Source organism: Adhaeribacter aerolatus, from assembly GCF_007991635.1.
Taxonomy (GTDB): domain Bacteria; phylum Bacteroidota; class Bacteroidia; order Cytophagales; family Hymenobacteraceae; genus Adhaeribacter; species Adhaeribacter aerolatus.
On record NZ_BJYS01000021.1, the window covers coordinates 57,672 to 115,342 of the forward strand.

Genomic DNA, 57,671 nt, shown 5'->3' on the forward strand with positions numbered 1-57,671 from the left:
CAATGGGTAGGCCCAGGCCAAAGCTTTCGGCGGTGCCCCGGCTGATTTTTTTGAACCGGTAAAAGATAGTAGGTAACCGCTCGGGAGAAATGCCAACGCCGGTATCGGTAAATTCCAGTTGGTAATGCCCGTTCTGTAACTGGCCGTTTATGCAAATTTTACCCCCGGTTTTATTATACTTAATAGCGTTGTTAATCAGGTTAAAAAACATATTAAAGAGCAAGGATTTATTACACGGCTGGCAGATAAAGTTCTCCTTCAGATTCATTTCCAGGGAAATCTCTTTGTCTTCCAGGCGGTAAGATATTTCGTCGTTTACTTCGTCGAGCAGCGCCTTTACCGATACCGATTCTTCTTTGATAAACTGCTCGTTTTCGATGCGGGAAATGAGCAGGAGCGTTTTAATAATATTTTTTAACCGGCTGATGGTTTTCTGCATCTCGTAAAACTTTACCTGCATTTCCGGCGAAGTATCGGCGTGGTCGTTCAGATTTTCGAGTTTATGCTGCAGAATGGAAACCGGCGTGAGCAACTCGTGGGAGGCATTGGCAATAAATTCCCGTTCCTGCTGAAAGGCCTGCTCGATGCGTTCCATCATTTCGTGGATGCTGTTGTCGAGGTGCTTAAAGTCGGAGGTAGTGGTTTTTATTCGCGGAAACTTAAAATCGGCCGGTGAGCGCAGGTTCTGTAATTTGGTCCGGACAATAATATTCAGCGGCGAGAGCAGGTATTTGGTAAAATAAATATCCGAAGCAATGGTTAGCAATACCATACTGATGAGCAAGATTAAGGCAAACCGCTGAATAACTACATTATTTTCGGAAACTGAGGCCAGGCTATAACCTAATTCCATCAGGTACCAGTTGCGGCCTACCCGAAAGGTGTTGGTTAAAATCCGGAAGTCTATCTGAATACCCTCTACTTCGCGTTTAGCGGTTTCGATAAAATAAATACTTTTTTGCGGCGGCGCAATCTGCTCCAGGGTAATGTAGTCTTCTTTAGAGAAAATATTATAACTGCTAAACACAGAATCCTGGCCCGGTACCAGGTACTGCGCAATACCACCGGTGCTAATGCTATTTAATACCTTATCGCGCTGTTGCCGCAGCCGCACATCCGTCTGACGTCTGGCCTGGTAATCAACAATACGCGGAAGCAGCAGCACAAATATTAAGATAATAATGAGCTTGGAGAGCGCATTATAGGAAGCTAACTTGTTTTGTAATTTCACTGATTATTCCGATTTGGCAGAATCCGAAGGTATTGGCGTAAACAATTTATTTCGGGTGGTAAATAGTCGTTGAGCAGGTATTAAATAAGCAAGAGATGGCAGGCAATCCTGATAAAATTTGAAAGGCTAAAGCTATTACAACTTAACTATTGGCTACATTAATGCGGTAACCCATACCCCGTACAGTTTCGAGCCAACTGGTTTCGCCGTAAGCGCCCAGCTTTTTGCGGATATTTTTAATATGCACATCAATGTAGTTAGAGTCGTAGTCGTCTTCCAGAATATTGCCCCAGATGTGTTCGCTTAGCTGCAGCCGGGTAAGTACGCGGTTTTTGTGCAATAGCAAGTAAGTTAAAATATCGAGTTCTTTCTTGGTTAAGTTAATATTGTGCTGGTCGTGTTTAACCGTATAATTATTAGTATCTACTTCAAATTGGCCAATGGTGAGTTTGGTTTTCTTCAGGCCGAATTTACGGCGGATAATAGCCTGCATGCGGGCTTGCAGTTCCAGCAGCGAAAAAGGTTTGGGTAGGTAATCATCGGCGCCCAATTCCAGGCCTTTCAGGCGGTCGTCGAGTTCGCCGCGGGCCGTTAATATAATAAAAGCAGCTTCCTGGCCTACCTGCCGGGCTTCGGCGAGTAAGTCTAACCCTTCGTAATCGGGCAGGGTTAAATCCAGTAGAACAAAATCATAAAGGTTAACCGCAATTTTCTCGGAGGCATCTTTGCCGGTCAGGGAAAGGTCGCAGTTGTAATTGGCTTTCGTTAAGAAGTGCTGCAGTTCTTTTGCCAGGTTTATTTCATCTTCAACAATTAATACGTGCATATCCGAAAGTAACCTTTGTTAAACAATTTAGAAGGTGTGGTAGTAACTGAATGTAAGAAAGGAGCGGGGTTTAGAACTAAATTCGGTCGGCACGTTGGTAGGAATTAGATAACGCCACGATAATTCAAAAGAGTTATTGCCAAAGCCGTAAATAACCGGTAACGTAAATCCGTAGTTCAGGAGGGTGAATTTAGACTCCTGGATGATGGTGGTGGTTATAGTAGTGGTAGTGCCGGTACCAGTTCCGGTGCCACTGTTGCCATTGCCGGTGTTGCCATTGTTACCGGAATTTCCATTGTTTCCATTACCGTTGTTGCCGCCGTTGCCATTGCCGTTCCCGTTATTACCATTGCCATTGCCATTATTCCCATTGCCGTTCCCGTTTCCATTATTGCCGTTGCCATTACCATTGTTTCCGTTACCGTTATTACCATTATTGCCGGAATTACCATTTCCATTCCCGTTATTTCCATTACCGTTTCCGTTGTTGCCGGTATTGGCTTCCTCAATTTTAGTAGTGTAACTCTGGGTAAAAAATTGGGTGCCGGCGAGTAAGTTAATAGCTGGATCTACGCCCAGGTAATCGGTTTGGCTGAAAATACCCTTCTTCTCAAAATATCGGGAATTATTCAGCGACAGGAAAGCATCGTTAAACTCGCCGAAAAGGTAATTGGCCGTCAGGCTGGTGTAAAGAAAAGACCAGTCGTAGCTCAAGGTAGCCGTAGCCAGGTTTGAAGCCACCGATTGCAGCAGCGGGTTATCGGAGCCGTAAATATAACGGGTATAGCTTAAGCTGCCATCCAGCCGGTCGGATAGGGTAAAATCCCAGCCGGCCGAAAGGTTGGTTTCGTCGATGTAGTTTTTAACGCCTTTGATGTGATACAGAGTAGTACCCACCCAAAAGCCGGATTTAAGCTTGTAGCTAAAGTTAGCTGCCAGGTACGGGTAGGCCACATCCGTGCTCCGGCCGAAAAAGTAAGAATTATTACCCGCCAGCAAACCCACAGAAAAAGAATTCCGGGTACTATCGGCCGTCTCTACGGTGGTAGTATCGTTATTGTCCTGTACCACCTGGTTTGTACCGGCCCCGGCCCGGTAACAAAAGAGGATTAAAATAATGCAAATAAGATGTTTCATGTATCTCCAGCCCACCATCGTATTTGTAAATATACAAAAACACCTACACGAGAGGCAGGTGTTTTTGTTAAATCTGCAAAAAAATTAATCTTTGCCTTTGCCCCTATTCGGATTTCCGGCATGATCCGGACGGCCCCCACCCGTAGGCCTGCCTGCCCGGGCGGGGCGGTTAACCTGGTTAGGGTTAGCTCCCCGGTCTGGTTTAGCAGACGCGGCATTTGGCCGGGCTGCACTGGTATTGCCGCGTTTGGCGCTACCCATCGATGGCCGCTTGGCGCTGCTGCCCTCTACTTTCGCCGGTTTTTCTACCCGACGCGCCTTGGGTATAGCCTTAACTTCCTGCGGATTTTTGGCCTGGTCCAGGCTGGTTTCCCGGTTAGCCGGGTTCTGGTCTTGCTGCGGCGTATTATCGGCCGCAGCCTCTGGTTTCTGTTGGGTTATTTTAGCTTTTAAGCTTTTAAACAAACTTTTATGGCTATTGGCCACCATAACCTCTTCCGGCATATTATTCGGTTCGGCATCCGGGGCAAGCAAACTTCTTTCCGAACCGCTATCAATGATTTCGGTAACGGGGTAAAGATTAGGGTTATCGGACACCATGTGCCGGGCATCCGCCGCTGCAGCCAAAAGAATAAAAGCTACTGCAGCAAAAAATATTTTCATTTATCTGGGTTTCGACTATTCTGATATTTATTTATATAAATAATTATACTAAGTTATTAAGCAAAGATGAAGAATACATGAATTTTTGCAGATAATATTTTGAGTCTATGCCATCAACAGAAATAAGCACATAATGTTGCGATGGGGTTGGCTAAATAGCGGTTTGCAAATATTAACTTAGCAGATTATTTAATACTGACCGATCTACTGCTCTTATTATTCCTTGGTTATACAATATTTATCCCGCGCTCCGGAGCGTTGCGGTAAAAAGTTAAGCACGTAGAAAGTTTTAAGTAATAAGTTTTAAGTATGTATGGTGTTGAAATAAAGCGTTTTGCCTTAGTTTGTATGCCAAAGTAATTTTGTCTGCTTACTTAGGCAGATGAATTAGCCTCGCCCGACTTGGGTAAAACGGCCATTCCCAACCGGGCGGCGCACCGGATTGGGCCGGTTTAGTCGTACGCTCTGCCCTTTGCTGGTTGGCCTTTGTACCAGTATGCGCCGCTGGGCCGGCACCGGGCGGGCAGGACGATTTATTTGCAGGCCTTTGGCTTTCGGGTTTTGGGGCTTGCTGGTGCTTAGCTTTTTAGGATTAACCGTAGGTTGTTTTTTGGCGCCAACTATTCTGCTTTTAGACCGGGCAATGCGGCTAATAAATTTACCTTTTTCCGATTGCGGATAAGTCTGGTGGGCGGCGGTGCTAACCACGGTGCCGTGGTTGTTTTTTTCGGGGCGGGTTTGGGCTGGAACTGATTTGGTAGTCTGGGCCTGCACCGTACTAAAAATAAAGGCAACACCTAAAGTGGCGATTATTTTTTTCATCTGGGTTTGCTTTGGTTTGAGTTTAGGGTACCAAAGTATAAAGTCAAGATGAAGATTACATGAAAAAATTAGAGTTCTTGAATATATTTATTCTTTAATTATGTCCAGCAACTTAAGGCTCTCGTTTATAATGCCATCCATTTCAGATTTTGAGTCGGCGTGCAACGTACGCTGAAATAAATCCAGGAGCATTTCGCCGTCATCGTTTATAAATAAATCCTGATAGAGGCTGTCGAAAGCCTTGGCTTCTTTCGTAATAATGGCATCAATCTGAGCAATGCTGCTGCCTTTGGCCGCTCGTTTAAGAATATCCAGTACTTTCTTGCTTTCGTCATCGTCGGCCATGTCCGAAAAAACCTGCATTAAGGCAATGGCTACGCCTAAACGCACCTTTTCAAATTTATAATGTAAGTTGTCGCCGGGTACGGTTTGGCCGCGCTGGGCACGCTGCCGAGCCTCAGCCAGTTCAAATTCTTTGTAAACCACGGCTTCACTTTTATCAAACAAGCCTGGGGTGTCCGCATCCAAAGCCTTTTTTACCAGGGTTTCAAATTTTATTTCCGACATAAATATAATTGTACATTACTAGAAAGTATTAATTCCACAGTGCCTTAACTTTTCCGGCCAAATCTGAATAAATTGGTTTGCCGGGCTAAACTTGGTAGTATGAAATTTATAAAGCAACTTTAACCGGCTTTCAAAGTAATTTTAAATAACCGTTAATTCCTAGTATGTACGCGAAGGTTAAGTTATTACTTATATTTTTTTTTACGATTTTTATGTTGCCCGGCTACGGCCAAACACTGCTGCAAAATCCGGAGCAGTTTCTGGGTTATAAACCCGGCACCCGTTTTACCCGCCACAGCGATTTGGTACGCTACCTCGAATATTTAAGCCGCCAAGCCCCCAGTCGCCTGAAGCTGCAAACTTACGGTACTACTTACGAAGGCCGGCCTTTGTACCTGGCAGCCATCTCTGCTGAAGAACGTATTAACCGCTTAGAAGAAATCCGGCAGAATAATTTAAAACGAATTGGTTTGCAAAATGGTCAGCCTACAGCCAACCAGCCGGCCATTATTTGGCTAAGTTATAATGTGCACGGCAACGAAGCCGTATCGTCGGAAGCGGTATTACAAGTTTTATACGATTTACTTAATCCGGCCAACGAGCGTACCCAAGGCTGGTTAAAAAATACAGTGGTGTTAATAGACCCGTGTGTAAACCCCGATGGGCGCGAGCGCTACGTGCAGTGGTACAACGGGGTAGCCAATGCCGTACCCAATGCTAACCCCTGGGCGCGTGAGCACCAGGAGCCCTGGCCCGGTGGCCGTTTTAACCATTATTTATTTGATTTAAACCGCGATTTGGCCTGGCAAACCCAGCAGGAATCGCAGCAGCGCATTGCTTTGTATAACCAGTGGATGCCGCAGTTACACGCCGATTTTCATGAGATGAGCGGAGAGGCTACTTATTATTTTTCGCCGGCGGCTAAACCATTTCACGAGGATATTACGCCCTGGCAGCGCGAGTTCCAGCAGATTATCGGCGAGAACAACCGCAAATATTTCGACCAGAATAACTGGCTGTACTTTACCCGTGAGACTTACGACTTGTTTTACCCGAGTTACGGCGACACCTGGCCTACCTTTAACGGGGCTATTGCCATGACCTATGAGCAAGGCGGGTCGGGGAGGGCCGGCCTGGCTTTTGCCCGCGCCGATGGCGATACGCTAACCCTGGGCGAACGGATAGCACATCATTACACGGCCAGTCTGGCCACCATCGAAACGGTGGCCCAGCGCAAAGACAAAGTATTGCAGGAGTTCGATAAATATTACCAGCGCAACCGCACCAATCCACCGGGGCCGTATAAAACCTACGTGCTGAAAACCAGAAACCAGGAAGCTAAAATAAAAGCCTTAACCACTTACCTCGACCGGCAGCAGATTAAATACGGCTTTGTGTCGGGCAGTTCGGCGCAGCGGGCGTTTAATTATACCACCGGCAAACACGAGAGCGTAAAAATTGAAACAAACGATTTGGCCATTAGCCTGTACCAGCCCAAAGCTACGCTGATTAAAGTTTTGTTTGAGCCCTTTGCCAAGCTGGAAGATTCTTTAACTTACGATGTAACGGCCTGGGCTATTCCTTACGCTTTTGGTTTGCAGGCCTACGCCTTACCGGGTAAAATAAACCAAACCCAGGCCCAGCCCATCGCTTTAAACCAAACCATTACCAAGCCGGCCATTCCGCAGCCTTATGCTTATTTGGCCCGCTGGAACAGCCTGTCGGATATTCAACTTTTGAGTGCCTTGCTGCGCCATAATATTAAAATAAGGTATTCCGAAAAAGCCTTCCAGACCGACGATGAAACGTATGCGCCCGGTACTTTAATTATTACGCGGGCGGGTAACGAAGCCTTGGGCGCCAGCTTTGATAACATTATAAAATCCGAAGCGGAGAAAGCGGGCATTCAAATAACGCCTACACCAACCGGCTTTGTGAGTACCGGCGTCGATTTTGGTTCGGGCAGCGTGCGTTACCTGCGCAAACCCAAAGTGGCGGTAATGGCGGGCCAGGGCATTTCGCCGCCCGCTTTCGGCGAGGTGTGGCATTTTTTTGAGCAGCAGATTAAATATCCCGTTACGGTATTAGATGCCGAATATTTTAACCGGGTGCCCCTGAGTAATTTCGATGTGCTGGTTTTGCCCGGCGGTAGTTACGCCGATATTTTAACCGACAAAACCTTAAGCCAGGTAAGAGATTGGGTAAATGCCGGCGGTAAATTAATTTCGCTGGAGAGTGCTACGGGTTTTCTGGCCGGTAAACACGGGTTTGCGCTCACCCGCAAAAAAGACACTGATTCGGCCGAAGTCCGGAAAAACCCTTATGCGTTATTAAAAACCTACGGCGAAAGCGAACGCCAGACTATTTCGGACGCGGTGCAGGGCAGCGTGTACCGGGTAAGCCTGGATAATACCCACCCACTGGCTTTTGGCTACGGCGATACTTACTTTGCCCTGGTTCAGGATGTAATTAATTTTAGTTTTATGAAAGATGGCTGGAATGTAGGCGTATTAAAAAAAGATATTTACACCAGTGGGTTTGTCGGGGTGCGGGCCCGCAAAAAGTTGCAGGATACCCTGGTACTCGGCCACCAAACCATGGGGCGCGGCCAGGTGGTATATATGGCCGATAATCCTTTGTTTCGGGCTTTCTGGCACAACAGTAAGCTGCTTTTTGGCAATGCTGTGTTTATGGTGGGTAATTAGGTTAATGAGCTAATATGCTGATTTGAAAATGTGCTAATTTGGATATGAGATAGTGTGATAATCTGATAATGTGCAGAAGGCTTGTATAAAGGTTTAAATATTCTAAACCTCAATATACAAGCCTGCTGCTTCCTCTTTAATGGAATACGTTTTTACGGATCGGGTGCGGTATTTGCACTCGGCGCCATTGTTCAGGTTGTACCGGTAGTTGTGCCACGGGCAAACCACTTCGTTTAAATAATTGGTGGTGCCTTTGCTCAACGATTCACCCAAATGCGGACATTCATCATCTACGGCAAAAAAGCCAGCCGCCGTTTGCGCCAAACAAATGCGCTGCCCATCTATAATAAATAATTTTGCTTTGGTTAACGGAATGGCAGCCTTTGCTTCTGCCGAAGAATTAAATAGTTTATGCCAGGCCATGAATAAATTTAGGTTGCATACCGGTATTTAGAAGTACTCATACGAAAAGAAGTTAAATATTGCTCTTTTAATTGCTGTTGTGAAAAGGTTTATTGTTGGCTAGGTATAAGCAAACCGGAAAATTACTGCTTTATATTTCAGTTACCTGGCTTTTTACGTTGATAATAAATTTACCGATAAATAAAAGGAGGTTTTAACCCTTGCATCAGGGGCGAGGTTGTGTTATATAGCAAAGGTTTAATTAATTTAAGCCAATCTAATTAACCTTTAATCACTAAACCTCATGAAAAAGCTAATACCTATCATATTTATCTTCCTACTTATCATTACCGGCCTTTCCTTTAGTTGTACCCGCATCGATGCCGGTCACGAAGGTATCCTGGTAAAAATGTACGGCTCCGACAAAGGTGTGCAGGATGTGTCGCTGGTAACCGGGCGCGTTTTCTACAACCCTTTGTCCGAAGATGTTTTTGAATTTCCGATTTTTATTCAGACAGCCGATTACGATGCCTTTAATGTAAATGCCAAAGATGGTTCGGTGTTCACCGTCGACCCTACCATTTCTTTTGCCGTTACGCCGGGTAAATCGCCGCATATCTTCTCGAAGTACCGGAAAACCATTGACGAAATTACCCGCACCACGCTTTACAACTACGTAAAAGACGCTTTCCGGAACCAGATGAACAAATATTCGACGGATGAGCTCATCAGTAACCGGCAAAAGTTTGAGGCCGATGTACAAGCCACCCTGGCAGCTACCCTGGAAAACGACGGTTTTAAACTGGAGCAGCTAACCAGTGGTCTGCAATACCCCGATGCCATTGTACGCGCCATTGATGCCAAAAACAAAGCCGTGCAGGAAGCCATGCAGGTAGAAAACGAATTAAAAGTAGCCGAAGCTCAAGCTAAAAAATTAATCATCCAGGCCGAAGCCGAAAAGAAAGCTAACGAATTAAAACAGCAGGCTTTAACGCCTTTACTCATTCAGCAGCAGTTTATTGAGAAATGGGATGGCCGGACCCCGCTGTATGGCAATGCGCCGGTTATGTTTAAGAATGTGCAGTAAGTACGGTTTAGGAATAATTTGTTTTATACGCTAATCAGAGATTAGCTATCCTCTGTTGTGCGTAGAGTGCTTTGCTCACGCTACGCACAACAGAGGAGTTAATAAAGCTTAAAAGAAAACAGCTAACGGGAGGGCTAAGCCATCTATAAAAGTATTACTTAGGATTGAAAAGAAATAAACGAAAACAGGATTGGCTCGCTATTTAACGAGCAATTATTTATTTATCAGGTACTGTTTCAAAAGCTGAAAAATTACCTTTTAATAAATTGCTGCCGGAATGTTACGCTTTTAGCATAAAGAGTAAGCATTTCATATGCATCCCCATTTCGATTCTCGTCCTCGTTTTCAGTTCGTGAATATTTTAAAACCGGATAAGGCTGCTGCCAAACCATCGTTTTTTTCGATAGAAAAGTTATTTCAAAAGTTACATCACCCTTTTCTTTAAAAGATATTATGATGTAATTTTTATTATCAGGATTTGAGAGTTTGAATGTACCCGAGTATACTGAACCCGAACCATCCATAGCTTGTACTGTGTTTTCGGTAAACTTATAATCACTTAATCCAACAACGACGGGTACTTCATAAACATTCGATTTTAGAGAGTCATAATAAATTAGTGTACCCATTTCTGAATCCCATATTCCTGCGATGCCTTTTTCATTTATAACCAAATTAGGATTAGCGTCTTTTTCACTGTCATCTTTGCAGCTGAAAAAGAAAAGCAAAATCAATAAAAGTAGAATATCCTTTTTCATAGCTTTTTCTTTTAATTTAAGAAAAAATCCAGTATTTTCCTACTATTTTTATAAATATAATGCTGGTAATCAAGATGTTATTGTTTTTAAAAATTAATCTTAAGGAAAATATTGTAGGTGCGGCTTTCTTACTTATAAGAATGTAAGGAGGCCAGCAGGTAGAAAGGTTAAGCATGCTCTTTTAGAACCAAGCCATTCTAAAACGGGTTCCTTTCTTTCAAAGACACCTGTTGTATCGTAAAAGTATTTTGATTCTGCCCACTAGGAAGCTGGTTCAAGTGGGGATACAAATAAGTACACATTCTTACCGTCACTTGTAGCAGTAGTGGGAAATACAGCACCGGTATCAAAGGAAGTGCTTTGGCTGCCACAATCCGAAAAGGGCGTAGAGCGCTTTGCTCACGCTACGCACAACAGGTAAACCGTCTTTAAAATTGAAAAGAATTCATATGAAGCTAACCAAAAGAATCTTATTATTTATTGGGCTCCTATTAATAGCAATTTTAGTTTATTATACGGCAGTAGTTTTAAACGCCCGGACGAAAACTCCTGCCATCGTGCAAGAGGCATTGAATTCCGGAAGAATGAAACTGGAACTGAATGATTTAACGGATGAACAATTACAAGCGCTGTTAAAAGTTCAAGACCAGAATTTTTACAACCATAAAGGTTTCGATATCTCTACCCCCGGGACAGGCGTAACTACTATTAGTCAGGGCTTAGTAAAATTTTATTATTTCGATAAGTTTAAACCCGGAATTGGAAAAATCAAACAGTCCTTGATTGCCCGGTTTGCCTTTGACCCCATGACACCTAAAGACACCATTTTAAAATTGTTTATTAATGAAGTTTACCTGGGACAACACAATGGCAAAGAAGTTAAAGGGTTTGAGAATGCCGCTAATGCTTATTTAAGCAAATCGTTTAAGGAGCTAACCTGGAATGAATATTTAGGTTTGGTAGCCATGATTCGTTCTCCGAATAACCTTCACTACCTTAAGGATAAAGAAGTTAACCAGGAGCGGGTTGCCAGAATAAAAAAAGTATTAGCCGGAGAGTATGTCCCGATTGACAACAGTGATTGGCTATATGGGCAGAAAGTAAAGTTGTAAAGGCCTGACACCAACACCATGTTTATTCCAGTCATGGGTGAAGGTAAATATAGCATCATTTTCTTATAATTATAAGGCAATGATGCAGCTACTATTAAGCGCAAACTTATAGGAATAACAAATAACCCTACTACATCATTATATGTCTTACGACACAGAACTTGGAAATAGGATGGCCGGACCCCGCTGTATGGCAATGCGCCGGTTATGTTTAAGAATGAGCAGTAGCTGAGTATTAGTAAATAATCTGTTTTATACGCTAATCAGAGAATAGCTATCCGAAAAGTGCGTAGAGTGATTTGCCAACTCTGGGCACAACAGGGAAGTCTTTTCTTAAGGCAATTTACAAGCGTTGCCACCTCCAATGATAAATTAAGAGCAATAATTTCCAAAAGAAATTCTGAATCTTTGATTTTTTATAATTGAAACTTATAGAGCCGGGCAATTGCCTGCTGGTATTCCTTTTCGGCTCTCTGGAAAGTATCATAACTGCTGTAAAAATAACCTAGCTCTTGGAAATAAACGATAGTTGAAATCTGACCTAACCGTAATGCTTTCTGCAGCAACGCCAGATTGTTTGCCGAGGTAAAAATGGCGCGATAAGCCTTGAGCGTTTCCCCTAAGCTTTCGTACTGGGTGTACCATTGGCGGTTAACCGATTGATGCTCCAGGCGATGCTCCTGCAATTGCGCTTCCCGCCATTTGACCTCAGCTAATTGGGCCTGTACTGTATTTTTATTTTCCCATAACGGAATGCTAACCCCCAGGTGCAACCCTTGGTATCGCTGTCCCAGAATAGCCTGGTAATGGTACCCAGTTTCCAGTTTCGGTAATGTCAGCGCACGGGTCACAGCGACCTGCTTTTCGCTGACTACTTTTTGCTGCTCAAACGTTTTTACAATGGGGTCATTGGCTTCAATCAGGCTATCCAGGGTTTCAAAGCGAGGCAAAGCCGGTATGGTCTGATACGTGGTATCCTGAACTGGTAGGGGAGTACCCCCATTCAACTCAGCTAGTTTCTGATTTTGCAGCGCTCTATCTGCTGCCTGAACCCGTTGCTCGTTTTGCACTTGGATAAGCTGTAATTTGGCTTTGTTAACCTCCAGAATACCAATATCTCCTTGTTGTATACGCTTCTGAAAATCGGCGGCCAGCCGTTCCAGATGGCGGGTGCGCCGGGCTAACTCCAAGGCTCTTTTATTCTGGTAAATTAATTCCAGGTAAGTCAGTTTGGCCTCTAATAAAATTTGCTGCCGGTTTACCTGCCATTCCGCTTCCGCCTGCCTGCTCTGCTCGGTAGCTAAATCGCGTTTCCGGAAATAAGTAGTTGGGAAATCGAGTGCTTGCATTACCTCAAAATCCGTCTGGTTACCGGCTTCGGCCGGACTGCCTTTCAGGTAATCATAATTTACCACCGGGTTGGCCGGATTTAAACCGGTCCGGAAACTTTGTTTTTTCGCTTCCAGATAATGTTTGTTCGCGGCCAGGGCTCGGTTATTTTTTCCAACGGCCGTCAGTACTTCTTCCAGGGAGCTTTGCGCGCTTATTGGGAAACTACCGCCCCATAAACAAGCCAGAACCAATATTATTTTTATTTTCATCGGATGCAATAATATAATTATAAGGCTGTAATGCCCAGCTTTCTTAAAATAGCCAGGTAGCCGAAGTAAAACCCCGCCATCAAAGCGCAAGATACCAGCAAGGCTAAAGGGAATTTTAATCCGGCCTTCAGTAACAATGGTAAGGCGACGAAAAATAACAGGGAGGGTAAAACCGCCCAAAAGATGCCATAAGACAAATCACTTACCTTTTGGGTATCCTTTGTATCCAGGTACAGCCAAATCATGGCCAGGATAGAAGTTAAAGGCAAAGAAGCCAGAATGGCTGCCAACGTGGTATACCGGCGGCTCAATTCCGAAATGCCGGTTACCAGCAGCGCCGTAATTATTACTTTAATTAAGATTTTCATGCGTTTGTTTCTTAGCGTGTATCCAGGAATAAACAATGGGTACAATAAAAATATTGAGCAGTGTAGAAGTGAGGAGGCCGCCCAAAATAACTTTGGCCATGGGGCTTTGAATTTCATTGCCCGGTAAATCCCCGGCCATGGCTAAGGGTATAAGCGCTAAGGCCGCCGTTAAGGCCGTCATGAGAATTGGACTGAGCCGGTCGCGGGAACCCTGTATAATCGTGTCTGCTAAAGAATATCCTTCCTGTTCCAAAGTTTGGTAATGCGACACGAGCAAAATACCATTGCGGGTGGCAATTCCAAAAAGGGTAATAAAGCCAATGATGGCCGGAATGCTGATGATTCCTGAAGTGAGGTAAATGGAGAACACCCCGCCAATTAAGGCCAATGGTAAATTCACCAGAATTAAGCTCGACAGCTTAACTTCTTTAAACTCCCCGTAGAGTAACAGAAAAATAACCAGGAGCGCCAGCAAGGACGCATACAACAACGTTTGGGAAGCTTCGGCCTCACTCTCAAACTGGCCGCTGTACTCAATGCGGTAGCCTTCCGGCAGCTTTACGGCTGCGTTTATCTTCTGCTGAATTTCGGCTACCACGCTTTTCTGGTCCCGGCCGGTTACGTTCGCCGATACCACCGTTTTGCGCTGTACATTTTCCCGGTTAATAGTATTGGGGCCGGAAGTAGAAACTACCTCGGCCACCAGGTGCAGCGGTACCTTGTCGCCTTCGTGGGTATCAATTAAGGTATTGCGGATATGCTCGATGCGTCCCCGGTTTTCGTCGTTAAAGCGTAAAATCAAATCAAAGCTCCGGTTGCCTTCGTACACTTCCGATACTTTCTCCCCGGCTAAAGCCACATCAATAAACTCGGTAAACTCGCCGATGGGAATACCGTATTTGGCCAGCACTTCCCGTTTGGCCTTTATCTGAATCTGGGGAATTTCTACCTGCTGCTCTACGCTCAAATCTACCAAACCTTTGGTGCCCGCAATGCTGGTTTGAATTTGTTTGGATAATGCAAAGAGCCTGGGTAAATCTGGTCCGAATATTTTGATCGCAATATTGGCGCGCGTACCGGAAAGCATGTGGTCGATGCGGTGACCGATGGGCTGCCCAATGGTAATATTAGCACCGCCTACGGTGGCCAGTTTTTCCCGTACATCGGCCATAAATTCCTCGCGGCTCCTTTCCTCCAAAGTAAAAGGCGCATCAATTTCGGAAGCATTCACACCTTGCGCGTGTTCATCCAGTTCGGCCCGGCCGGTGCGGCGGGTAGTCAGTTTTATTTCGGGTACCGTTAGTAAGGTTTTTTCAATGGCGGTACCAATGCGGTTCGATTCTTCCAAAGAAATGCCGGGTAAACTAACGGCGCTTACCACTAGGGAGCCTTCATTAAATTCGGGTAGGAAGCTGCGACCTAAGCCGGAGAGAACCAGCAAAGTAACCGCGAATAACACAAGGGTAGCGCCAATAATTAGCTTTTTAAACCGCAAAGCCCGAACCAGCGCTTTTTCGTACCAGTTGTTCAGCTGGCGTACCAACCAGCTTTCCCGGTGCTGCCGCAGCAGCATACTGTCTTTCGTCAGGAGTAAACTGCATAACACGGGGGTTAGGGTAATGGCCACAATCAGAGAAGCGAATAAAGAAACGATAAAGGCAATACCCAGCGGGGCCAATAACCGGCCTTCCATGCCCGAAAGGAAAAACAGCGGCACAAAAGCCACAATAATGATAAAGGTGGCATTGATAACCGAGCTTCTGATTTCCGTCGAAGCTTCGTAGATAACGGTAAGTTTATCCCGTCTTTCGGCTACCGGTAAATGGGCATTTTCCTTTAGACGCCGGAATACATTTTCTACGTCAATAATAGCATCATCCACCAAATCCCCAATGGCAATGGCCATACCGCCTAGGCTCATCGTATTAATGGTGAAGCCCAGATATTTTAAGGTTAGTACGGCCGTTAGGAGTGAAACCGGAATGGCCAGCAACGAAATAATAGTGGCCCGCCAGTTCATCAGAAATAAAAACAGGATGATGACCACAAAAATGGAGCCTTCCAGTAAGGTTTTCTGAATGTTGCTGATGGAGGCATTGATGAAATCTGCCTGCCGGAATACCTGCGTGTTCAGATGAATATCCGGGGGCAAAGTTTTGTCTAAATCCTCTAGGGCCGCATCAATTTCATCGGTTAATTTCAGGGTATTGGTGTTCGGCTGCTTCATTACCGTTAAAATCACCGCCGGATTTCCTTTAAGCGAAGCATCCCCGATTTTAATCGCTGACCCAATTTTTATATCGGCCACATCATTAACTTTAACCGGTAAGTCATTTACGACTTTGATAACTGAATTGCCAAGTTCCGTTAAATCGTTCGTGCGGCCCATACCCCGAATAATGTATTCGTTGCCGAACTCATTCATAAAACCCCCGGCCGCATTGGTATTGGCTTTTTGGGTGGCTTCGAGTAGCTCCTTTAGAGAAACTTTATAATATTGCATCCGCTGCGGGGAGGCTTGCACCTGGTATTGTTTGTATTCGCCGCCAATAACCACTACCTGCGACACCCCACCAATAGCCAGCAGTCTCGGCCGGATATTCCAATCAGCCAGGGTGCGCAGATCCATTAAACTGGTTTTATCGGCCGTAACGCTCACCAGCATAATTTCGCCCATGATGGAAGAATTAGGGGCTAGCGTGGGATTACCCACCCCGGTCGGCAGGCGTTCGGCTACGCTAATCATGCGTTCGCTTACTATCTGGCGGGCCCGGAAAATATCAATTCCCCATTCAAATTCCACCCAGACAATAGAAATACCCGCCGAAGATGAAGACCGCACCCGCCGCACATTGGTCGCGCCATTCACGGCCGTTTCAATCGGGAAAGTAACCAGACGTTCGGTTTCTTCCGGGGCCATGCCGTGGGCCTCGGTTAAAATAACTACCGTTGGCGCTGTTAAATCAGGGAACACATCTACTTCCATCCGGGCAGCCGTAGAAGAGCCCATCACCAGCAGCAGCGTGGTAGCTACCATTACCAGCAAGCGGTTATGGAGCGCAAAATGTATAATTCTGTTAAGCATGTTTCAGGAGCTGATTTAGTGTTCGTGGCCATGGGCCGGCATGGTGCCGGACAAGGTTGCCAGTTTAATTTGATAAGCTCCTTTGGTAACCACCCGCTCGCCTTCCTGTACGCCGCTAAGCAGCTGCACCTGGGCTGCATCACTAGCCCCCAGTTTAACCTCCCTTTTCTCAAAAGATTCACCGCCCGTTTGCACGTACACGTAACAGATACCTTGTTCTTCCAGAATAGCACTCATAGGTACCACCAAAGCCTCACCAATAGCATTGGCTTGCAGAAACACTTCTATAAAAGCACCTGGTATAAATTGCGGTTGGTTATTAATTTGGAAGAAAACCGGGGTATAATAAGAACCGGTACCGGTACTGCGTCCATAAGAAACCAGGCGGCCTCCTAGTTCAGAAAGTTGGTAAACCTGGTTATCAGACGGTGTCCGGAAGTTGGCTGAAGTAATGGTTTTCAGTTGATTAAAATATTGCTGGGGAACATCGGCCCGCAACATTAATTTCTGGTTTTGGGTAATCGTTGCCAATGGCTGACCTGCTTCGACGAACTGACCGGCCGTTACCTGGATTTCCCGGATAAACCCTTTGCGGGGTGCTTTCACCTGAATGCCTCCTCCGCTAAAATTAGCAGCTAAGGCTTGGTACTCCCGTTGCGCGTTGTGGTATTCTAATCGGATGGCTTCATATTCCTTGCGGGGAATAATCTGGTCTTTTACCAATTCAGTTGCCCGGTCATAATCCAGTTTTGCTTTCTGCTGCCGTCCCCTGGCTTCGCCCAGTCGTACGTTAATATTTCCTTCGGTTAAGCCTCCTCCTTTAATGGTAAATAAGCCTCTTCCGGCGACTACCGCTTTCCCGGCTACCAGGCCACTGCTGCTAAACGAAACAACACCGCTCGCCGGGGCAGTCAGGATTACCTCATCGCCCTGGGCCGGCATGATTTGGCCGGTGGTTTTGATGATATTGTAAAAAGGCTGCTTTTTAACCGGTGCATTGGCGAATTCTGTTTTCCAGGCCTGTTCTTTCAGATAACTGACCTCATTGCCATTTGCCTCCTCTTGGGGCTGCTGGGCAATGGCCGTTTTTTCGTCCGGGTAAACAGTAACCTGGTCCAGGATGATGCGGTCAGTATAATCAGCCGTTTTGATATCGAATAGCAACTGGTAGCCACTGCCGGCAGTTTTGGGTTGTAATTTTGGGCCAAAAATACCCGGTGACTTGGGGGCATCTACCGTGGTCCGGATACCTTGCTTACCTTTTACTAAACTTACTGTTAGCTGCCCGGCTGTCAAGGGCTTAAAGTTAGAACCCAAGCGGGTTAGGTGGGCGGCAAAAGAAGTTGTCTGACCCACCACCAAAGGTTTAAATTCTACAAACAGTTCGGTTTTATCGGTATAAATGGTATGACTCGTAGACGCTAACTCGGTTCCTTCGCTTGGGTGCGGGTGCCCGTGGCTCTCTTCGGTTGCTTCGTTGTGGCTATGTTCTTTTGTATTATGGCAGCCGGCCAGGATTAAAAACAAAGTTGCCACTACCAAATAATATATTTTGGATTGTTTCATTTCTGCATGGATAAGCGTAAATGCTCTTGGTTAAAATAATAGGTAAGCGCACGCTGGTAATCGGGGAGTATTCTAGCAAAAGCGAAATACTCCCCGGATAATTTTCTTAACCGTTACTTATGGGTTAATGCACGTGTTCCGTTTTTCCGTCGTGGGAGTGTTTTGCAGGGGTTTCTTTTACTGCGGCAGAATCTTCTCCTACCGTAAATTCTTCCTGATTTGGTGCTGCTGTTTCATCATATTCCGGGTGCTCGTGGGGCACGGATTCATCGTGCGCGGCTTCTCCTTCATGCACGTGCGTATCCGCTCCATGTTCGTGCGTGGCTTCCTGGTTCGTGTTCGAGGAACAACCTGCTCCCATAAAGGCTATAACGGCTATGGCTACTAATAGCTTTTTCATCTTTAAAAAGTTTAATAATCAATAAATAAAATTGAGACAATAGCTGGCGGTGAGATGCATAAAAGCTGCTATACCTTGATTAAGGCTTGTTTAAGCGTTTATGAATGCCAAAAAGGACGTGTGATTAGGACACAGGGGGGCCACGTAGCGCGTGGGATGGGCCAAAGGAAGAGGGAATATAGAACGGATTAGCCGAAGCGGGTGGCTTCTTATCCGGCAAATGGAATAAAGAATGTTGGAAGTTAAGAAGACAGATTAAGACCGGAACAGCTTGTCTTTTAGAAAATTTTGCTTCATTACTTTCCTGAGTATGAAATGTAATATTATCGGCAAAGGGATGTTGGTGATTGCTTAATAGGTGGTCCGGGTCCGCAATAGGTTCTTCGGGTTGATTTGCATCCGGCGCCGGATGACCGTGTTTGTGTTCATGCGCATGATGGTGTCCTTCCGGGTATTGGGAATTGTTAGCAGTCTCATCATGGTGGTGGTGGGGCACCACATTATGCACCAATAAAAATATATAGGCAAACGTGAGCAGGAGGGCGGTAAAGTTTTTATTGCAGATACGCTGAACCAAATTTGCCTGAGGGTTAAGAATTAATGCTTGCGAATGTAAAGGTATAAAAGAAACCTGATTTTAACTACATGGTTGACTTTTTGATAAATTGGTAAAACAACCCTAAGATGTTTTATCCTGCAATAGGATGATAATTGCATTTCAAGACTAGGTTGAAAAAAGTTAATCTATGCGTTTTAACAATAAGCGGTTTAAAATTTATTAATATTTCTTATTGCTGCTAAATATGACAGAATTCAGAAGCTTAAGCTTACTTAACGTAATAAGTTGTCGTCGGAGAAAGTACGTTTAAATGGTTCTAAACAGAGTTTTTTTAACTTCAGTTATAGAATTATGTAGAGGAAATTAATACTATATTTTTTTAACTGCTTTGTTAAATTTGTTGTATAGAATAGCCAATTTATTTCTATTGATAGACTGGTTTTAGTAAGAATTTACATAAAAACTCCCTGTATTCAGTTTATGCCTTCACAAATCCATAGCCTTTAGCTTGAGCTATTCTAGAGTATCTGTGAAGGCATAAACCTTAATTGGAGAATATAATGGTGTAAAATATTACTTCTTCTTGGCCTTGACAGCCGGTTGTAATGCCATTTCGTTGTCGCTTAAATCCTGACCAAAATCAGGCATGCCGTCTTTGGTCCATCTTAATACCCGGGCCCGGGTATTCCGGTTAGGGTCGTACAAGGGTTCGCCTTTAATTTCTTTGTAGTCGCGGGCGTGGTAAATCATAATATCGGTTTTGCCATCTTCTGCTTTAATAAAGCTGTTGTGGCCTGGACCAAAACGCTTCAGGGCTTCGTTGGTGTAAAAAACCGGCTCGGGTAATTTGTGCCAGGAGGCCGGGTCGAGCAGGTCGGCATTTTCATCGGCCCACAATAAACCCAGGCAGTAGTTGGCATCGGTAGCGCTGGCCGAGAAGGTCATAAACACCTTGCCGTTGCGGATAATAATCGCCGGCGCTTCGTTTACCCGGTGCCCTTTAATTTCCCAAGGTAATTCCGGTTGCGAAATAACTACCTGCTTGTCGCCGAGGGTAGTGGGGCTGGTCATTTTGGCAATATACAAGCCAGTGTTTATTACCTTTTCGCCGGCCCGGTCTACCCAAACCATGTACCGTTGACCTTTGTGCACGAAGGTTGTTTCATCCAGCGTGAATTCATTCCGTTTACTCACTATCTCACCTTCTTCTTTCCACTCGCCTTTGGTCGGGTCTACCGATGGGTTGGATAGCGCGTATTTCCGGATTTTCCATTTGTCCTCGGCCGAGCCGGCAGCAAAATAGATATACCATTTTCCATCTATCCGGTGAATTTCCGGTGCCCAGATGTGATTGCCCATGGGGCCTTTCTCGTGCTTGCGCCATACTACCACTGGTTTGGCTTCTTTTATGCCGTTAATGGTTTTGGAACTGCGCATTTCAATGCGGTCGTATTCCGGCACAGTGGCAATAAAGTAATAGGTACCATCGGCCGCTTTCCAAACATGCGGATCGGCGCGTTGAAGAGCTAATGGGTTATTGAATTGGTTCTTCTGCAGCTTTTGGGCGTTTACTGCCAATCCGCTGAGTAAGAGCATTATGACCAGGGTAATTTTTAAGTGTCTTGTGGGATTCATACGGTTTATTTTGGCTAATATATTTATAACGAACTAATGGCCTAATCTGGTTTGTAAATAAATGTAGTTTTAACATTTATTTACAAATATAACAAAGCAGCGCTTTTTTGTTCGCTCTTTTCCAGAAAATTCAGTTGAAGGTTAACAAGAAGATTTTTCTACTTTCGGAAAGAGTTCGGAGAAACCACCACTCCAACCAGAAACAGGTTGCACCTCAGTTTGTGCCCCACAGACCGAGAGAAAGCCAGTTGTCAAATACATTTTTAAGGTTTATGAGAACACAGACTATGGCGGTATTACCTGGCTGCAATCAAACTATTACCCAGTATCTGACCACAACTTACATCGGATCTACATCGGCTACTACCCGCAATCCTTTATATTCTTTTTTCAGGCTTATTTGGCTAATAACTTCTGAGATAAATAATTTAGCCGATTTCAGGCTGGTGTGTTCCCGGTCGAGTTTGATGTGAATTTCGTTCAGAAACAAATTGCGGATCTTGAAAATATAAGGTACTTCGGGGCCGAGTACGTGATTTTGCCCCAGGCCGTCGGTAAGAAGTTTGGCTAGTTCTACGGCGGCGGCCTGACTGATTTTTTCTTCGAGGTGCTTTACGGTAACCCGAATAACGCGCACAAACGGCGGGAAGAAATATTTGTGCCGTTCATTAATTTCATGTTCGTACAAGGCCAAATAATCGTTGTCGATAATTTTCTGGAAGATGGGCTGATTGGGATTAGCCGTCTGAATCATAACGGTGCCTTTCTTGCCCTTGCGGCCGGCCCGGCCGCTCACCTGTACAAATAATTGGTAAGCCCGCTCGTGTGCCCGGAAATCCGGATAATTAATAATGCTGTCGGCGTTGATAATTCCTACCAAACTTACGTTTTCGAAATCGAGGCCTTTGGTTACCATTTGGGTACCTACCAGCACATTGGTTTTATTCGCCTCGAAATCCGAAATAATCTGGCTGTAAGCGTTCTTCGACTTGGTAGTATCCAGATCCATGCGCTGCACGTTGGCATCCGGCAGTAAATATTTCAGATCGTCTTCTATTTTTTCGGTACCAAAGCCCACGGTTTTCAGGCCGGTCGAGCCGCAAGCGGGGCAATCCGATGGCATTTTTTCGTGGTAGCCGCAGTAATGGCAGCGCAGCTCGTTGCTAAATTTGTGATACGAGAGGCTTACCGCGCAGTTTTGGCATTTCGGAATCCAGGCGCAATCGTGGCAGCTAATGTAAGGCGCATAACCGCGGCGGTTCTGGAATAAGATTACCTGTTCTTGTTTTTTTAGCTTTTCTTCGATGGCGCCCAATAATTGCTGCGAAAAATGGCTGAACATATTTTTCTTCAGGCTCTCACGCCGGGTATCAATCAGTTCTATATCGGGTAAGCCGGCTTCGCCGAAACGCTGGTTCATGGTTACCAATCCCCACTTGCCGTTGCGGCAGTTGTAATAGGTTTCTACCGAAGGTGTAGCAGAGCCCAATAAGGTTTTAGCGCGGTGGTAAGTGGCCAGCATCAGCGCTACTTCGCGGGCATTGTAGCGGGGCGAAGGCTCGTATTGCTTGTAAGACGACTCGTGCTCTTCATCTACAATAATGAGCGAGAGGTTATGGAAAGGTAGAAAAATAGCCGAACGTACGCCCACCACCACCGAAAACCGGCCCGACAAAATCCCGTTCCAAACCTCCGCTCGCTCGTTATCCGAAAACTTAGAATGGTAAACGCCCAAGCGGTTGCCAAATACCTTCATGAGCCGGATTACAATCTGGGCCGTGAGGGCGATTTCTGGTAAAAGATATAACACCTGGCCGCCGCCTTCCAGGGCTTTCTTAATTAAATCAATATATACCTCGGTTTTCCCGCTACCGGTAATACCGTGCAGCAAAACAATATCTTTCTGGGTAAACAAAGATAATATTTCGTCGCGGGCGGTAACCTGGTGGCCCGATAAAGCCGAGGGCATATTCTTTTGCGAATCATCCGTCGGGAACCGCGATACAATCACATCGAACTGCTCCAGAATGCCTTTGCGAATCAGGGAATTTACAGCGCTCGGTGAAAGGTGCGGGCTGTTAATCACCGCCGATTTATCCAGACCTTTTTCGTTCAGGTGCACATTTTGATAGACCGGCACCTGCTGCAAATAATACATCACCACGTCCAACTGCTTCGGCTTGGTGGCGAGTTGTGCCATTAGTTCTTCCAACAATTCGGCCTCGTGTATAAAGTGCGGCGATAGCTTCAGTCGTTTAACTATTTTGGGGGTATATTTTTCGGCAATTTCTTCAAAAATAATAATGGCCTGCTTCTGGATGAGCGACTTGATTATTTTGTGAAAATGCGTTATTTGCAGCAAATTGCCCACTTCGGTAAAGGTAAGGGCGGCGTTTTGCTGCAAGGCAAATAATATTTTTTCTTCGTGTGCCGAGAAAGGATAGGTGCTTTCTTCGGGGTTAAACTGCGGGTGCAACTGTATCCGCGATTCGCTACTCAGTTTTAAAGCCGAAGGCAAAGCGGCATTAATTACCTCGCCAATGGTGCACATGTAATACTCGGCAATCCAGTTAAAAATCCGGAGCTGCTCATTGGTTACTACCGGCTTCTCATCGATTACCTCCAGAATATATTTGGCCTGGTAGTTATGGGGCGGATTTTGATGTACCGCGGCTACAATGCAGCTCAGTACCTTTTTCGCCCCAAATTGCACAATTACCCGCACGCCTACCATTACCTCATCATTCATCTCAAATGGCACGCGGTAAGTGTATAATTTGGGCAGGGGCAAGGGCAGAATTACGTCGGCGAATAAAGTTATTCGCTCGGCGGGCAGTAACTCGGCTGGGTTAAATTCTAACTGGTTGTTCAAGGGTAAGCTGGTTTGGCCAAAAACACAAGGCTAAACAAAGTTCGCAAACAAGCCGGATATTTCACAATTAGTTTTTCGGCGGATTAAACCGGTTTGTCCGGGGGAGCTATTTTCCAAAGATTAAAACCGGAGGTTAAAAGGTATTTATTAATAAATAAAAGTGCCTGTTTAATTTAAAGATAATTTAAAGCTTTAGCTTCCCCGAGAATAAGCTGAATAATATAAATAAAATAGCCAAGAACCTGTGTGTTTACCATTTAAACCCGCTATATTATAATTAAAAAGTATTTGTTTAAACCACTGTTGCCTATGAAAACGTCCCTTATTTTTCGTTGGATTGTGCTGAGTAGCTTTTTAGTTTTGTTTTTTTGCGCATTGCCTGCCCAGGCCCTCCATAGCGCTGAAATTTCTTTTCACGCCGATACCACCAATGCTTCCTCCATGCTTTATTTTTTTAAGTTGGTGCTGTATAAAGAAAAAGGCCTGACTGAACCGGATGCCATTACAGCCAGTCTCAATTTTGGTGACGGCACTACTGCTCATGTAGACCGGACTAGCCGAACGCTGTTAAGTGCCAATGCTAATATTTACCGGGATGTATATTATTTTAAACACCAGTTTTCAGCGCCGGGTAATTTTACGGTTTCCTTCCGGTACATTAACCGGTTAATTGATTATTTGAATATTCCGGGTTCGGAAAATATAGCTTTTGGCCTGCAGGCCAACGTTAAGGTAGATTTAACCGCAACGGGCAACCATTCGCCGGTTTTCCTGGCTCCGCCCATTACCACTGCTATCTTAGGGCAACCTTTCCGGCACAATATTACGGCGTACGACCCCGATGGCGATAGTGTGGCTTACAAGTTGGTGCCCGCTTTTCAGCAGAAGAACCAACCTGTTTTATCATACGAATTTCCCGAAGGTGCTACTATAAATACCCGGACGGGTGAATTTAGCTGGCCTAACCCCAAGCGTGCAGGACGGCACGGGGTAGTAATAGAAGTGCGGGAATACCGGCAGGGAGTATTAATTGGTACGGTTATGCGCGATTTTTCGGTGATTGTCGGGCCAAGTGGCATGAACCCGGTCTTGCAAATTCAGAACCGGAACCAGGTGCCGGTAATCACCCAAAACCAGTTATTTATTACAGCCATGAATACCCCCGTAAAAATTAGGATTACTGCCAGTCGGGCAGGTAGTTTGGCCGCTTATTCCGAATTATTCCGCAACGAGAATGTAATAACTGCGAGAGTTATGGCTGATAATCCGCCGGAAATTGAATATACCATTACACCAACGCCAGCGCTGCAGCGTAGTTTGCCCTATATTATTACTTTCCGGGGTACATCGGCTACGGTTACAGCGGATATTGCGGCCCAGCAGGATTTAACCCTGGCCGTATATTTCCGGCCGGAGCGGGTAATTAATCAGCAGAACACCACAGAAGGCGGGGAAAGAGATATTCTTACCAGTAGCCCGGAACCAGATGATGCCGGGTCTTTAGTTTTTAATATTTATCCGAATCCGGTACATACTGATTTCAAAGTAGATAATAATAGTAAACTACCGGCTAAACTGCTTTTATATAATGCCAGCAGCCGGCTCGTGCTGGTGCAGGCCCTCCGCTTAAAACAGACTCATATTAAACGGCCTAGCGGGCTTAGAGCCGGTATATATTATTATATAATTTTAGCTGGCCAGGAAAAAAAAATAGCGCGTACCGGAAAACTGCTTGTTTGGTGATGGTACCACATTATTATACTTCCCAGGGCTTTATAAGTGGGAGGTTTACAAAAGTTAATTGCCAATTTGGTTTATCTGCTCCATCGCTTCAGCTACCGTATGCACGGGCAACTGACAAGCTTTGTTGTAGCAGACAAAAATAGTAGTCTGGCCATTAACCGGTTCCCGGTCCTGGAGCAGAGGTAAATTGCTATCGGTGGTGGTACCTACTAATACCGCATTGGGCAAGAATTGCCGGCCTAAGACTTGCCGGATACTTTCAGCTTCGGAGCCGACTAAGGCAATTTCGGCGGTTGGCTTTATTTTTAGGAAATAGAGTGAAGCCCAGTTGCCCAGGAAAGAAGGCTCTTTAACCACCAGTGGTTTTACTTTGGCGAGCATGGCATCTGATAGTTGGAAATATTGTTCCTGGTCGAAGAACAAGCTTAAAAAATGCAGGTTGGTTGCCATTACCGAGTTGGATGCCGGCACAACATTATCCATAATTTCTTTTTTGCGGGCAATCAATTTTTCACTGGTCTGATCGGTAAAAAAGAATAGTTCTTCGGTTTCGTCGTAGAAGTTCCGAATGGTATAATCGGTCAATTTTTTAGCTTCTGTTAGCCAGTTCTCTTCAAAGGTAATCTGGTAAAGCGCCAGCAAAGCCTGAATAAGCAAGGCGTAATCTTCTAAAAAACCATTGATAGTGGTCCGGCCGTTTTTGTAGTTGTGGAACAAAGCGTTATCCAGGCGTAAATGCTGCAGCAAAAATTGGGCGTTTTGTCGGGCCAGGGTCAAAAAATCCGGTTCGCCAAAAACTTTGTACGCATCGGCCAGGCCTTTCAGCATTAAGGCATTCCACGAAAGCAATATTTTATCATCCAAGCCAGGCCGGACACGCTTTTCCCGTACGGCCATTATTTTGCTTTTCCAGGCCGCTACTTTGCGTTTGAGTTCGTTTACTTCCAGCTTATGGTCACGGGCAAATGCTTCATCGCTGGTTTTGCGGTGCAGAATATTTACGCCGTGTTCCCAGTTACCTTCTTCGGTTATATTATAATATTCCGAGAACAAAGGTTCTTCCGATCCCAGAATTTCCTGTAGTGCTTCTTTCTTGAAAACGTAGAATTTACCTTCCTCTCCTTCGCTGTCGGCATCTAACGAGGAATAAAAGCCGCCTTCTGCGCTCATGAGCTCGCGCTGCGCAAATGCTACGGTTTCGTAAACGACTTCTTTAAACAACGGATTCTGGGTAACCGCAAAGGCTTCGGCGTATAGGCTAACAAGTTGCCCGTTATCGTAGAGCATTTTCTCGAAGTGGGGCACCAGCCAGTCGGCATCGACAGAATACCGGGCGAAGCCTCCGCCAGCCTGGTCGTAAATGCCACCGTAAGCCATTTCCTGCAAAGTAAGCACCACCTGGTCCAGGGCAGTTTGTTCTCCGGTAAGGTGGTAGTAGCGCAGCAGAAAAGCGTAATTTACCGGCATCGGAAACTTAGGCGCTTGTCCCATTCCACCCCGTACTTTATCGAACCGGGCGCTTAAACTGTTAAACAATTGCTGAAAATCAGCTTCGTTAAAATCAGATTCAGACTGCTGCAAACCATATTTATGAAGTTCGCTCAGGTTCAGGTGCTCGGTAAACTGTTCGGCCGAATTATCCAGTTCGTCGCGGTGGTTGCGGTAAGCTTCGGCAATATTTTGTAATATTTTTACCCATTGTTGCGGCGCAAAGTAAGTACCACCGTAAAAAGGTTTGGCTTCCGGGTTCAGGAACACGTTTAGCGGCCAGCCGCCCTGAATCCCCATGGCGTGAATAGCATCCATATAAATCTGGTCTACATCGGGTCGTTCTTCCCGGTCTACCTTAATGCAAACGAAATTATCGTTCATTACCTGCGCAATGCTTTCGTGCTCGAACGACTGATGCTCCATGACGTGGCACCAATGGCAGGCAGCATAACCAATGCTTACCAGAATGGGTTTGTTTTCGGTACGGGCTTTGGTTAAGGCTTCTTCGCCCCAGGGATGCCAATCTACGGGGTTGTAGGCGTGCTGCAATAAATACGGGCTGGTTTCCTGAAGCAGGCGATTAGCTTTTTTCATAGTTTAGGATTTTGACTAGGGCAGTTGGTTTGGGTATTTGGTTTTTTTTACATACGCAAATAAGCCGGAGAGGCTCTACAATAACATACTTTTAACCTGTTGTATTTCGGCTGTACAATCTGTTACTTTAGCCAGTTCATCTAATTGGATTAATAATTTCTGCAAAAACTGCTGATGGGCTGCCGATTCGGGCTGAAAGGGTTTATGGGCCAGCGCCTGCTGGATTTTGTTCCATTTAGCCACAAAGTTCTGAAAATTTTGGTTAAAGTAAGCCTGGCTAAATTTCTGCCAGATATAAGCTTCCGCCACCTCGGTGGGGTGGAGCATATCGGCTTTGTAAAAACGGTAATCCCGTAAATCATCCAGCATTAGTTCGTAAGCCGGAAAATATTGTACTTCCGGAAATTGCCGGTTGATTTCGTGCGTAGCTACCCGTAAAATCGATTTACTGACACTGTTCAGTTCTAACGTTTCTTTTAAATGGCGTACCGGGCTTACGGTCAGCAAAACGGTAATATTCGGGTTCAAAGCTTTTAACTCCATAAAGAAATCGGCAAAAGCATTGGTTATGGCCGCCGTACTTATTAATTCTTTCTGAAATTGCTGCTGCGGTATTTTGTGACAATTGGCTACTAAGAGATTAGTAGCTTTATGAATATAACCTACCGCTGTACCCAGGGTTAGAATAAGTAAATTTGTGTTTTTCAAAAATTCATGTGTCTGCACCAGGCGGTCCTGAATATTCGCTTTTAATATTTCTGCGGAAGCAGCCGTAAAAGAGGAGTGGAGGTCGTAAGCATACCAAAGCCCATCTCGTTCCAGCAGCTCGCCGTTAAATTCGGATTCGGGCTTTAAGGCCGCGCTTAATAATTTAATAAGCGATAAGGGGTTAAAAATGGTACCAAAAGGATTAACCAGGCTATTAATCTTGTAAGCAGCTACTTTATTTCCCATTACTTCGGCAAAGCAGGAGCCGGCGGTTAGTACCCGGGCATTTAAATCTAGCTGCTGCTTAATTGGTTTAATATTGATTTCAGTACGAAAGGATGTCATTTTTATATCTGGTAAAGAAATTACATTGCTTTCTGATTTAAATGCACGCAAGAAGTAGCCTGTAGGTTTAATCAAATCAGGATTAAGCCCGCTGAACCTTGGCTGGGTACAAAATAAAAAAGTCCTGCCGTTACCAGCAGGACTTTTTAATAAAGTGATATTTAAGCTTACTCCGCTACTACGTTAAAACGTACGGTGTGCTTCACTTCTTTGTGCAGGGCAATAGAGGCCGTAAATTCACCGGCAGATTTTACTTCCTGGTCGAAAGAAATTTTCTTGCGGTCTACTTCAATGCCTTTGGCACGCAATGCATCTGATAACTGAGTAGTGGTAACAGCACCAAATATTTTGCCGCTCTCACCTACTTTAGCCGGCAGGTCAATAACCATATCGCCAATCTGGTCGGCAACAGCTTGCGCATCCATTTTCACCTTCTCGGCTTTGTGCGAAGCCTGGCGGATATTTTCGGCTACAATTTTCTTGTTAGATTTATCGGCAATTACCGCAATACCCTGGGGTATTAAATAATTACGGCCATAACCAGGTTTAACGGTTACAGTATCGTTTTTAAAGCCTAAGCCTTTAACGTCGTCTTTTAAAATAACTTCCATCTGCTATCCCTCCTTATTTTAATGAATCGGTTACATAAGGCAAAATAGCCAAATGACGGGCACGGGCCACGGCCTGTGATACGCGGCGCTGAAATTTCAGGCTGGTACCGGTTAAGCGGCGAGGTAAAACTTTGCCTTGCTCGTTTACAAATTTTAGTAAGAAGTTACCATCTTTGTAATCGATGTACTGAATACCATTTTTCTTGAAGCGGCAGTATTTTTTGCGGGTATCCTGCTTGTGGATTTTCTCGTTAACTAAACTCATGATGCTTGGGCCTCCTTTTCTTTTCTAGCTTGCTTTTGCTGATTCATTTCACCATTTCTGCGGCGCTCGTTGTAAGATACAGCGTGCTTGTCCAGAACAGTGGTTAAGAACCGGATAACTTTCTCGTCGCGGCGATAAGCAATCTCCAGCGGGTCAACAATAGTTGTAGGCGCTTTAAACTCTACCAACACGTAAAAACCAGTAGATTTTTTCTGGATTGGATAAGCCAGTTTGCGTAATCCCCAGTTTTCTTCGTGAATAATTTCGGCGCCATTTTCCTTAAGCACCTGTCTGAACTTCTCGACCGTTTCTCCTACCTGGACCTCGTTCAGCAACGGGGTCAGGATGAAGACCGTTTCATAATTTCTTAATTCCATTAGGTTGTCGAATATTTTTTTAAATGAGGGTGCAAATATAATAATAAATATTTGGAACACAAAACGATAAGGATAAATCAAAAAGTGAATAGTTTTTGTCTACTTTTTTATACGGAGTGCCTATCCGTATTTACATCATTTATATGGTAGCAAAGGGCCTTTCTATAACCTTTGTATTAATAAAGAGTAGTGAATATAATTCAGTTTGAATAATTCCGGGCCCAGGCAGCAAAGGACCATCTGAAAAGCTATAATGCTAATTTAAAAATATTCTAAATAAGGCATTTTAAACGTTTAAAACGCATATTATCAGCTAATTACCCCAGTAGTTGGTGCTAAGGCTTTTAGCACTCCAAAATTATGAGATATTATGTTTGAATAATAGAAATCGCATAGTAGATTTGTGCCCGAAATGTAGTTTCACCTTACTAAAAAAGCAATCTAAGCAATGATTAGCTGTAAATCCAACAAACTATACCCATTTTTACTAACTCTTCTCCTTTCTTTTTTTACCGTTTTTTCTTCTTTTGCGCAAGGCGAAGAAGCCTCCGTTAGCAAGGATGGTGTTACCGCCGGGGCTGCTTCCGGTGCGGGTGATGCCCAGGTGCAGGCAGGTGCGGCTTTGTTTAAGAACAATTGCGCCAGCTGCCACGCATTAAACGAAAAGCTGGTAGGGCCTGCCCTGAAAGATGTGCATAAAAAACATCCGCTGCCCTGGCTAATCAGTTGGATTCGGAATTCCAGCAAAATGGTGCAGAGCGGCGATAAAGCAGCCGTAGCTATATTCAACGAATATGACAAGCAGCAAATGCCAAGCTTTGCTTTGTCTGATGAAGAAATTACTTCTATTGTTAAATATATTGAGGTAGAAAGCGCTACTGCTGCTACCGCGCCTACTGGTACGCCAGCCAATGATCAGGCAGCTCCTGCTGCCACAGATGGTCCGGGCGGAGCCGGTGCGGGAGATGCCAGCAATTACCTGCACGTTATATTAATAGCACTGATTGTGATATTAATTGTAATGGTAATTGTGCTCCTGATTATTGCTAACCTGATGAAAGATTACCTGCGGGGTAAAAAAGATTTAGATGGCAATGACCTGGAATTAGTAGATCAGCGTTTCGATTTTTCTAAAGTATATAAATCCAGAGCAGTACAGGTAATTGTGGGTTTGATATTTGTGGTAGTATTAACCGATATTGCCATTGAAGAAACGTACGGAGTAGGTTTGCAGCAAGGATACCAGCCGCGCCAACCCATTGCTTTCTCGCATAAATTACACGCCGGCGAACACCAGATTGACTGTAACTACTGCCATACCAGTGTTTACAAGAGCCGGAGCGCCAATATTCCGTCGGCTAACATCTGTATGAACTGCCACAGCCAGATTAAGAAAGAATCTCCAGAAATCAGAAAAATTTATACGGCCATTGAGAAAAACCGCCCTATTGAATGGGTGCGGGTGCATAACCTGCCTGACTTAGCTTACTTTAACCACTCGCAGCACACCAAAGTGGGCGGCATTGAGTGCCAGACCTGCCACGGCCCAATCGAAACCATGGATGTAGTTTATCAATTCTCGCCATTAACCATGGGCTGGTGTATTAACTGCCACCGGGAGCAACCCCTAAATACCGAAGGTAATAAGTACTACGATAACCTGGTAAAAATACATGACGAAGTAAATAAAGGCGCAGCCTTTACTGTGTCATCAAATGGCGGTACCGAGTGCTCTAAGTGCCATTACTAATATTATTTTCCAAAAGCATCTGAGTTTTCTATCCATAATATGCAAGAAAAAATTAAATACTGGAAAGGGCTGGAAGAGCTCGAAAACACTCCGGAATTTGTAAGAAATTCACAAAATGAATTTGCGGAGTTCCTGCCGGTAAAAGATAAAAGTAGTTCAGGCAAAAATGCTGAAGTTGCACCGCGCCGCGATTTTCTTAAGTTATTAGGATTTAGTGTGGCGGCGGCTACGCTGGCATCTTGCGAGGCACCGGTCAGAAAAGCAATCCCTTATTTAAACAAGCCTGAAGAAATAGAGCCGGGTATTGCTAACTGGTATGCCTCTACTTATTTCACCGACGGCGATTATAACAGTATTTTAGTAAAAACCCGGGAAGGTCGGCCCATTAAAATTGAAGGCAATCCGCTTTCTAGCCTGACCCGGGGCGGTTTAAGCCCCAGAGGCCAGGCCACGGTGCTGAGCCTTTACGATACTACCCGCCTGCCAAACCCGGTAACCAAAAGAGGCGAAAAACACATTGATGCCGAGTGGGAGCAGATAGACCAGGAAATCAGAACTAAATTAGGACAGGTAAATGGGAAAGTGGCATTGGTATCCACTACCATCATCAGCCCATCCACCAAACAGGTAATCCGGGAGTTCGGTGCCAAATATCCTTCATTCGAGCACTTTGTTTACGATCCGTATTCGGTTTCGGGCTTGTTAAAAGCCAATGGCGGCACTATTCCGGGTTATGATTTCAGCAAAGCCAAAACCATTGTTAGTTTCGGTGCTGACTTTTTAGGGGCATGGTTAAGCCAGGTAGAATTTGCCAAACAATATATTACCAACCGTAAGGTAACCAAAGATAATCCTAATATGTCGCGGCATTACCAGTTTGAGGCTACTTTAAGCTTAACTGGCGCCAATGCCGATGTACGGGTACCCATTAAACCTTCTGAGGAAGGAGTAGCGGTAGCCGCTTTATATAACCGCATAGCCCAGGGAACCGGCGGCCAGGTATTAAATACCCCAGCTTTTGCGCAAACCAAACAACTAGATGCAGCGGCTAAAGAGTTATTAGCTAACCGGGGTGCAGCCTTAGTGGTATCCGGTTCTAACGATGTGGCGGTACAGACTTTGGTACGCGATATAAACCGCATGTTGGGTAGCGAAGGCACTACCATTAACACCGCCGCTCCTATCTACACCAAACAGGGTGATGATACCCAAATGATCCGCTTCATTAACGAAATGAATGCCGGAACGGTAGGCGCGGTAATATTTTATAATGCTAACCCGGTTTACAACCACCCGCTGGCCGATAAAGTAGTAAGTGGTCTGAAGAAAGTAGGCGTAAAAATATCTTTCGCCGACCGGATTGACGAAACCGCTGTGCTGGCCGATTACATTACTCCGGATCATCATCCCCTGGAATCCTGGAATGATTTTGAACCGAGAAGAGGTTACCTGAGCTTAGCGCAGCCAACCATATCGCCGCTGTTCAAAACCCGTCAGGCGCAGGATAGCTTATTAGCCTGGAGCGGTAATAATACTTCTTATTATGATTACCTGCGTAACCACTGGCGTGCCAACTTTGCCAAAGGTGGCGATTTTAATGCCGCTTGGGATAAAGCTGTACACGATGGCGTTTTAGAAGGCGTAACATCGGCCGGCCAAACTACCACGGCTACCGTAGCTCCTATGACTATGGCGGCGGCCGCAGTGGCTATTAACCAAACCGCCCGCAACAGTAAAGGCATAGAACTGGCTATTTACCAGAAATCTTCTATTGGTTCCGGTGTAGAAGCCAATAACCCTTGGCTACAGGAACTTTCGGATCCCATTTCCAGAGCTACCTGGGATAACTATTTAGCTATTCCGCGTTCTCTGGCTAAAGAAATGGATATTCAGCAGAACGATCTAATACGTGTAACAGCCGGCAACGGTAAAACTATAGAACTGCCGGCTTTAATCCAGCCGGGGCAGGCCCGTGGCACCGTTGCTATTGCGGTGGGTTATGGCCGTACCCATGCCGGACCGGTTGCGAACCTGGTTGGTGTTAACGTTTATCCTTTGGCAGCAACTAACCAGAATGGTGTGCTGTACATCAACAGCGTTAAGTTAGAAAAAACCGGCGCAGAGAAAGTAATTGCCCAGACCCAAACGCACCACACCATTATGGACCGTAATGTAGTGCAGGAGGCTTCTCTGGATGCTTACCGGAAAAATCCGAAAGAAGTAACCGAATACATAAAAGTGGCTACGCCGGACGGGCCGCAATCGCCATCGAAGGTTTCGTTGTGGTACGATTACGAGTACAAGAACCACCATTGGGGAATGGTTATTGACCTGAACTCTTGTATTGGTTGCGGTAGCTGCGTAGTAGGTTGTGCTTCTGAAAATAATACCCCAATTGTGGGTAAGCAGGAAGTGTTAAACCGTCGAGAAATGTTCTGGATGCGCATCGACCGCTATTATAGCAGCGATACCCATAAAGATACTTCTAACCTGGGTACCATAGAAACTTACCAGGCCATGGAAGAGCCTTCCGAAAATCCGCAGGTAATATTCCAGCCCATGCTGTGCCAGCACTGTAACCACGCTCCTTGCGAAACAGTTTGTCCGGTACTGGCTACTACCCACAGCAGCGAGGGCTTAAACCAAATGACTTACAACCGGTGCGTAGGGACCCGTTATTGCGCCAACAACTGTCCGTACAAAGTGCGTCGTTTCAACTGGTTTGCTTACTACGATAATGAGAAGTTTGCTGCCCAAAACTACCAGATGAACTCGGATTTAGGCCGGATGGTGTTAAATCCGGATGTAACAGTACGCGCCCGGGGAGTAATTGAAAAATGTTCTTTCTGTGTGCAGCGGATCCAAGCCGGTAAGCTGGAGGCGAAAAAAGAGAAGCGTCGTCCGAAAGACGGTGAGATCGTAACCGCCTGTGCGCAGTCTTGCCCAACCAACGCCATTATATTCGGAGATATGAAAGATCCGAACAGCCAGGTATCGCAAATACTGCGTCGGGAAGATGGCGAACGTGCTTTCCACGTACTGGAAGAACTCAATGTGCAACCGAATGTAACGTATCTGACCAAAATCAGAAACAATAACCTGACGACAACTAACGCTTAAAGGCTGATATAAATTTAAATTAAGAATAAAATATGCAACATGTATCTCCGGTAAGAGAACCTTTAGTAACAGGAGGGAAAACCTACCACGACATCACCAATGATGTCAGCCGGCAAGTTGAGGCAAAGCCGAATATCCGGTGGGCCATTGCGCTAGCGGTTGCGCTTTTCTTTCTGGGCATTTTTATATATTCTGTTTACCGCACCCTGTGGTTTGGTATAGGGGAGTGGGGTTTAAATAAAACCGTAAACTGGGCCTGGGACATTACCAATTTCGTGTGGTGGGTAGGTATCGGTCACGCGGGTACCCTCATCTCGGCTATTCTTTTGCTTTTCCGCCAAAAATGGAGAAGCTCTATCAACCGCGCGGCCGAAGCGATGACGATTTTTGCGGTAATCTGCGCGGCCATGTTCCCGGTATTGCACATGGGCCGCCCCTGGTTAGCCTATTGGGTACTGCCATTACCAAATACCTTTGGTTCGCTGTGGGTGAACTTTAACTCCCCGCTGTTATGGGACGTATTTGCGATTAGTACATATTTTTCGGTATCGTTAGTATTCTGGTACTTAGGTTTGATTCCGGATTTTGCAACCATCCGCGACCGGGCTACCGGACCAATTGCCCGCCGGGCTTATGCGTTGTTGAGCTTCGGCTGGACCGGTTCTGCCAAACATTGGTCACGTTACGAAACCGTATCTTTAATCCTGGCTGGTGTTTCAACGCCACTCGTACTTTCAGTACACACCATTGTATCTATGGACTTTGCTACTTCGGTAATTCCGGGTTGGCACACCACCATCTTCCCTCCTTATTTTGTGGCCGGGGCAATTTTCTCCGGATTTGCGATGGTACTAACCCTGATGCTGATTACCCGCGATGTATTCTACCTGAAAGATTATATTACTTTGGAGCATATTGAGTCGATGAACAAGGTTATTATCTTAACTGGTTCTATCGTTGGGGTGGCTTATATTACTGAGTTCTTTATTGCCTGGTATTCCGGCGTAGAGTATGAGCAATACGCTTTTATTAACCGGGCAACCGGTCCTTACTGGTGGGCTTATTGGTCTATGATGACGTGTAACGTAATTACCCCGCAACTTTTCTGGTTCCGCAAAATCAGAAGAAGCGTTGTCGCTACTTTTATTATCTCCATCTTCGTAAATATTGGTATGTGGTTCGAGCGTTTTGTAATTATTGTTACTTCGCTGCACCGCGACTTCCTGCCATCAAGCTGGGCTATGTTCACTCCATCCATCATAGATGTGGGTATTTACGTGGGAACCCTGGGCTTATTCTTCACCTTGTTCTTACTATTTGCCAAATATTTCCCGGTAATTAACATGTTTGAAGTAAAAACCATTCTGAAATCTTCATCAGGCGTTCAGCATTCTCATGCGCCAGAAACAATGCACGCACATTCACCAAACAATCAAGCGCACCATGACAAATAAGAAATACATTCTCGGCGTTTATGAGGATGAAGATGTTCTGCTTCATGCCATTGAAAATATACGGGCAGCCGGCACGAAAATATATACTGTTTTTTCGCCTTACCCGGTGCACGGTATAGATGATGCTTTAGGAATAGAGCGTTCCCGCTTGCCAATTGCCGCTTTCCTGTACGGATTAACCGGGCTTGCTTTCGCCCTTTGGATGCAGATTTACATGCTGGGCTTTGACTGGCCAATGATTATTGGCGGTAAACCCCACATTGCCTTGCCGGCTTTTATTCCGGTAAGCTTTGAGTTAACGGTTTTATTTACCGCGCACGGCATGGTAATTACTTTCCTGATTATTTCGGGCCTTTATCCTAAACTAAAAGTGCCGGTTATGGATGTGCGGTCTACGGATGATAAATTTATTATGGCAATTGAAGTAAAAGAAGGTGTAACAGATGTAAACCAACTGAATACCCTTCTGCGAAACAATGGTGCCATTGAAGTTAACGAGAAGGAGGTAACCAAATAATGAATAATTTATTAAAAATTGGCGTAGCCACTTCTTCTCTGTTTTTTGCTTCGGTCCTAATGTTTTCCTGTTCACCCGGACCAAATGATACCGGAACGGAATACGCGCCGCAGATGTACGATGATCCGGCCTACAATCCTTTAAAACAAAACGAATCGAATGTATTAAACCCAGGTGGTTTAAATATGCGGGTTCCGGCGCAAGGGTCCATAGCCAGGGGAAAATTAACTTTCTACAATCACATCCCTAAGGATAGTGTAGATTTAGCAGCTGTCAGATTAAAGAATCCGTTAAGAGCAACCGAAGCAAACTTGGCCGATGGTGAGGTGTTGTACGTGCGCTTTTGCGCGCCTTGCCACGGAGCAGAAGGAGCCGGAGATGGTTTAGTAGGTAAAAAATTCTTAGGAGTAGCCAACCTGACACAGGACCGGCTGAAAACCGTGCCGCTTGGGCATATTTATCATGTGATTACCAACGGCCGGGGCCGGATGATGCCGCACGGCACCCAGTTAAACCCGGAAGAACGCTGGAAAATATCTATGTACATACGTACTGGTTTGCAGGGAGTAGGACAACCCGAAACGGATCCGGCTACAGAAGATGTAAAAAACATCGACACCCAAGGGGCCTCTACTGATGTAAATACCAACCCGGTAACCGGCACCAATAATCCATCCGGAGGTGCTACCGAAAATGCCGGTGCAACAAAACAAACTAACGCTCAGGAAGAATAATTTTAACCGATAATGATAGAAGAAAGACTAAGTATCTCTAAAAGAACCAGCAACCGGTTCTTATTTATGATAGGGTTAGGTCTGGTATTGATGATTGTGGGAATATTTATTACCATGAACAGTACCGGCCACCATGGAGGCGGACATGGCGAAGAAGCCGCCGCTGCGGCCGAAGGCGGTCACCATGCTATTACCTGGGTTAATCGCTTGTTTTCCAATTTATGGCTGAATAATGTTTACTTTATCGGTATAGCAGTAATCGGTTTGTTTTTTACGGCCGTTCAGTATGTAGCTTATGCGGGTTGGTCGGTTCCCATCAAACGTATTCTGGAGGCATTATCTGCATATTTACCCATAGGAGGTATATTATTATTGGTTGTATTTTTGATTGGGAAACACCAGTTATTTCACTGGACCGATGAAACCCTTTATATCAAAGATAATGCTAATTACGATCCTATCCTGGCCGGCAAGCAGGCCTTTTTAAATGAGCCTTTTTACCTGATCCGGATGGTTATTTTTGTGGGGGCCTGGATCTTTTTTGATTGGTGGCTGCGCAAGCAATCTATTGGCGAGGATTTGAATGGTGGATTGGAATATTACCACAAAAGCATTCGTATTTCTGCTATATTTTTAGTTGTTTTTGGTGTAACTTCCTCCATGTCGGCTTGGGATTGGGTTATGACCATAGATAGCCATTGGTTTAGTACTTTGTTTGCCTGGTATGTATTCTCCAGTTGGTTTGTGGCGGGGTTAGCAGCTACTACCTTAACTGCTATTTACCTGAAGCAAGCCGGTTATTTAAAAGTTTTAAATTCGAACCACTTGCATGATTTAGGTAAATTTGTGTTTGGTTTCAGCATCTTCTGGACTTACCTGTGGTTCTCACAATTCATGCTTTACTGGTATGCGAACTTACCCGAAGAGGTTGTCTATTTTCAGGAGCGTTTCCATGGTTATGATGGCCATTATACCTGGATAATGTTTGCCATACTATTCCTGAATTTTGTTTTCCCTATCCTTTTACTGATGACCCGGGATGCCAAAAGACAAATGATCATGTTAAAAATTGTTTGTTTTGTAGTGTTGTTTGGTCATTGGTTAGACTTTTACCAGATGGTAATGCCGGGTACGTTGCGAGGTGAGAGCGGCTTTGGGTTTATAGAATTAGGTACCTTACTATTTTTTACAGGTATATTCTTAACCGTCTTTACCAGAAAATTGGCGAGTGCTTCTTTAGTGCCGGTAAACCATCCGTTTTTGGAAGAAGCTGTTCACCATCACGTTTAACCTGATTATATAAAAATAATGATTACACTCGCAATATTACTAGTACTTGCTCTTCTAGGAGTTGTCCTTTATTTACTTTTCCGGATTCAGATTTTCAGTTCGGTATTCCGGGGAAGCTACGCCAAAAGAGTTGGCACCAGTAACCGGATTAACGCTATGCTCTTCCTGGCGTTTCTGATAATAGGCGGTACTGCATTCTTCTGGTCTTTTGCAGACTCCATGGACGATTTTATGGTGCCGATTGCCTCGGTACATGCTGCCTGGATCGAAGAAATGTTTTGGACAACGATGGTAATTCTGGGAATCGTATTTGTACTGACCCATGTTCTTTTATTTTGGTATTCTTACCGGTACCAGTACAAGGCCGACAAAAAGGCCTATTACTATCCTCATAACAACATGTTGGAAGTAGTCTGGACTATAATTCCGGCAGTAGTAATGGCGCTGTTAGTTTTTTCCGGCTGGAAGGCCTGGACTAAAATTACTAATCCGGCACCGGCTGACGCAGTAGTAGTAGAAATTGTTGGAAAACAGTTTAACTGGTTATATCGTTATCCGGGTAAAGACAATATATTAGGAGTAGCTAAACACACTTTAATTGATGCCACCAACGAATTAGGAATTGATTTATCTGATCCCAAAGCGCAGGATGATTTATTCTTCTCCAGCGGTGATATTCATATCCCTAAAGGAAAGCCGGTTTTATTCCGCATACGTTCCCGCGATGTAACCCATGATGTTTACCAACCTAATTTCCGGATTCAAATGCACGCGGTACCAGGAATGCCAACCAAGTTCTGGTTTGTACCTACCAAGACTACTGCCGAAATGGCCACGGAGACGGGCAATCCTGATTTTAAATACGAAATTGTTTGTAACCAGATTTGTGGCCGCGGCCACTTTGCTATGCGGGCTACTTTAGTTGTAGATGAGCCGGAAGATTATGAAAAATGGTTGTCGGAGCAAAAAAGCTTCGCAGAACAGAACCCGGAATTATTGGAAAAAATGCAAGCCAACGCAGCTCCGGTAATTCCTGCGAAAGAGGAGACTAAACCAGTAGCAGAAAAAGCAGCTTTATAATATTAAAATATTCTTTTTATGGCAAGTACAGATATATCCTTACATAAGGATGTGCATCACGAACATGATGCACATGATGAGCATGATCATCATGATCAGCATTTTATTTTCAAATATATATTTAGCCAGGATCATAAAGTAATCGCGAAGCAATTCCTGATAACCGGTATTATCTGGGCGTTTATTGGGGGAGCATTATCCAGTATTTTCCGGCTACAACTCGGTTGGCCCCAGGCAACCCTGGAGTGGCTGGAGCCATTGCTGGGAAAATGGATAGAGGGAGGAAAGCTGAGCCCGGAGTTTTATCTTGGTTTGGTAACCATGCACGGTACCATCATGGTATTCTTTGTACTAACGGCCGGATTAAGTGGTACCTTTAGTAACTTCTTAATTCCTTTGCAGATTGGTGCCCGCGATATGGCTTCCGGCTTCCTGAACATGCTTTCTTACTGGTTTTTCTTTATATCCAGTATCATTCTGTTCTTTTCCATGTTCCTGGAAACAGGGCCGGCCGCTGCCGGATGGACCATTTATCCGCCCCTAAGCGCACTGCCGCAAGCAATGCCGGGCTCAGGCGCCGGTATGACCTGGTGGATTGTAGCCATGGCATTTTTTATTGTTTCGCAACTTTTAGGTGGTATTAATTATATCACCACCATTATCAATCTCCGGACAGCGGGTATGTCGATGACAAAACTGCCTCTAACCATTTGGGCTTTTTTATTGACGGCAATATTAGGGGTATTATCTTTCCCGGTTTTACTCTCCTGCGTATTGTTGTTAATATTCGACCGGAGCTTTGGTACCAGTTTCTACTTATCAGAAATTTATGTGGCCGGTGAAGCGCTGTCTAACGTAGGTGGCAGTCCGATTTTATTCCAGCACTTGTTCTGGTTCCTCGGTCACCCGGAAGTATACATTGTAATTTTGCCTGGCTTTGGTATTGTTTCTGAAATTATTGCTACCAATGCGCGCAAACCTATTTTCGGCTACCGGGCCATGATTGGCTCCATGTTGGGTATATCCTTGCTTTCCTTTGTTGTATGGGCGCACCACATGTTTGTGTCGGGTATGAATCCGTTTCTGGGCTCCGTATTCATGTTTCTTACCCTGATTATTGCGGTACCATCAGCAGTAAAAGTATTTAACTGGATTGCTACACTGTGGCGCGGAAATATTGTGTTTACCGTACCTATGATGTTCGCTATTGGTTTCGTTTCACTATTTATTTCGGGAGGTCTGACTGGTATTATTCTGGGTAACTCGGCTCTAGATATTCAAGTTCATAACACTTATTTTGTGGTAGCACACTTCCACCTGGTAATGGGGGCGGCAGCTTTCTTTGGTATGTTTGCCGGGGTATATCATTGGTTCCCAAAAATGTTTGGGCGAATGATGGATGAGAAATTGGGCTATGTTCACTTCTGGTTAACTTTCATTGGCGTGTACATGGTGTTTATGCCAATGCACTACGTAGGTATTGCCGGTTTCCCGCGCCGCTATTATTCCTGGACTAGTTTCGATTTATTTCAGAGTTTCGCCAATATAAACATGTACATAAGTTTAGCGGCTATTATTGCCTGGTTAGCTCAGTTTATCTTTGCCTTTAACTTTGTTTACAGCATATTCCGTGGTAGAAGAGCATCTGCCAATCCTTGGCATTCTAATACTTTAGAATGGACTACACCAGTTCTTCCAGGGCATGGTAATTGGCCAGGAGCTATTCCGGCAGTATATCGTTGGCCATACGATTACAGCAAACCGGGCGCTGAAGACGATTTTATTCCACAAACTGTTCCTTATTCAGAAACGCAGTCCTCTAACCTGCCACACGATAAGGATTAGGTAAAATAAATTAAATGACAGATAAATCTTTTAGTTTTAAAAGATTTAGAAATATAGGAGTACTAACCATTGCTTCTGTATATTTTTTAATCTTGGTAGGAGGAATCGTGCGCAGCACGGGTTCCGGCATGGGATGTCCGGATTGGCCTAAGTGCTTTGGTAGCTGGGTTCCTCCTACCAGTATTGAGCAGTTACCAGATAATTACCTGGAGGTTTACCGTGATAAGAGAATTCAAAAGAATCAGCGGGTCGCCGGGTACGTGAATAATTTGGGCTTTGAAGAGATAGCGACCTATTTGCTGGAGCATCCAACGGCTTACCTGGAAACCGAATTTAATGTTCAAAAAACCTGGATTGAATACCTGAACCGCTTAGTAGGCGTGCTGGTCGGAATATTTATTATTCTGACGATGCTCTACTCTTTTGCTTATTACCGGAAAGATAAAGCCATTGTTTATTTATCGGTATTCTCCGTTTTACTCGTGATTTTTCAGGGTTGGCTGGGTTCTTTAGTTGTTTCAACCAATCTGCTGCCGGTAATGATTACCATACATATGGCCTTGGCTTTATTGATGGTGGCCATTCTGATTTATGCCATTGCCCGGTCGCAGGTTGTGGTGTTGCAGGAGCGAATGTTCTTTTTTTCCCGGAAGATATATCTTCTAATCTGGTTGGTTGTGTTTCTAACCTTTGGGCAGACCTTGTTAGGTACCCAGGTACGGGAAATGATAGACCAGATTGCTTTCAATTTTAATTACCTGCAACGGGAGAAGTGGATAAGCCAATTAGATTTTTCTTTTTACATTCACCGGTCATTTTCCTGGTTAGTGTTATTGGTCAACCTGTATTTAGCTTATCTTTTATTCCGCTTAAAAGACGGACAAATAAATAAGCTTCTTTTAACGCTGTTAGCATTAATAGGGTTAGAAATTATTTTTGGGGTGATAATGGTTAATTGGGCTATTCCGGCTTTTTTGCAGCCATTACACTTATTAGCGGCAGCCCTCATTTTTGGTGTGCAGTTTTATATATTAATTATTTATGGATATGCTACCCGTTTTAAAGGGGTGGCTCGAATGGTAGCGTGAGATGATAGCAGAAGAGGTAAAGCATAATCTGGCCAGAAATCTGGCCTTAACCAGTAAGATAAAGTATTATTTTCAATTATTAAAGTTCCGGCTTTCCGTAACGGTCGCATTTTCGAGTGCGGTGGGCTATATGCTGGGCAACCGCGATTTTTTCTGGTACGAGCCATTGCTGGTAATGCTGGGTGGTTTATTGGTAACAGGGTCCGCTAATATCATCAACCAAATATTTGAGAAAGATCTGGATAAGTTGATGAAGCGGACGAGTAACCGACCACTACCGAAAGGGTTTGTTACCGTTACCGAATCGGCGGTTTATTCATTTATATTAGGAGTAAGCGGCCTGGTGCTATTGGGAGCTTATTTTAATATGATGGCGGCGGCTTTGTCTTTAATATCCTTAATTATTTACGGATTTATCTATACCCCGCTAAAACGCATTTCTCCACTGTGTGTGTTAGTTGGTGCCATTCCGGGAGGTTTACCCCCCATGATTGGTTACATAGCCGCTACCGGCACTTTTGGCATGGAAGCCGGCATTTTATTCGGCATCCAATTTATTTGGCAGTTTCCACATTTTTGGGCCATTGCCTGGGTACTGGACGATGACTACAAGAAGGCCGGTTTCCGGATGTTACCGATGGAAGGCGGGAAAAATCTTAAAACCGCTGTACAGATAATGATGTATACCTTATTATTGATACCCTTGGGTATGTTGCCCTTGCAATTTGGCATGGCAGGTAAAACATCGGCTATTGTAGCGGTTATTTGTGGGGTTTTGTTTTTAATGCAAACATTTTACCTCATGCATACCTGTTCTAAAAAGGCAGCTATGAGCATTATGTTCGGCTCTTTTTTATATTTACCAATTGTACAAATTGCTTTCGTTTTAGATAAGGTTTAGATATATGGCTGGTGTAATTCAACAAAAACAAACTTCATCCGGGGTACATCCGCTGAAGTTTGCGCTGTGGTTAATTATCATAAGTATAATTATGATGTTTGCCGCTTTTACCAGTGCTTACATAGTGCGCAAAGAAGAAGGAAACTGGTTAGAATTTGACTTACCAGATAACTTGTTAATCAATACTGTTTTGTTGGTTTTAAGCAGTGTGTTTATGCAGTTGGCGTATTTTGTCGCCAAAAAAGATAATATTAACCAGTTAAAAATTTACCTTGCCTTAACATTGGCGTTGGGAGTTGCTTTCTTAATCGGCCAGTGGGAGGCCTGGGGTGATTTGGTTAGTCGCAAAATATTCTTTGGTGGATCGGATGCAAACCCGTCCGGTTCTTTCCTGTATGTCTTAACGGGTGTGCACGGGTTTCACCTGATTACGGGTTTATTATATGTGTTAATTGTATTAATTTCGGCCTTTAATTTTAAAGTCCATTCTAAAAAAATGTTACGAATAGAACTCTGCACCGTTTACTGGCACTTTTTAGGCGGTTTATGGGTATACTTATATTTGTTTTTATCGCTGAATCATTAAATTTCTTCTACCTAAATAAACTATGTCAACAACAACAACCTTGGAGCAGCCAAAAACCGGAACCTGGGATGGTGGCAATGAACCCATGAAGGCGTCGTACGGAAAACTCATGATGTGGTTTTTCCTGCTTTCAGATACTTTTACCTTTGGGGCTTTTTTAACTACCTACGGTCTTATTCGTCATCGGCACAATGCCTATACCGGTACATCCGAAGACTTTGTTTTTTCGAACGCTTACTGGCCCATTCCGGAAAAGGTATTTAATGCTTTCCCAGGTTTTCACGGGGTTGATTTGCCACTGGCTTTTGTGGCCTTAATGACCATGATTCTGATTCTTTCGTCTGTAACCATGGTACTGGCCGTAGAGGCGGGCCATCGGATGGATAAGAATGATGTACAAAAATGGCTGCTTTGGACTATTTTGTTTGGTAGTACTTTCCTGGCTTGTCAGGCATGGGAATGGTCTCACTTTATCCACGGCTCCGACCAAGGTTTAGCATTGGCCGATGGTTCCAAAATTTTCGGGGCAACTCTGGTGCAGAATGAATATGGACCGGTACTGTTTGCCGATTTGTTTTTCTTTATTACCGGCTTTCACGGTACGCACGTATTTAGCGGTATAGTTCTCTTAATCATTATGTTTATCAACACCGTAAATGGTACTTACCAGCGGCGGGGACATTACGAAATGGTGGAAAAAGTAGGTTTATACTGGCACTTTGTAGACTTGGTTTGGGTATTCGTATTTACCTTTTTCTACCTGGTTTAAGCTTAATAAATAATAAAAATTAAATAAAAAGGTGTTCTGTGTCGTTTTACTTGCAAAGAACACCTGAAAACTAACATTTCATACCTGAAAATATTATGGCAAGTCATTCGCATCACGCCCACGATGAACAATTAACCGGAGAAATACCGAAGGCGCAGACCAAAGGCATTTGGCGGGTTTTTGTAATATTATGTGTACTTACCGCCATCGAGTTCGCATTTGCTTTCTTTATGGAGCCGGGAACTTTACGGAATATCATCTTTATTATTCTCACTATTTTTAAAGCTTTCTTTATTGTGGCTGAGTTTATGCACTTAAAGCATGAAACCAAAAGTCTGATCTGGACAATTTTGGTACCAACCGCATTATTGGTATGGCTCATTATTGCATTAGTAACCGAAGGGTCTTACTATGCAGATGCCGTTTTTAACTACTTTAAATAACCATGTCCCCAAAGAAGGTACTTTTACTTGGCGTACTATTAATTGTACCTATCTTGGTTTATTTGTTTTTAAAAGTATTTGGCACTAACCACTATTCATTAAGAACTTATATGCCGGTAATAGAAGATACCGGCGAACCATTAGTCCGGAACGGGGATACTGTTTTCCACCGCGTTCCGGATTTTTCTTTAACTTCTCAAACCGGCAAAACTGTTTCGCAGCAGGATTTGCAAGGTAAGATTTACGTGGCCAATTTTTTCTTCGCTTCCTGTAAAGATGTTTGTAAAAAGATGTCTAATAATTTAGGACAGGTGCAGGAAGCTTTTGCCAAGGAGCCCAAAGTAAAAATAGTTTCTTACACGGTAGATCCGGAGCGCGACTCGGTAGCCGTTTTAAGTAAATATGCCGAAACCTACGGTGCCAAACCAGATAAATGGTACTTGTTAACCGGGCCGAAAAGGCAGATTTACCAATTAGCGCAAGAAGGGTATAGGCTTCCGGCCATGCAGGCGCCGTCACTTATTCCGGATTTTATTCACAGCGAAAAGCTTCTATTAATTGACGAAGAAAAGCATGTGCGGGGTATTTACGATGGTACCAACGAAGAAGATGTAGACCGGCTGATAACCGAAATACACGTTTTATTGCAGGAGGAAAAGCAGCATGTCAACTAACACCTTTAAAGCCAACGATACTAAATATTTAATTTTAATTGCAGTACTCTCAGTAGCAGTACCGTTATTAGTGGCTTTGCTTTTGTTTGTACCCCAAACTGGTAAATTGGGCGATGTAGATGTTACCTTTTTACCAAAGTTACACGCCTTGCTTAATTCTTTAACAGCGGTGGCTTTGGTTACAGGGTATCGGTTTATTAAAAAGGGGAATGCCCGGTTTCATCGGTTTTCTATGACTACGGCTTTTGTGCTGTCGGCTTTTTTCCTGGTTTCTTACGTAACTTACCATTACCAGGCGGCGCCAACCAGTTACGGCGGCGAAGGCGTACTGCGTACTATCTATTACTTTGTACTGATAACCCATATAATTCTGGCAGCGATAATTGTGCCTTTTGTATTACTATCGGTTTATTTTGGAATCAGCAACCAGTTGGTACGTCATCGTCGTATATCTCGTTGGACCTTCCCGCTGTGGTTGTATGTGGCGGTTACCGGTGTGTTGGTCTATTTTATGATTGCCCCGTATTATAATTAATGTTTAAGCAAGAGGAGGAGGGTTTATCTTTATGAAAGCTATAAAATATTATATTTCGTTAGTTGCCTTAACGCTGGTGCTTAGTTTTACAGCTACCGAAACCAATGCCCAATGTGCGATGTGCCGGGCCTCGGTAGAATCTAACCAGAATGGCGATGATAAGTTAGCTAATTTGGGCCGCGGCCTGAATAAGGGTATTTTGTACCTAATGGCTATTCCTTACATTCTGGTGGGCACAGTGGGCTTCCTTTATTACCGGAACAATCGCAAACAACAATGAGCCACCGCTCAACCTTAAAAGCTATCCTCAAATGTAAGTGCCCGCGTTGCCACCGGGGTGATATGTTTACCCACTCGGCCATTAACCTGCGCAAGTTCGATAATATGTACGAACATTGCCCGGTATGTAAATTCCGGTACGAGATTGAACTGGGTTTTTACTGGGGTGCCATGTACATTAGTTATGGTTTTTCAGTAATTAATGTTCTGATAGTAGGGGTGTCTCTTTTTTACCTGGCTAATGACCCGCCCTTATGGGTATATACCACCGCCATTACCCTGGTTACCGTGCTTCTTACTACTTTCCTTTTCCGCTATGCCCGGGTGGTTATGCTATACTTGTTTGGCAGTGTTCATTACGATCCGGTTTACGATAAATCGTAACCGTCAATTATTTTACCCCGAAAATCTGTTTTGCATGATTTTTGACTAATTTCGGGTAAAATACAATTCGTTTGAAACTCAAATACGCCTCCTATAAATTTTTACTTTTGGCGCTGCTTTGTTTTGTGGCTGCCGCCGGGTTAAATATTTATAGTTATATTCTCAATCCCAACGCCAAACCAGACTTTAATGACGTTACCGAAAACCTGGGAAGGGCACTACGCCAGGCTAACTTAGACATGAAGCGGGTACAACCCTATTTATCGGGTGATACGCTTAACTTCCATGACCTGCTAAACGAAAAGCCTTATTTTGCCACCTTTGTTTATAAAGACAACCAGCCCGTTTTCTGGACCGACCATACGCTCATTGTAGACTATATTCCAAAAGTATTACCCGATGAAGTTAAAATAGCCGAAAATAAATTTGGTAAATATCTGGTATCGGGTACCCAGTACAACCAATATCAGATTCAGGTTTACATACCCCTCGAAAAACAATATGGCATCAGCAACCGGTATTTACAGTCGGGTCTGAACGAGCAGGTATTTGGCAATCGCAAAGTCAAGATTGTACTGGATCAACAGGCTGATTTTCCGGAAATATATTATAAAGGCAAATATTTGTTTTCGGTTCAGCCCCTGGAAGAAAACACATCCCGAAAGATTAGCCAGGTTGCTATTACACTTATTTGTTTAGGCGTTATATTTTTGGTGTGGGCGCTTATTCAGGTTAGTCAGGCCTACCTAAAGCATGGGAAGCAAATCTGGCGAAGTACCCTTTTACTTTTCGGCCCCTTACTGGCGGTGCGGATTATCCTGCTTTATTTTAATTTCCCTTTTGCAGTATGGGAACTGGAGGCTTTCAGCCCCCGGTTATTTGCGGCATCGTTCTGGTCGCCGTCAATCGGCGATATGCTGCTCAATGCCCTCATGTTGTTAATTTTTACTTTCCACCTGAACCAGGTTTTGCGGGAAAAAAAGATTAAAGCCTTCCTGCGGAAAGTGTCGAACCAAGCGCATTTTTGGATAAAAATAGGTTGTGCTGTTGGGTTTTACCTGTTACTGTTGTGGTTGTATTCTGTTTATTTTACCACTTTCAGTAACTCGCCGCTGGTAATGGATATTACCCAGAGTTTACATTTTTCTATTTACGAAATATTAATTTACGCGGCTTTCGTCTCTTTTACAGTTATTTTCCTGGTGCTTTCGCATCTGTTAATGCAGGTTTTTTACCAGATGGAAGGCAATCAGAAAAGCCCTACTTTATTGGGTAGTATTGCGCTGGCAGCTGCTTTGTTGTTAATCGGCGGCTTTGTGGGCGATAATATAGCGGTAGTGTTACTGGGCTTAAGCCTCCTTTTTTACCTGGCCATTCTGTTTAGTCAGTTCCGGAAGAATCTTTCCACAAACCCGTTTCAGCATTATTTATTTATTTTCTGGATTATCAGCATCAGCGCTTTAACCGGCAGCCTGGCCATGTACCAATACTACAACCAGCAACTGATTGGCCAGAAACAACGGTTTGCCCGCAATATTTTACTCGAGCGCGATATCCAGGGTGAATTAATATTGGAAGATATCAGCCGGCTGATCCAGCGGGATAAAATTATCAGGAGTAAAATCACCAGCCCCTTTGCGAATAAAGACTTCGTACGGATAAAAATTCAGAAATATTACTTGCGGGAGTATTTTGATAAGTACGAGAGCAACATTAAAATTTTTGATGCAAATGGTATGGCCACCGATATTGTAGGTAACCAGTACTCGCTGAATGATTACCGCAATAGCTATTTACGGGATGCCGTAAAAACCGAACTGCCGGGTTTGTACCTGATTAAGCCCGGGCCGCAGCCTTTTTCGCGGCGGTATATTAAATTTATTCCGGTTAATGGGCAGGACGGCAGCCGGGTAATTATTGCGGTGGAACTGAACCAGACCCGGCAAATGCCTTACAGCGTAATTCCGGAATTACTTGTAGACCAACGGAACTTTGAGCCTTTGTACAGCCGCTCGTTCAGCTATATTATTTACCAGGGCAACATGATTCAGTACACCGAAGGCAATTTCCTGTATGTCCATTTTTTTAACCAGAAATTGTTGCAGGATCCGCGTTTGTACCAGAACGGCATCCGGTTGCAGGGGCACCACCACTGGGGCTTTACCAGCGGCGACCGTCGGATAATAATTACCACTGAGCAGTATGCGCTGCGCGACGTGCTCTCTAATTTCTCCTTTTTGTTTCTGGTGCACACGTTTGTTTTTCTGCTCTATATATTTTCATTTCTGTTATTAAAAGGCGGGGTGCAAAAGGCGCTCAATACGGCTTTCAGTACCAAAATTCAGCTGTTTCTTAATTTTGGTGTACTTATTCCGCTGCTGGTGGTAAGTGTAGCCACGGGCAGTCTGGTAACGGCCTCTTACAAAAAAGATTTGCAGGATACGTATGAAAACCGGGGCAAAATGGTACAGCAAAGCATTTTAAACTCCTGGTCGTGGCCCACTTACCAAACCAACCGCGAAGCCTTGCGCGAAGAGGTAAGCTCAATAGCCGGTTTGGCTGAGGCTGATATTGAAATTTACGATGCGCAGGGTCAGTTAGTCACTTCCAGCCAGCCCTTAATTTTTGAAACCGGTTTATTGTCGAAACTCATTAACCCAGAGGCTTTTGCCGATATTAAAGAGCATCATGCCCCCCGCATTTTGCTGGACGAAAAGACGGGTAACTTGTCGTTTAATGCTTTATATCTGCCTTTGCCTTCGCTGCACCAGCCCGGCGGAGTAGATGGTTTTATTGGTATACCTTTTTTCGACTCGGAAAAAGAGTTGGATATGAAACTGATTCAGTTGCTCACCACTATTATGAATATTTTTGTGGGCATGTTTATCATGTTTATGGTTATTACCAACTGGGCAAGCCGGGCCTTAACGGTACCGCTGAAACTCGTAACCCAAAAACTGAAACAAACTACCCTTACCGGCAAAAACGAAGAACTGGTGTACGAATCGGCGGATGAGATTGGTTTACTGGTTAGCGAATACAACCAGATGTTGCGCAAGCTGGATGATAATAAAAAGGAACTGGCCATACGCGAAAAGGAGGCTGCCTGGCGCGAAATGGCCCGGCAGGTAGCCCATGAAATAAAAAACCCGCTCACGCCGATGAAGCTGTCGTTGCAATATTTACAGAAAGCCATTGCCGAAAAGCGCGACAACCTGGATGTGCTCATTAATAAAATATCGGGCACCTTAATTACCCAAATAGAAATCCTGAGCGATATTGCTACTTCGTTTTCGAACTTTACGGCCCTGCCGGATTTAAAATTAGAGCGCATTAACCTGGCTACTATATTAAAGCAAAGCCTGGATTTGCACAGCAACCCCGGAGCCGTAACCATCCGCAGCAACTTTGAAGAAGGACTTTTTGAAGTAATCGCCGACGAGAATATTCTGATGCGGACCTTTAACAATTTAATGATAAATGCCCTGCAAGCCATCCCAACGGGTCGGCACCCGGAAATTTGCGTATCTTTAAAGAAATGCGATGATAAAGCCCTGATTAGTTTCCACGATAATGGGTCTGGCATACCCGCGGAAATTCAGCATAAAATTTTTGTGCCGAATTTTAGCACCAAATTCACCGGTTCGGGCATTGGACTGGCCGTGGCTAAAAAAGGTATTGAAACGGCGGGTGGGCGCATCTGGTTCGAAACGCAGGAAGGGGAGGGTACTACCTTTTACATTGAATTACCGTTAGCACAGGAATGAGGAGTTGGCTGGTTATAAGTTTTCTGGTTTGCTTTTTAAGCTGGCCGGCCTTTTCCCAAACCACCAGTAAACGCTGCCAGTGGCTTAAATTAACCGATAAACCCGTTCTACTCGATTCACTAACGGTAGTGCCGGGTTCCATTACCTTTAGTAAAGGCAAATACCCAGGCCTGGGCTTTATCTATAATCCCGGCACCAGTTTATTTTCTTTTACGAACGTACCCGTTCCCCAGCCCATTAGAATTTTTCTGGATTCCCTTTCTGCCCCGGATTCTCTGCAGATGCAGCCAGCAGATACCGTAAATACCAATGGTGTTCCGGCTGATTCGGTCATCAGCCCCAAAGTAGTGATATTGCCGGGAGAACCGGATTCGGTGCTGGTTTGTTACCGGGTGCTGCCGCTGAATTTGGCACTGGCCCGCTACAAGCGCAAACTGACGGCAGCGGATACGGTGCGGCTGCCGGGCGTTTATTACACCGAAAGCCTGGGCCAGAAAGAAGAATTGTTTAGTACGCCGGGCTTAAACAAAACCGGAACCGTAACGCGCGGTATCACTTTTGGCAATAAGCAAAACGTGTTTGTTAACTCGGCGCTCAACCTGCAGCTCGAAGGCAAATTATCCGACGAAATAGATATACTAGCGGCCATCACCGACCAAAATATTCCGTTTCAGCCCGAAGGTAATACCCAGCAGTTGCAGGAGTTCGATAAAGTGTATATTACGTTGCGCCACCGCTTGTGGAATATTACCGGCGGCGACGTGGTACTAAAAAATAAGCCAAGCCATTTTTTACGATTTTACAAAAACGTGCAGGGTGGGGTATTGGAAGTAAACCGGAAACAAGGTACTAAAAACGCCTCCAGCACCACCATTGCCGCTTCGGTAGCCAAAGGTAAATTTGCCTCCGTGGCCATAACGCCGCAGGAAGGGGTGCAGGGACCTTACCGGGTACCCGGGCCTAATAACGAAAAGTTTATCATTATCTTGGCTAACTCCGAACGGGTGTTTTTAGACGGGCAGTTGCTGACGCGGGGCTTCGATTTTGATTACGTGATAGACTACAACCAGGCCGAAATAACCTTTACGACCCGCCGCCTGATAACCCGGTACTCCCGCATCCGCGTCGATTTTGAATATTCCGAACGCAACTATAACCGCTCGGTGTACCACGCCAGCCACTACCAGGATTTAAACAAGCTGCACCTGAATTTTAATATTTACAACGAAGGTGATAACCAGAATAATTTACTAACCCTGAATTTGAACAACCAGGAAAAATTATTGCTGCAATCCATTGGCGACAGCCTGAACCAGGCTTTTACGCCGGGCGCCGAACTGGCCAACTTCGACCCGGAGCTTATTTTGTACAAAGACTCTACTATTTTAGTAAATGGCCAGCCCGATAATATTTACGTGTACACCCGCGAACCCGACCTGAACCGCTACTATACGGTGCGCTTTACCGATGTAGGACCAATGCGGGGCGATTATGTACCGGCGGGCAGTACGGTTAATGGGCGCACTTTCCGGTACGTGCCCCCGGTAAACGGGGTACGGCAGGGTAGTTATGCGCCAGTTCGTATTTTGCCCACCCCTCAGAAAAAGCAACTAGCCACCGTAGGCGGCAATTACCAAATAGACGACCAAACGAATATTTTCTTCGAAACTGCTGCCAGCGAGTACGACGTGAATAAATTTTCGGAGCAGGACAGCCGCGACGATAAAGGTAAAGCCATGCGCGTCGGGTATGCCATAGAAGACAAGCCGGTGGCCTTGCTGGGCAATTATAAACTGCGGAGCGCCTTAAGTTACGAATACACGGATGCTAATTTTCAGCCCATCGACCGTTTCCGCGATATTGAGTTTAACCGTAACTGGAGTTTGCCTATTAATGCCGACACCAGGGTGAACGACAATATTTTTAACTTCTCGGTAGGGGCGCAGAAAGATGTAAATAACCTGGTTAATTACCGCCTGATTCAGCGTTACCGGCAAAACGAGGTAGAAGGGATGCAGCATTACCTGGATTTTGCGCGCCAGTTTCGGGGAATAAACTTGCGGAGCGATTTCTTTTTACTCGATGCCACTGCCCGCACCGGCCAATCCGATTGGTCCCGGGGAAATATTGATGTGAATTATCCTGCTTACAAAATAATTCCGGGGTATACCTACCGCTTCGATAAAAACCGGGTAAATGCCATTTCGCGGCCAGATTCGGTTTTGCAGTCGGCGATGTATTTTGATGAACACACGTTTTACATCCGCAGCCAGGATACCGCCGCCACCAAATTTAGCCTCGACTACGCTTACCGCCAGGACCGCCGCCCCGAAGAAGGGCGTCTGGGTCCCCGGAATACGGCTCATACTTACCGGGGCATGCTGCAAACTAAAATAGGTTCTTCTCAGGATTTAAACGTGCTGCTAACCTACCGGCAGGTAGATAACAAAGACAGCCTGAATGAATCGGCTATATTATCAACGGTAAACTGGCTGGGTGATTTTTTGGATCGGCATCTGCGCTCGGAGTTGAGTTATACGGTAGCTACCGGGCAGGAAGCCCGCCGGCGTTACGAATTTGTGCAGGTAGGGCCTGGGCAAGGCACCCACTACCTCATAGAAGGCGGTAATCCGCAGGAACTAAACGATTATTTTGAAGCCCAGGTACCCGATGCCCGCTACCGCACGCACATTAAAGTTTTTCTGCCCACCGACGAATACATCAGGGCTTATTCCAACCAGTTTAATTACCGCCTCAACAGTGCCATGCCCCGTAGCTGGCGCGGCAAATCTGCTATCCAGAATTTTGCTTCCCGCCTGTCAGCCGTTACTTATATTAACATCAACAAGAAAACGACCGACGACGATGTTTGGCACCGGTTTAATCCTTTTAGCCTGAATATTGAGGACCGTCTGCTGGTTTCGCTGGCCAATACTTTCCGCAATACGGTTTTTTATAACCGCAGCGATCCTACCTTTGGCCTGGAATATACCCTGCAGCAAAATCAGCAGAAAATATTGCTCACCAACGGTACCGATGTGCGCAACATAGGTACCCAAACCATTATTGCCCGCTATAATTTAAATAAAACGGTAAGTGCTAAGTTTAATATCAGCCAGTTTACCCGCGAAAGTTTATCAAATTATTTAAGCACCAAAAATTTCCGGATTGTGGGCTACGATGTTTCGCCGGAGTTTTCGTACCAGCCTACGAACGCCACCCGCTTTACTGGTACTTACTTATACACGCGCAAGCAAAACCGGCTGAACCAATCCGAAACGCAGGAAAAAGGAATATTTCACGAACTGGGGCTGGAAACGCGGGTGAGCCAGGTAAGCAAACGCACTCTTACCGGAACCCTAAAATACATTAACGTAAATTACCAGGGCAACGAAAACTCGGCCATTGGCTACGAAATGCTGAACGCGTTACGCCCCGGAGATAACCTGACCTGGAATTTTATTTTGCAGCAACGTTTGGCCAATGGCCTGAATATTTCGGTTAATTACGACGGGCGCAAACCCAATGGACAGGAAATATTGCACACGGGCCGGATGCAGGTTTCGTTATTATTTTAAAATGCTTTCGGCTACGGGATAAACCAGGTTGGCCCACTCCTGGTACATTTTACCCGAAAAATGCAGCTTATCGTCGGCTACATAAGTCTGGTCGCCCAAGGCTTTCCGCGACAGTGGGGTAATATCCAGGAAAGTAACACCCACTTTTTGGGTTTCTTCGCGGGCAACAGCATTAAAGGCATCTATTTCAGTAGCTATTTTGGCGCGGTCCCGGCCTTCGGCAAAAGGAGTTACGCCCCAATCCGGAATAGATAATACGATTACCCGGCTTGCATCATTCTTGCCGTACCGGATGGCCGTTTGTAATAGCTGCCGGAATTCTGCGCGGTACGTTTCGAGGGTTTGTCCGCGATACTGATTATTTACGCCGATCAGCAACGTAACCAAATCGTAACTTTGTTGCTGAAAGGTTTTGTTAAGGGTTTCGATGAGTTCGCCGGTAGTCCAGCCGGTTTGGGCAATGGTTTTGGGGTTGCGGATATTAAAACCCTTGGCCCGGAGCATTTGGGCCAGTTGTACGCTCCAGCGCTCGTCTTCGCTTACGCTTTCGCCTATGGTATAAGAATCACCGAGGGCTAAGTAAAAATATTCGCGTCGGGCTTCGGGTGCCGGCATAGAGTTGGTGTTACAGGCCGAAAGAGCAAATAAAAATAAAAAAACAAAATAAGTAAAATAACGGAACATGGCAGGTACACTTAATGCATTGATAATTAAGTATACTAGCCGTTAAGCATTTTGGATTGCGGTTAAACCTGGTTTTTAGTATTAAATTTTAAATTAAGTATTTACCGGTGCTTTATACGTAAATAGTGTTGGATTTTAATAATATGTATTTGGAATTAAGTAACTCTGCACGTAATCCCGGATGCCTTCTTCGAGGGTATAAAAAGGTTTAGTATAGCCAATCCGGCGCAGCTTATCCATAGTAGCCTGGGTAAAATACTGGTAGTTGTCGCGGATATCCGAAGGCGTATCTTTAAAGTCGATATTTACTTCCCGGCCCATTGCCTCGAAAGTATTAAAAGCTAAATCCAGGAAAGTGCGCGCCTGACCGGAGCCCACGTTGTAAATACCGCTGTTTTGCCGGTGATGCATCAGGAACATACAAATTTCTACCACATCTTTTACGTAAATAAAATCGCGCTTCTGCTCGCCATCAGCGTATTCGGGGTTGTGCGAGCGGAAAAGCTCCAGTCGGCCGCGGTCGTTTATTTGCTTAAAAGCGTGCAGTACCACCGAAGCCATGCGGCCCTTGTGGTATTCGTTGGGCCCGTACACGTTAAAAAATTTAAGACCGGCCCAGAAAAATGGTTTGGCAGTTTGCTCCAGCGCCCATTTATCAAAATCATTTTTCGAATCACCGTAAGGGTTCAGCGGATTTAACAACGGAACAATATTTTCGTCATCGTCGTAGCCCAGTTTACCGGCCCCGTAAGTAGCTGCCGAAGAAGCATACACCAACGGAATTTGGTACTCGCAACAGGCCAGCCATACTTTTTTAGAATATTCGAGGTTTAATAAATTAAAAATAGCCGGGTCAAACTCCGTGGTATCGGTGCGGGCGCCCAAATGAAAAATAAATTCTACTTCTTCGTAGTTTTTATCCAGCCACTCCGGAAATTCCATCCGGTCTACAAACAACTTTATTTTTTTCCCCTGCAGGTTGGGCTCCTTGCGGGCTACCGTAAAATTATCGACAACAATTATATCGTTAAAGTTATCGGCATTTAAGCGGGAAACAAGGCAAGAACCAATAAAGCCAGCGGCACCGGTTACTACTATCATAGCGGTTGTTGTATAAGCGGATCTAAATAATTGCGCTAAATTTACGAAAAAAACAGTACGGCCTTTTACGCAAAATAAATTGCCCCGTCTATTTTAACCGCATGTCAGCAATTACCTCTGTTTTTAATACGCGTTTGTTTTGTTCTTTTTGGTTGCCGGGTATGCTGTTGCTGCTCCTGGCCTGCGAAAGCAAAAAGACAACGCAGCCGGAAAATAATTTTATTACGGTTACCGATGATTTAGGCCGGAAAGTACGGGTGCCGCAATATCCCAAACGGGTAATGGCCCTGGCACCATCGGCCACCGAAATGCTGTACGCCGTAGCCGACGAAAAGACCATTGTGGGCCGCACCCAAAACTGCGATTATCCGGCGCAGGTAAAAGATAAACCGGTGGTAAATAATTACCCCATGGATTACGAACGCCTGGTGCTGCTGAAGCCCGATATTGTTTTTGCCGTAGCCGGCATTATTTCGCTGGAAATAGCCGCTAAGCTCCAGGATTTGAATATTCCGGTTTATTACCAGGATTTTAAAAAAGTAGCCGATGTTTTCCGGGGTTTGCAGGACATGGGCCGCTTGCTGCACCGCGAAAAAGAAGCCCAAAGGGTAGTAGATTCATTGCAACAGGAACTGGACAAACTACAAGTAACCTCCTCTGGACCTAAGTTACGCGTACTGGCCATAACCTGGCACGACCCTATTTACGTGTACGGCCAGAATACTTTGTTTACCGATAAGTTGCGGTACCTGGGCGCTGAGAACGCTGTTACCGAAGTTTTCCCCCAGCCTTATCCGGCTTTAACCCGGGAGTATATTTTAAAATTAAACCCCGATGTATTGGTAGGTGGTACACCCGAAGAAATGGAAAAAACATTTTTTGCACAGTACCCGGAATTAAAGAAAATTAAAGCTTACCAGCAGAAAAGAATATTTAAAGCTACCGATAATCTCATGTCCCGCCCGGGCCCACGGGTTGTTGCGTCTATCCGGGAATTAAAAGCTTTCCTGGCAAAATGAGGCAAGGCGTGGTTTTTTTATTGGTACTGCTGCTTATCGGCTTACTGATATTCTGGGGCTTATCTATCGGGAGTTTCGAAGCAGATTATACCACAATCTGGCAGGCGCTGGTAAACTATAACCCGGATAATCAAGAGCATTTTGCCATTGTGCAGTTGCGCCTGCCCCGTTTATTGCTGGCTTTACTGGTGGGTGGTTCGTTGTCATTTTCGGGTTACCTCATGCAGGCCATGGTGAATAATGCCCTTGCTGACCCGTATATTTTGGGCACCGCATCCGGGGCTTCGCTGGGCGCTTCGATGAGTATCGGGGGCTTTATTCTAACTACCTGGGGAGGTTTGTATTTGCCGCCCTTGTTTGCCTTACTGGGCGCATTCCTGGTTACTTTGCTGGTTATTGCACTGGGGTACCGCAAAGGGCAAATTATTCCTTCCCAATTATTACTAGCCGGCATTGCTGTTAGCTCTTTCTTAACGGCTCTGGTAGGATTGTTTACGTTTCTATCGGGCTCCGAAAGTGCATTGCGTTCAATTTTATTCTGGT

48 protein-coding genes (2 of these 48 cut by a window edge) are annotated in these 57,671 nt (G+C 44.8%); 25 read left to right on the forward strand and 23 right to left on the reverse strand.

Annotation, left to right across the window (positions count from 1 at the left end):
* From AAE02nite_RS14495 to AAE02nite_RS14520, 6 genes are all read right to left on the reverse strand, one after another.
* Positions 1–1,231, reverse strand: partial view of a sensor histidine kinase gene (locus tag AAE02nite_RS14495; RefSeq protein ID WP_146898704.1) — the 5' portion only. Its footprint begins 92 nt before the window's first position; 1,231 of the gene's 1,323 nt are visible here — the first part of the coding sequence; its start codon is at positions 1,229–1,231; its stop codon lies off the left edge, out of view.
* 142 nt (positions 1,232–1,373) lie between these two features.
* Positions 1,374–2,057 carry a response regulator transcription factor gene (locus AAE02nite_RS14500; RefSeq protein ID WP_146898707.1) on the reverse strand — a complete coding sequence of 228 codons (684 nt, stop codon included), beginning with the start codon at positions 2,055–2,057 and terminating at the stop codon, positions 1,374–1,376.
* A gap of 27 nt (positions 2,058–2,084) precedes the next feature.
* On the reverse strand, positions 2,085–3,194 hold the full coding sequence (locus tag AAE02nite_RS26500) for a hypothetical protein (RefSeq protein WP_176599786.1): 1,110 nt from the start codon (positions 3,192–3,194) through the stop codon (positions 2,085–2,087).
* 84 nt (positions 3,195–3,278) lie between these two features.
* The gene (locus AAE02nite_RS14510) at positions 3,279–3,857 is read right to left on the reverse strand and encodes a hypothetical protein (protein WP_146898710.1); all 579 of its coding nucleotides are present in this window, start codon (positions 3,855–3,857) and stop codon (positions 3,279–3,281) included.
* A gap of 387 nt (positions 3,858–4,244) precedes the next feature.
* On the reverse strand, positions 4,245–4,679 hold the full coding sequence (locus tag AAE02nite_RS14515; protein ID WP_146898713.1) for a hypothetical protein: 435 nt from the start codon (positions 4,677–4,679) through the stop codon (positions 4,245–4,247).
* Positions 4,680–4,766: 87 nt separating this feature from the next.
* Entirely contained in the window at positions 4,767–5,246 is a 480-nt protein-coding gene (locus tag AAE02nite_RS14520) for a hypothetical protein (RefSeq protein WP_146898716.1), read from the reverse strand.
* 164 nt (positions 5,247–5,410) lie between these two features.
* Here AAE02nite_RS14520 and AAE02nite_RS14525 point away from each other — a divergent pair, with 164 nt between their 5' ends.
* Positions 5,411–7,951, forward strand: coding sequence for a M14 family metallopeptidase (locus AAE02nite_RS14525; protein WP_146898719.1), 2,541 nt, complete (start codon positions 5,411–5,413; stop codon positions 7,949–7,951).
* A gap of 102 nt (positions 7,952–8,053) precedes the next feature.
* Here the strand turns inward: AAE02nite_RS14525 and AAE02nite_RS14530 are convergent, their stop codons facing one another.
* Entirely contained in the window at positions 8,054–8,374 is a 321-nt protein-coding gene (locus AAE02nite_RS14530; RefSeq protein WP_146898722.1) for a Rieske (2Fe-2S) protein, read from the reverse strand.
* Between the two features lie 283 nt (positions 8,375–8,657).
* Here AAE02nite_RS14530 and AAE02nite_RS14535 point away from each other — a divergent pair, with 283 nt between their 5' ends.
* Complete coding sequence (locus AAE02nite_RS14535; protein ID WP_146898725.1) at positions 8,658–9,440, forward strand: prohibitin family protein; 783 nt, start codon at positions 8,658–8,660, stop codon at positions 9,438–9,440.
* Positions 9,441–9,691: 251 nt separating this feature from the next.
* On the opposite strand, the gene AAE02nite_RS14540 is transcribed toward AAE02nite_RS14535, so the two are convergent.
* Positions 9,692–10,198, reverse strand: a complete 507-nt coding sequence (locus AAE02nite_RS14540) for a hypothetical protein (RefSeq protein ID WP_146898727.1) — start codon at positions 10,196–10,198, stop codon at positions 9,692–9,694.
* Between the two features lie 584 nt (positions 10,199–10,782).
* On the opposite strand from AAE02nite_RS14540, the gene AAE02nite_RS14545 reads away from it, so the two are divergent.
* Complete coding sequence (locus AAE02nite_RS14545; protein WP_170252609.1) at positions 10,783–11,310, forward strand: transglycosylase domain-containing protein; 528 nt, start codon at positions 10,783–10,785, stop codon at positions 11,308–11,310.
* A gap of 416 nt (positions 11,311–11,726) precedes the next feature.
* Here AAE02nite_RS14545 and AAE02nite_RS14550 read toward each other — a convergent pair whose 3' ends face one another.
* The 8 genes from AAE02nite_RS14550 to priA form a co-directional block, all read right to left on the reverse strand.
* Positions 11,727–12,911 carry a TolC family protein gene (locus AAE02nite_RS14550; protein ID WP_146898731.1) on the reverse strand — a complete coding sequence of 395 codons (1,185 nt, stop codon included), beginning with the start codon at positions 12,909–12,911 and terminating at the stop codon, positions 11,727–11,729.
* Positions 12,912–12,928: 17 nt separating this feature from the next.
* The gene (locus AAE02nite_RS14555; RefSeq protein WP_146898733.1) at positions 12,929–13,279 is read right to left on the reverse strand and encodes a DUF3147 family protein; all 351 of its coding nucleotides are present in this window, start codon (positions 13,277–13,279) and stop codon (positions 12,929–12,931) included.
* The gene (locus AAE02nite_RS14560) at positions 13,263–16,364 is read right to left on the reverse strand and encodes an efflux RND transporter permease subunit (protein WP_146898735.1); all 3,102 of its coding nucleotides are present in this window, start codon (positions 16,362–16,364) and stop codon (positions 13,263–13,265) included. Before AAE02nite_RS14560 ends, AAE02nite_RS14555 begins: the two co-directional genes overlap by 17 nt.
* Positions 16,365–16,379: 15 nt before the next feature.
* Positions 16,380–17,930 carry an efflux RND transporter periplasmic adaptor subunit gene (locus AAE02nite_RS14565; protein ID WP_146898737.1) on the reverse strand — a complete coding sequence of 517 codons (1,551 nt, stop codon included), beginning with the start codon at positions 17,928–17,930 and terminating at the stop codon, positions 16,380–16,382.
* Positions 17,931–18,054: 124 nt separating this feature from the next.
* Positions 18,055–18,330 (reverse strand): hypothetical protein, encoded by a 276-nt coding sequence (locus AAE02nite_RS14570; protein WP_146898740.1) that lies wholly within the window; start codon positions 18,328–18,330, stop codon positions 18,055–18,057.
* A gap of 124 nt (positions 18,331–18,454) precedes the next feature.
* Positions 18,455–18,838, reverse strand: coding sequence for a hypothetical protein (locus AAE02nite_RS27115; protein ID WP_503826134.1), 384 nt, complete (start codon positions 18,836–18,838; stop codon positions 18,455–18,457).
* 624 nt (positions 18,839–19,462) lie between these two features.
* Positions 19,463–20,524, reverse strand: coding sequence for a glycoside hydrolase family 43 protein (locus tag AAE02nite_RS14575; RefSeq protein WP_146898742.1), 1,062 nt, complete (start codon positions 20,522–20,524; stop codon positions 19,463–19,465).
* A gap of 340 nt (positions 20,525–20,864) precedes the next feature.
* Entirely contained in the window at positions 20,865–23,396 is a 2,532-nt protein-coding gene (priA, locus tag AAE02nite_RS14580; protein WP_262713465.1) for a replication restart helicase PriA, read from the reverse strand.
* Between the two features lie 309 nt (positions 23,397–23,705).
* Between priA and AAE02nite_RS14585 the strand changes: the two genes are divergently transcribed.
* Positions 23,706–25,139 carry a T9SS type A sorting domain-containing protein gene (locus tag AAE02nite_RS14585; RefSeq protein WP_146898744.1) on the forward strand — a complete coding sequence of 478 codons (1,434 nt, stop codon included), beginning with the start codon at positions 23,706–23,708 and terminating at the stop codon, positions 25,137–25,139.
* Positions 25,140–25,193: 54 nt separating this feature from the next.
* Here AAE02nite_RS14585 and AAE02nite_RS14590 read toward each other — a convergent pair whose 3' ends face one another.
* From AAE02nite_RS14590 to rpsF, 5 genes are all read right to left on the reverse strand, one after another.
* A complete protein-coding gene (locus tag AAE02nite_RS14590; protein WP_146898747.1) occupies positions 25,194–27,224 on the reverse strand; it encodes a thioredoxin domain-containing protein in 2,031 nt (676 codons plus the stop codon).
* 75 nt (positions 27,225–27,299) lie between these two features.
* Positions 27,300–28,277, reverse strand: coding sequence for a GSCFA domain-containing protein (locus AAE02nite_RS14595; protein ID WP_146898750.1), 978 nt, complete (start codon positions 28,275–28,277; stop codon positions 27,300–27,302).
* A gap of 167 nt (positions 28,278–28,444) precedes the next feature.
* Positions 28,445–28,888 carry a 50S ribosomal protein L9 gene (rplI, locus tag AAE02nite_RS14600; protein WP_146898753.1) on the reverse strand — a complete coding sequence of 148 codons (444 nt, stop codon included), beginning with the start codon at positions 28,886–28,888 and terminating at the stop codon, positions 28,445–28,447.
* Positions 28,889–28,901: 13 nt separating this feature from the next.
* A complete protein-coding gene (gene rpsR, locus AAE02nite_RS14605; RefSeq protein WP_146898756.1) occupies positions 28,902–29,153 on the reverse strand; it encodes a 30S ribosomal protein S18 in 252 nt (83 codons plus the stop codon).
* Positions 29,150–29,530, reverse strand: coding sequence for a 30S ribosomal protein S6 (rpsF, locus tag AAE02nite_RS14610; protein ID WP_146898759.1), 381 nt, complete (start codon positions 29,528–29,530; stop codon positions 29,150–29,152). The genes rpsR and rpsF overlap by 4 nt, the downstream gene beginning before the upstream one ends.
* A 448-nt stretch (positions 29,531–29,978) precedes the next feature.
* Between rpsF and AAE02nite_RS14615 the strand changes: the two genes are divergently transcribed.
* The 19 genes from AAE02nite_RS14615 to AAE02nite_RS14705 all read left to right on the forward strand — a co-directional run bounded on the left by AAE02nite_RS14615 (position 29,979) and on the right by AAE02nite_RS14705 (position 54,324).
* Positions 29,979–31,280 (forward strand): c-type cytochrome, encoded by a 1,302-nt coding sequence (locus tag AAE02nite_RS14615; protein WP_146898762.1) that lies wholly within the window; start codon positions 29,979–29,981, stop codon positions 31,278–31,280.
* 39 nt (positions 31,281–31,319) lie between these two features.
* Entirely contained in the window at positions 31,320–34,400 is a 3,081-nt protein-coding gene (locus tag AAE02nite_RS14620; RefSeq protein WP_146898765.1) for a TAT-variant-translocated molybdopterin oxidoreductase, read from the forward strand.
* A gap of 32 nt (positions 34,401–34,432) precedes the next feature.
* Positions 34,433–35,854 (forward strand): NrfD/PsrC family molybdoenzyme membrane anchor subunit, encoded by a 1,422-nt coding sequence (gene nrfD, locus AAE02nite_RS14625; RefSeq protein WP_146898768.1) that lies wholly within the window; start codon positions 34,433–34,435, stop codon positions 35,852–35,854.
* Positions 35,844–36,371 carry a DUF3341 domain-containing protein gene (locus tag AAE02nite_RS14630; protein WP_146898771.1) on the forward strand — a complete coding sequence of 176 codons (528 nt, stop codon included), beginning with the start codon at positions 35,844–35,846 and terminating at the stop codon, positions 36,369–36,371. The genes nrfD and AAE02nite_RS14630 overlap by 11 nt, the downstream gene beginning before the upstream one ends.
* Positions 36,371–37,105, forward strand: a complete 735-nt coding sequence (locus AAE02nite_RS14635; RefSeq protein ID WP_146898774.1) for a c-type cytochrome — start codon at positions 36,371–36,373, stop codon at positions 37,103–37,105. Before AAE02nite_RS14630 ends, AAE02nite_RS14635 begins: the two co-directional genes overlap by 1 nt.
* A gap of 12 nt (positions 37,106–37,117) precedes the next feature.
* Entirely contained in the window at positions 37,118–38,395 is a 1,278-nt protein-coding gene (locus tag AAE02nite_RS14640; protein WP_146898777.1) for a quinol:cytochrome C oxidoreductase, read from the forward strand.
* Between the two features lie 18 nt (positions 38,396–38,413).
* Positions 38,414–39,475: a cytochrome c oxidase subunit II gene (locus tag AAE02nite_RS14645; RefSeq protein ID WP_146898780.1), complete on the forward strand. Its 1,062-nt coding sequence runs from the start codon at positions 38,414–38,416 to the stop codon at positions 39,473–39,475.
* 18 nt (positions 39,476–39,493) lie between these two features.
* The gene (locus AAE02nite_RS14650) at positions 39,494–41,320 is read left to right on the forward strand and encodes a cytochrome c oxidase subunit I (RefSeq protein ID WP_146898783.1); all 1,827 of its coding nucleotides are present in this window, start codon (positions 39,494–39,496) and stop codon (positions 41,318–41,320) included.
* A 14-nt stretch (positions 41,321–41,334) separates the two neighbouring features.
* Positions 41,335–42,408, forward strand: a complete 1,074-nt coding sequence (locus AAE02nite_RS14655; RefSeq protein WP_146898787.1) for a COX15/CtaA family protein — start codon at positions 41,335–41,337, stop codon at positions 42,406–42,408.
* Between the two features lies 1 nt (position 42,409).
* A complete protein-coding gene (gene cyoE / locus AAE02nite_RS14660) occupies positions 42,410–43,309 on the forward strand; it encodes a heme o synthase (RefSeq protein WP_146898790.1) in 900 nt (299 codons plus the stop codon).
* Between the two features lie 4 nt (positions 43,310–43,313).
* On the forward strand, positions 43,314–43,895 hold the full coding sequence (locus AAE02nite_RS14665) for a cytochrome c oxidase subunit 3 (protein WP_146898794.1): 582 nt from the start codon (positions 43,314–43,316) through the stop codon (positions 43,893–43,895).
* Between the two features lie 22 nt (positions 43,896–43,917).
* Positions 43,918–44,664 (forward strand): cytochrome c oxidase subunit 3, encoded by a 747-nt coding sequence (locus tag AAE02nite_RS14670; protein WP_146898798.1) that lies wholly within the window; start codon positions 43,918–43,920, stop codon positions 44,662–44,664.
* Between the two features lie 95 nt (positions 44,665–44,759).
* The gene (locus AAE02nite_RS14675) at positions 44,760–45,107 is read left to right on the forward strand and encodes a cytochrome C oxidase subunit IV family protein (protein WP_146898801.1); all 348 of its coding nucleotides are present in this window, start codon (positions 44,760–44,762) and stop codon (positions 45,105–45,107) included.
* Positions 45,108–45,109: 2 nt separating this feature from the next.
* Complete coding sequence (locus AAE02nite_RS14680) at positions 45,110–45,781, forward strand: SCO family protein (protein WP_146898804.1); 672 nt, start codon at positions 45,110–45,112, stop codon at positions 45,779–45,781.
* The gene (locus AAE02nite_RS14685) at positions 45,771–46,316 is read left to right on the forward strand and encodes a DUF420 domain-containing protein (RefSeq protein WP_146898807.1); all 546 of its coding nucleotides are present in this window, start codon (positions 45,771–45,773) and stop codon (positions 46,314–46,316) included. Before AAE02nite_RS14680 ends, AAE02nite_RS14685 begins: the two co-directional genes overlap by 11 nt.
* Before the next feature lie 31 nt (positions 46,317–46,347).
* A complete protein-coding gene (locus tag AAE02nite_RS14690) occupies positions 46,348–46,596 on the forward strand; it encodes a CAMCR motif-containing small membrane protein (protein ID WP_146898810.1) in 249 nt (82 codons plus the stop codon).
* On the forward strand, positions 46,593–46,979 hold the full coding sequence (locus AAE02nite_RS14695) for a DUF983 domain-containing protein (protein WP_246151053.1): 387 nt from the start codon (positions 46,593–46,595) through the stop codon (positions 46,977–46,979). The genes AAE02nite_RS14690 and AAE02nite_RS14695 overlap by 4 nt, the downstream gene beginning before the upstream one ends.
* Positions 46,980–47,050: 71 nt before the next feature.
* A complete protein-coding gene (locus AAE02nite_RS14700; RefSeq protein ID WP_146898814.1) occupies positions 47,051–50,746 on the forward strand; it encodes a sensor histidine kinase in 3,696 nt (1,231 codons plus the stop codon).
* Positions 50,743–54,324 carry a DUF8818 domain-containing protein gene (locus tag AAE02nite_RS14705; RefSeq protein ID WP_146898817.1) on the forward strand — a complete coding sequence of 1,194 codons (3,582 nt, stop codon included), beginning with the start codon at positions 50,743–50,745 and terminating at the stop codon, positions 54,322–54,324. The genes AAE02nite_RS14700 and AAE02nite_RS14705 overlap by 4 nt, the downstream gene beginning before the upstream one ends.
* On the opposite strand, the gene AAE02nite_RS14710 is transcribed toward AAE02nite_RS14705, so the two are convergent.
* Both AAE02nite_RS14710 and rfaD read right to left on the reverse strand, forming a co-directional pair.
* Positions 54,316–55,008: an SGNH/GDSL hydrolase family protein gene (locus AAE02nite_RS14710; protein ID WP_146898820.1), complete on the reverse strand. Its 693-nt coding sequence runs from the start codon at positions 55,006–55,008 to the stop codon at positions 54,316–54,318. The genes AAE02nite_RS14705 and AAE02nite_RS14710 overlap by 9 nt on opposite strands.
* 135 nt (positions 55,009–55,143) lie before the next feature.
* The gene (gene rfaD / locus AAE02nite_RS14715) at positions 55,144–56,109 is read right to left on the reverse strand and encodes an ADP-glyceromanno-heptose 6-epimerase (protein ID WP_146898823.1); all 966 of its coding nucleotides are present in this window, start codon (positions 56,107–56,109) and stop codon (positions 55,144–55,146) included.
* Between the two features lie 101 nt (positions 56,110–56,210).
* Here rfaD and AAE02nite_RS14720 point away from each other — a divergent pair, with 101 nt between their 5' ends.
* Both AAE02nite_RS14720 and AAE02nite_RS14725 read left to right on the forward strand, forming a co-directional pair.
* Positions 56,211–57,128, forward strand: coding sequence for an ABC transporter substrate-binding protein (locus AAE02nite_RS14720; RefSeq protein ID WP_246151055.1), 918 nt, complete (start codon positions 56,211–56,213; stop codon positions 57,126–57,128).
* Positions 57,125–57,671: the 5' portion of a FecCD family ABC transporter permease gene (locus AAE02nite_RS14725; RefSeq protein ID WP_146898826.1), read on the forward strand. The gene runs 458 nt beyond the window's last position; 547 of the gene's 1,005 nt are visible here — the first part of the coding sequence; it begins with the start codon at positions 57,125–57,127; its stop codon lies off the right edge, out of view. The genes AAE02nite_RS14720 and AAE02nite_RS14725 overlap by 4 nt, the downstream gene beginning before the upstream one ends.

Excerpts from the sequence above, each read along its gene's own strand:
- AAE02nite_RS14500 (WP_146898707.1), bottom strand. The coding sequence starts at position 2,057 with ATGCACGTATTAATTGTTGAAGATGAAATAAACCTGGCAAAAGAACTG.
- AAE02nite_RS26500 (WP_176599786.1), bottom strand. The coding sequence starts at position 3,194 with ATGAAACATCTTATTTGCATTATTTTAATCCTCTTTTGTTACCGGGCC.
- AAE02nite_RS14510 (WP_146898710.1), bottom strand. The coding sequence starts at position 3,857 with ATGAAAATATTTTTTGCTGCAGTAGCTTTTATTCTTTTGGCTGCAGCG.
- AAE02nite_RS14515 (WP_146898713.1), bottom strand. The coding sequence starts at position 4,679 with ATGAAAAAAATAATCGCCACTTTAGGTGTTGCCTTTATTTTTAGTACG.
- AAE02nite_RS14520 (WP_146898716.1), bottom strand. The coding sequence starts at position 5,246 with ATGTCGGAAATAAAATTTGAAACCCTGGTAAAAAAGGCTTTGGATGCG.
- AAE02nite_RS14525 (WP_146898719.1), top strand. The coding sequence starts at position 5,411 with ATGTACGCGAAGGTTAAGTTATTACTTATATTTTTTTTTACGATTTTT.
- AAE02nite_RS14530 (WP_146898722.1), bottom strand. The coding sequence starts at position 8,374 with ATGGCCTGGCATAAACTATTTAATTCTTCGGCAGAAGCAAAGGCTGCC.
- AAE02nite_RS14535 (WP_146898725.1), top strand. The coding sequence starts at position 8,658 with ATGAAAAAGCTAATACCTATCATATTTATCTTCCTACTTATCATTACC.
- AAE02nite_RS14540 (WP_146898727.1), bottom strand. The coding sequence starts at position 10,198 with ATGAAAAAGGATATTCTACTTTTATTGATTTTGCTTTTCTTTTTCAGC.
- AAE02nite_RS14545 (WP_170252609.1), top strand. The coding sequence starts at position 10,783 with ATGAAACTGGAACTGAATGATTTAACGGATGAACAATTACAAGCGCTG.
- AAE02nite_RS14550 (WP_146898731.1), bottom strand. The coding sequence starts at position 12,911 with ATGAAAATAAAAATAATATTGGTTCTGGCTTGTTTATGGGGCGGTAGT.
- AAE02nite_RS14555 (WP_146898733.1), bottom strand. The coding sequence starts at position 13,279 with ATGAAAATCTTAATTAAAGTAATAATTACGGCGCTGCTGGTAACCGGC.
- AAE02nite_RS14560 (WP_146898735.1), bottom strand. The coding sequence starts at position 16,364 with ATGCTTAACAGAATTATACATTTTGCGCTCCATAACCGCTTGCTGGTA.
- AAE02nite_RS14565 (WP_146898737.1), bottom strand. The coding sequence starts at position 17,930 with ATGAAACAATCCAAAATATATTATTTGGTAGTGGCAACTTTGTTTTTA.
- AAE02nite_RS14570 (WP_146898740.1), bottom strand. The coding sequence starts at position 18,330 with ATGAAAAAGCTATTAGTAGCCATAGCCGTTATAGCCTTTATGGGAGCA.
- AAE02nite_RS14575 (WP_146898742.1), bottom strand. The coding sequence starts at position 20,524 with ATGAATCCCACAAGACACTTAAAAATTACCCTGGTCATAATGCTCTTA.
- AAE02nite_RS14585 (WP_146898744.1), top strand. The coding sequence starts at position 23,706 with ATGAAAACGTCCCTTATTTTTCGTTGGATTGTGCTGAGTAGCTTTTTA.
- AAE02nite_RS14590 (WP_146898747.1), bottom strand. The coding sequence starts at position 27,224 with ATGAAAAAAGCTAATCGCCTGCTTCAGGAAACCAGCCCGTATTTATTG.
- AAE02nite_RS14595 (WP_146898750.1), bottom strand. The coding sequence starts at position 28,277 with ATGACATCCTTTCGTACTGAAATCAATATTAAACCAATTAAGCAGCAG.
- rplI (WP_146898753.1), bottom strand. The coding sequence starts at position 28,888 with ATGGAAGTTATTTTAAAAGACGACGTTAAAGGCTTAGGCTTTAAAAAC.
- rpsR (WP_146898756.1), bottom strand. The coding sequence starts at position 29,153 with ATGAGTTTAGTTAACGAGAAAATCCACAAGCAGGATACCCGCAAAAAA.
- rpsF (WP_146898759.1), bottom strand. The coding sequence starts at position 29,530 with ATGGAATTAAGAAATTATGAAACGGTCTTCATCCTGACCCCGTTGCTG.
- AAE02nite_RS14615 (WP_146898762.1), top strand. The coding sequence starts at position 29,979 with ATGATTAGCTGTAAATCCAACAAACTATACCCATTTTTACTAACTCTT.
- AAE02nite_RS14620 (WP_146898765.1), top strand. The coding sequence starts at position 31,320 with ATGCAAGAAAAAATTAAATACTGGAAAGGGCTGGAAGAGCTCGAAAAC.
- nrfD (WP_146898768.1), top strand. The coding sequence starts at position 34,433 with ATGCAACATGTATCTCCGGTAAGAGAACCTTTAGTAACAGGAGGGAAA.
- AAE02nite_RS14630 (WP_146898771.1), top strand. The coding sequence starts at position 35,844 with ATGACAAATAAGAAATACATTCTCGGCGTTTATGAGGATGAAGATGTT.
- AAE02nite_RS14635 (WP_146898774.1), top strand. The coding sequence starts at position 36,371 with ATGAATAATTTATTAAAAATTGGCGTAGCCACTTCTTCTCTGTTTTTT.
- AAE02nite_RS14640 (WP_146898777.1), top strand. The coding sequence starts at position 37,118 with ATGATAGAAGAAAGACTAAGTATCTCTAAAAGAACCAGCAACCGGTTC.
- AAE02nite_RS14645 (WP_146898780.1), top strand. The coding sequence starts at position 38,414 with ATGATTACACTCGCAATATTACTAGTACTTGCTCTTCTAGGAGTTGTC.
- AAE02nite_RS14650 (WP_146898783.1), top strand. The coding sequence starts at position 39,494 with ATGGCAAGTACAGATATATCCTTACATAAGGATGTGCATCACGAACAT.
- AAE02nite_RS14655 (WP_146898787.1), top strand. The coding sequence starts at position 41,335 with ATGACAGATAAATCTTTTAGTTTTAAAAGATTTAGAAATATAGGAGTA.
- cyoE (WP_146898790.1), top strand. The coding sequence starts at position 42,410 with ATGATAGCAGAAGAGGTAAAGCATAATCTGGCCAGAAATCTGGCCTTA.
- AAE02nite_RS14665 (WP_146898794.1), top strand. The coding sequence starts at position 43,314 with ATGGCTGGTGTAATTCAACAAAAACAAACTTCATCCGGGGTACATCCG.
- AAE02nite_RS14670 (WP_146898798.1), top strand. The coding sequence starts at position 43,918 with ATGTCAACAACAACAACCTTGGAGCAGCCAAAAACCGGAACCTGGGAT.
- AAE02nite_RS14675 (WP_146898801.1), top strand. The coding sequence starts at position 44,760 with ATGGCAAGTCATTCGCATCACGCCCACGATGAACAATTAACCGGAGAA.
- AAE02nite_RS14680 (WP_146898804.1), top strand. The coding sequence starts at position 45,110 with ATGTCCCCAAAGAAGGTACTTTTACTTGGCGTACTATTAATTGTACCT.
- AAE02nite_RS14685 (WP_146898807.1), top strand. The coding sequence starts at position 45,771 with ATGTCAACTAACACCTTTAAAGCCAACGATACTAAATATTTAATTTTA.
- AAE02nite_RS14690 (WP_146898810.1), top strand. The coding sequence starts at position 46,348 with ATGAAAGCTATAAAATATTATATTTCGTTAGTTGCCTTAACGCTGGTG.
- AAE02nite_RS14695 (WP_246151053.1), top strand. The coding sequence starts at position 46,593 with ATGAGCCACCGCTCAACCTTAAAAGCTATCCTCAAATGTAAGTGCCCG.
- AAE02nite_RS14705 (WP_146898817.1), top strand. The coding sequence starts at position 50,743 with ATGAGGAGTTGGCTGGTTATAAGTTTTCTGGTTTGCTTTTTAAGCTGG.
- AAE02nite_RS14710 (WP_146898820.1), bottom strand. The coding sequence starts at position 55,008 with ATGTTCCGTTATTTTACTTATTTTGTTTTTTTATTTTTATTTGCTCTT.
- rfaD (WP_146898823.1), bottom strand. The coding sequence starts at position 56,109 with ATGATAGTAGTAACCGGTGCCGCTGGCTTTATTGGTTCTTGCCTTGTT.
- AAE02nite_RS14720 (WP_246151055.1), top strand. The coding sequence starts at position 56,211 with ATGTCAGCAATTACCTCTGTTTTTAATACGCGTTTGTTTTGTTCTTTT.